Below are 57,419 nucleotides of genomic sequence, written 5' to 3' on the forward strand. Positions count from 1 at the left end.
GTCCAGCGTTTCGATCAGCAGATCGACATGTTCGGTCGAAAACGGCAGGGGTGGCCGGATCTTCAGCGTATTCTTGTGCCGCCCCAGCTTGGACAGGATGATGCCGCGGTGGCGCAGCGCGTTGATCACCTGATCGGTAAAGGCGCTGGCCGGGTCCTTGGTGTCGCGGTCCAGCACCATCTCTGCGCCAAAGACCAGACCCGAGCCGCGCACGTCACCAATGCAAAGGTGCTTGTCCTGCAAGGCTTCAAGGCGACCGCGGGCATAGGCCCCGACGGCCCTGGAATTGGCCAGCAATTGCTTGTCCTCGATCTCTTCCAGCACCGCCATGGCCGCAGCACAGGATACCGGGTTGCCGCCGAAGGTGTTGAAGTAGCGATAGCCGCCCCGGAAGGTTTTCAGGATCTCTGCCCGCGTCACCACACCGCCGACGGGGTGGCCGTTGCCCATCGGCTTGCCCAGTGTCATCACATCGGGCACCACGCCCATCTTCTGATGTGCCCACATATGGGTGCCGGTGCGCGCGAAACCTGATTGCACCTCGTCGCAGATCAGCAGCCCGCCGGCCTTGCGCACGACGTCGGCGACCGGTTTCAGCCAGCCATCGGGATGATCGGGGAACCCTTCATTCAGGAAATAGGGGCAGATCACCAGCGCGGCAAAACCGATGCCGCTTTTCTCGTGTTCCGCGATCTGCTCCGCCACAGAAATTGCAAAGATCGTGCCGTCGGGGTCGGGATTGCGATAGCTGTCAGGAGCCTCGACAAAGCGGAAATACTGGCCAAGGCCAAAGCCGACCGTGGGCAGGTTCGACTGGCTGAGCTGGCTGACCAGCGCAGTATTGCCGTGATAGGTGGCATCCGTCGCGATGATGCCGCGTTTGCCGGTCATGCCCTCGGCCATGCGCAGGGCGATGTCGTTCGCCTCTGACCCGGTGCAGGTCAGGATGGCGCTGTCGAGTGCGGCGTCCATTGTGCCGGTCAGCTTCTCGACGTAATCGAGAATGCCGTCATGCAGATAGCGTGTATGTGTGTTCAGGGTTCCTGCCTGCGCGCATATCGCCTCGACCACGCGGGTGTTGCAATGGCCCACCACCGGCACGTTGTTGTAGCAGTCCAGATACTTGCGGCCCTCGGCATCCCAGAGCCAGACGCCTTCGCCTTTCACCAGATGCAGCGGGTCATCATAGAAGGTCGAGACATTGGGCCCAAGCAAGCGGGCCCGGTCGGCAAGCAACCTTGGGGTATCACGTTTCATTCTGGTCCTCTCCTGACGGTCACGGACGGGCAGCGCGCCGGGTGCGCGCATGGCTTTCGGATGGGTTCAGCATGTCGCCGGTACTGCGTTCAGGCCGGCCGCATGCGCGCGCGGATTGCGGTGGTATTGGTCATAGCGCAATCCATGCGGTCTTGAGGTCCATGTATTTTTCCATCGCGTGCAATGACTTGTCGTGCCCGTTGCCGGATTGCTTGTGCCCGCCCAGCGGGACGGTCAGATCGGAACCGCCGTAGGTGTTCACGTGAATGACGCCAGAGCGGATGCGGCCGATCATCCGGTGCGCCCGCGACAGGTTTGATGTCCAGACCCCGGCGGCAAGGCCGAAGTCGGTGCCGTTGGCGAGGCGGATCGCCTCGTCCTCGTCCCTGAAGGTCGTGACGGCAAGCACTGGTCCGAAGACCTCATTGCGAAACAGGTGGTCCGTCGGTTTGACGCCGGAGATGATCGTCGGCTGCATGTAGAAGCCGCCGGTGTCTTGCAGGATTTGTGCGCCGCCGGTGCGGCGTTCGGCGCCCTCGGCCTCGGCACGGGCGACAAAGCCGAGGTTGGCCTGCAGTTGCACATCGGAATGCACCGCGCCGATCTGGCTGTTGAGGTCCAGCGGATCGCCCACCACGAAGGCCTCGGCATGGTGTGTCAGGGCCTGCACGAAATCTTCCGCGATGTCTTCCTGCACCAGCAGCCGCGACCCGGCCACGCAGACCTGGCCGGAGTTCCGGAAGATGCCCCCTGCCGAGATTGCCGCAGCGGCGGCCAGATCGGGCGCGTCATTGAAGACGATGTTGGGGGATTTGCCGCCCAGTTCCAGGTAGCAGCGTTTGAGGTTGGAGCGCGCCGAATATTCCAGCAACCGCCGCCCTGTGCCGCCGGAGCCGGTGAAGACAAGCACGTCGACATCCATGCTCAGCGCTAGCGCCTCTCCGGCAGTGGCACCCCGGCCGGTGACGACGTTGAACACGCCGTCGGGCAGGCCGGCCTCGCTGGCAAGTTCGGCGATCCTGAGCAAGGTCAAGGACGCGGTTTCGCCCGGTTTCAACACCAGCGAATTGCCCGCAGCAAGCGCCGGGGCAATTTTCCAGCTGCCGATCATCAGCGGGAAGTTCCAGGGGACAATCGCCCCGACCACCCCGACCGGGCCATGATGAACCAGCCCCAGGACATTGTCCGCTGTGGGCGCGATCTGGCCATAGATCTTGTCGATGGCCTCTCCATAGTAGCGGAAGGTGTTGGCCGCCGACAGCGCCTCGGCCTTGAAGGCCATGCCGATCTCTGTCCCGTTGTCCCGCACGCCCAGCACCGCAAGCTCCAGCGCGCGGGCCTCGATCAGGTCAGCCAGGCGCAACAGAACCTTCTTGCGCGCGGCAGGGGCCATCCGCGACCAGCGGCCATCCTCGAACGCCTCGCGGGCACTGCCGACGGCCCGCGCGACATCCGCTGCGCTGCCGTCGGCGATCTGGGTCAGGACGCTGCCGTCAATCGGCGAGATGACATCCAATGTCCCGCCCTCGGCAGCAGGCACGCTGCGGCCGCCAATGAAATGTCCCTGCAGGGGAACATCTGTCGCGCGGAGTTTGTCAATTGACGCTTGATCCATCGGGTTCAACCTTGCTGGCTAGAGTGTTCGTGATCAGGGCCGATCGGGTCGGGGCCGTGCTTTGCCTTGTGCTCGCGGATCAATGTGCGCAGGTGCAGGATCAGCACCAACAGGATCATGACAAAGAGGATCGCCGCAATTGGCCGGCTGACAAAATCCAGCGGTGTCTTCACGGCGGCCATCGCGGTGCGCAATTTGACCTCCATGATGCCGCCCAGCACGATGCCAAGGATGATCGGCACGATCGGCAGGTTGAGCCGCTTCAGGATCAGGCCGAAGACGCCGAACCCCATCGCGATGACGCAATCGGTGGCAGAGTTGCGCAGCGAATAGACCCCGATGAAGGACAGCGTCAGGATCATCATTCCCAGAAACCGGGTCGGAATCTGCATGATCCGCAACAGCAGATTGGTCGAGAACAGCAGGAAGACCAGGACGATCACGTTCAGAAGGATCAGCGCCATATAAAGCGCCATGACGAAATCGAGCTGATCGGCAAACAATTGCGGCCCGGGGATGACGTTGTGGACATAGAACACCGTCAGCATCATCGCGGTCAGTGCCTCACCCGGAATGCCAAGGGCAAGCAGGGGGATCATGGCCGCCGCAGGCACCGCGTTGTTGGCCGCTTCCGAGGCGACGAGCCCCTCTGGCGACCCCTTGCCGAACAATTCGGGGGTTTTCGACGATTTCTGCGCATAGGTGTAGGACAGGAATTGCGCCGTGAATTCACCGACGCCGGGGATCATGCCCATCAGCACGCCCAAGGACGACGACACCGTCGCGATGCGCTTGATGCCCAGAAGTTCCTTGAAACCGGACATCATGCTGCCGCTGACGGCGGCTTTTTCCGGCGTGTGGTCGCGTTCGATCAGCAACAGAAAGGCCTGACTGATGGCAAAGAGGCCCAGCACCACCACGATCAGATCGAAACCGGAGGCCAGCCATGACTGGTCGAAGGTATATCGCTTTGTGTATTTGACCGGCTCCAGCCCGACGGTGTTCAGAAAGATGCCCAGAAAGGCCAGCATCCCCGCGGCAAAGGTCTGCCCCCGGTGCGCCACGACTACCAGCAAAATGCCGAGAAACGCCGCCAGAAAGATCTCCCTGCTGCCGAAATGCGGGGCAATCCATGCCAGGAGCGGTGACAGGACGATCAGACAGAGGATGGAGAAGACACCGCCAAAGAACGACGCGGTATAGGCGAGGGAAACCGCCCGGTGACCTTCGCCGCGCTTGGTCATCGGGTAGCCGTCATATGTGGTCAGCGCGTTGACGGGCGTGCCGGGCGTGTTGATCAGGATGGCGGGAATGGCACCCCCGTACATCGAACTGCCATAGATGCCGAGCAACAATGTCAGACCGACGATGGGTTCAAAGGAAAAGGTGGCAGGCAGAAGGATGGCGATGGCAATCGCGGGGCCGACCCCGGGCAGGGCGCCGATGACGACTCCGCCGATCGAGCCGATCAGCAGGGCGACCATGACGTCCCAGTGGGCGAGGATTGCGAGGCCTGAAATCAAGGTGTCCATATCGGCCTCACAGATAGATCATTGCAAAGGAGCGGATGCCGTCCGGGAGATATTGGTAGATCTCACCAGCCGGGATCTTTACCTGCAGAAAGCCGCGGAAGATCAACGCGGTGACAACGCCGAACAGGACGGCGGAGAGGATGAATTTCCACCCTCTGAACCCCGCGCGTATTGTCAGGAAAAGGGTGAAGACAATCGTCAATGGCAGGTAACCAAGCTGCGGCACCAGCACCACGTAGATGAAGAAATACAGGACATATTCTGCGGCCCGCAGCCAGAACAGGACTTCGGTCCATCGCCCCGCAATGCGCGGCGAGACGAGCGAGCCGAGCAGGTGGAACGCGCCAAAGACAAACATGCCCACGACCCCGATGCCCGGCCAGAGTGCTGGCTGGCTATACCACTTTGTCCGTTTTGCGATGACTGTCTGTTCTCCGAGTTGCGAGAGCAGAAAAGCTGCAAAAGCCAGAAACAGGACCGCAAAGACAAGGTCTCCGGGGCGCCGATACCGTTGGAACAAGTCTTGGAACATCTTCAGCTTGGCCATGAGAGTGCTTTCTTGCTTGGAGCGGACGGACCGGGAGGGGCTGAACCCCCCCGGCCGCATCGGGTTAGTTGTCGAGCAATTGCTGGATCTCGGTGTTGACCTCGATGTCCTGCGCAATCTGGTCGGAGGCCTGTGCCGCATCTTTCCAGTAGATCAGCGCCCCGGTGTCCTGGGCCAGCTTCTTGGCGGCGTCGGTTTCCAGCGCGGCCTTTGCCGCGGCCTCGATCTTGTCGGCGGCCTCTTGCGGGGTGCCTTTGGGCAGGAACAGACCGTTCCACAGTGACAGGGTCAGGCCGGGAACCAGTTCCGCAATTGTCGGCGTATCGGGTGTCACGGGTGTGCGGGCTTCGCCGATGCTGGCGAGAATCTTGAGATCGTTGATGCACGGCAGCAGCGTCTGAAGTGTCGCGTTGACGATATCGACGTCCCCGGAGGCAAGAACGTTGCAATCCAGCAGGTCAAAAGCCGCTTCCGAAGTGAAATCCCAGCCACTTTTCTGAGCGCCGGCAAAGGTCACCTGAGTTGGTGCGAGAAAGCTGCCGTAATGTCCCAGAGAGACATCGTTTGTTTTTGCATATTCCGAGAGTTCTTCCCAGGTGTCGTAGGGCTGGCTGGCCAGGGTCGCGACCACAAAGGGATAGGTCAGGAAAATGCCCACCGGGTCGAATGGGTTCGGGTCGAGTTCCGGAATGCCGATGGTGGGACCGACAACAGGAACGTCGATGACGAAGGAACCGACAGTATAGCCGTCCGGTTTGGCACCGGCCACTTCAACAGCACCAGGGAAAGGGCCGCCACCGCCGCCGGGTTTGTTCACGACTGCGGCGGGGACGCCGTACATTTCCTGGAATTTGTCGGCGATCATCCGGGTCAGGACGTCTTCGAGATCTCCGGGAGGGAACGGGACAATGAATTCGACCGGCTTTTCAGGATATTCGGCAAAAGCCGCGGTTGCGCTCAGCACAAGGGCCAGCGCGGTATGTGTTATCATCTTGTTCATGGTTTTCTCCTTGGTGTTAGACTTCAGTTTTGTCCGTCCAGACTGGAATTGGCTGGACCGGGGCTTTTTAACGGGGCTTTTTAAGGTGCACGCGGCACGATGCCGTCGCTGACCCATTGATCGAAAATATTCAGGGCAATTGCCGAGAATTCCGTGTCGTTGATGTGGGCCTCGGTTTCGGTCACCGCGACAGAGGCGGCTGCAGTCTCGCGCAGCTCTGACACGAAGGCGGCCAATCCTTCGGGATCGTGGCAGTCACCGCCGGGGCGGTCCCATTCCTCGATCCCGCCACGGGGAATGATCAGATGGGTCGGTGCGGCACTTTCCCCCAGACGCTTGTTAAGCTCGCGCGCGATCTCGCGGCGCTCTTCCTGGTTGTAGAAGGTATTCTTGACCAGCTTGTTGTGCATATGAATAGGCCGGTCCGCGAAACGCTCGGGAATGTCCTGCCACCCGGCAAAGTCGATCAGGTCCATGCAGCCGGGCGCGACAAGTTGCGGAATGCCTGCGCGGCCGGCGGCCCGGTGCCTGTCGCGCCCGGCATTCACCACCGATCCCGCAAGAAGGTTGCCAAGCTCGGACCCTGCGAAGTCGAAGACGCAGACAAAGGCCTTTTGTGCGGCGAGCTGTTCAAAGGCCATGCCACCCATACCCATGGTGTGAAAGACCGCGACCTCATAGCCGCGCTCTTCCAGTGCGGGTTTCAGCTGTTTGATGTATTTCAGGCAGGAGGTGCCAAGAGAGGTGACGCCAATCAGAGGGCGTTCGACCTGGACCGGCTCCGCCGCGCGGGCCGCGCCGAGAACCGCCCCCGCCGCCTGCGCCAGCGATGCGCGGCAGATCGCGTTCATGCCGTATAGCCCGCCAGCCCAGAGGATCATCTGGATGTCCGGTGACAGGCGTTCAGCCGGAATCAGCGCCGAGAAGGAGACCGTCGAGACAACGTATTTTGGCATCCCGAGCGGGAGTGCCTGACAGACATCCAGTGCAAGGTCGGTTCCCATCGTGCCACCCAGGATGATCACGCCGTCGATCTGCCCCGCATCGACCAGCCGCCGGGCCAGAACCTGCGCGCCGGCAGACATGATGTTCATCGCAACATGTTCATTGCCGCTTTCGATCGCGGCTTCGATGGAGCTGTCCCCGGCCTCGGCAACCTGGTGTTTGGAGATGTCGGTCGGTGTCTCGGGATTGCCAAGCACGCTGACATCCATGGTCAGGATGGCGCCGCCCAGACTGCGAATCTTTTCCGCAATAAACTCAAGCTCGCTGTTCTTTGTGTCGTATGTTCCGATGACCAGTATTGTTTTGTCGGTCACGTCGTTTCTCCCTGTTGCTGGCGGACCTCAGCTGCGCATGATGGCGCCTGTCCGATCGTAGTAAGGCGCGAGCTGCACGCGCAATGGATACATTTTCCCGGCGATCTGAACCTCGAAACCGCCCTCGTCGATCCAGGCCTTCGTCACCCCGTCGTCTTGATGCAGGCTTGCCAGGCCCACCATCGCCTCAAGCCGGAACCCCCAATCCCCTGATGTCACATGGCCTACGAGGTGACCTTCGCGCCAGATCGGTTCATTGTGGATCAGGTAGGGACCGGATGTGGCATCGACGCCCTCGACGATACATGACAGGGTGCGGGACCTTTGCGCAGGCCCGTTTGCCTGCTGTTCGGCCAGGACATCCTTGCCCAGAAACGCATCGTCCTTGTTCAGGTCGACGGCAAAGCCAAGGCCCGCTTCATAAGGCGTACCCCCCTCGCCGATATCGTGACCGAAGTGGCGGAACCCTTTCTCAAGACGGCAGGAGTTCATCGCGAACATCCCCATATGGCGCAGCCCGAGCGGCCGGCCGGCCGCCATCAGAGCGTCATAGACATGGAGGGTGAACTCGGTCGGAAGCAGCAGTTCATAGCCCAGCTCGCCCAGGAAAGAGCGCCGGATCGCCCAGCCGCGGGCATAGGCGATGTCAATCTCACGGGCGGCACCAAAGGGGAAAGCCTCGTTTGACAGGTCGTCCCCCGTGAGGGAGGCAAGAATCTCGCGCGATTTCGGGCCGTGCAGGGTGATCAGACCATAGGCCGAGGTCGCGTCGAAAATCTCGAACCGCCAGGCCGGATCGGCATGATCGCGGATCCAGGCGGGATCACGGGTCTGGCTGGGATGGCCGGTGATCACCATGAAACATTCAGGCGCAATCCGGGTCACGGTGACGTCGGCCTCGATGCCGCCGCGGGTGTTCAGGAACTGGGTATAGACCGAGGTGCCAATGGGCACGTCCATCTGGGCACCGCAGACCCGGTTCAGCGCATGCACCGCATCCGGCCCCTGCACCTGGATCTTGGCATACATTGACTGGTCGATCAGCACCGCCGCATCGCGCGCGGCCAGGCATTCTTCCTGTACCAGCGGGGACCAGTCCTTCCACCACAGGTTCGGCTCTTCGTTCCAGCCTTTCTTTTCGGGGTCGAAATACATGGGTATTTCCCAGCCGATACGCTCGGCAAAGGTGGCACCTGCACTGGCCAGCCGATCATGCAGCGGAACCTTCCGGATCCCGCGCGCCGAGTGGACCTGCCGACCGGCCCAGGATACGCCGTAATGGAAGCCCACCGCTTCCGCTGCCCGGTCCCGGTTGTATCTGGTGTTCGACTGGAACGGATGGGCACGCCGCGCCAGCATCGGTCCCATGCCGCGCGAGGGCGCGCCATCAATCATCCACTCCGCCATGGTCAGCCCGACGCCACCGGAATTCAGGATGCCGTTGGAGTTCATGCCGGTTGCAAGATAAAGCCCCCTGACCTCGGCGGTCGGGCCCAGATAGGGGCGGCCGTCCGGCGTAAAGCTTTCCGGCCCGTTAAAGAAGGTCTGGATGCCCATTTCGGACAGGGCCGGCATGCGTTCGAACATCTTTTCAAGGTTGGCCTCGACATGCTCCATGTCGAAGGGCAGTTCGTCGAATTCGAAATCCTCCGGAATACCGTCCACGCCGTAGGGCTTGCCCTTCTGCTCAAAGGCGCCGATCAGCAGTTTGCCGGTGTCTTCCTTCCAGTAGCTGCGCTCTTCGGCGATGTTCAGGATCGGCTGGGTCTTTGGCAGCCCGGCGACCGGCTCGGTCACGATGTAGAAATGCTCGGCGGCGTGCAGCGGTACAGTCACGCCCATGGCCTTGGCGAAAAGGTGGCTCCACATGCCGCCCGCCAGCAGCACCTTGTTCGTTGCGATCACGCCCTTGTCTGTTTCCACCCCGATCACCTTGCCGTCGCGCAGGATCAGATCGGTAACCTTGGTGTTTTCGAATATCTGCGCACCGTGCATCCGCGCGCCCTTGCTCAGCGCCACGGTCACATCCAGCGGGTTCACCTGGCCGTTGGAGGGTACGAAGAAGGAGGATTTCACGTCATCGGTCCGGATCAGGGGCCATTTCTCGTTCAGCTCCTCGACCGACAGCAGATAGGATTCGATGCCCATACGGGCCGCGTGGTCGTGGCTGCGCAGCAATTGTTCGTGACGCACTGCCCCCAGGGCCAGATTGATGGTGCCGTTGGGCTTGTAGCCGGTCGCCTGGCCGGTCTCTTCTTCCAGCTCGCGGAACAGGCGGGCGGTGTATTTGCCCAGCTCGGTCTGGGCGGTGCTGTCACGCAGCTGTCCGACGATGCCCGCTGCGTGCCAGGTTGTGCCGCTGGCCAGTTTGCGCCGCTCGATCAGCACCGCCGGAACGCCCCGCTTTGCCAGATGATACAGCGTCGACACACCGATGATGCCGCCACCTATGATAACAACCGGGGCGTTTTCCGGGATGTTACTGATCATGCAATTCAGGCCTTCCACCCCGGTACGGACGCGGGGTTCAGAAATTTCTATGTCCACCCCGGGTAAGATCGGAATCGGCTCTCGGGGCAATTTCACGACAGCATGACGCCATGGGTTTCCTACTCAAAAGGAAAAGCACCTTTGGTGCGAATAACGCACCACCATGGTATTTTGGTGGCCTATTGCCGCGCGCAGGCGCTAGGTTCCGAGGGAGATGCCGGTTGGTCAGCAAAATCTGGGAGGCGCAATGTCAACGGTCGACAAGGCAATGGAACTCCTGCGTCAGTTTTCCCTGGAACGGCTGGAGATCGGCTTGAATGAACTTGCACGGATGACAGGCGAAGACAAAGCTGTCGTCCGCAGGCTGCTGATATCATTGACGAACAGCGGTTTCATTGAGCAGAATCCCGAAAATCGAAAATACTTTCTCGGCTCGGGTTTTCTCGCGTTGGCGCGTCTTCGCGAGGCCACTGTGCCGATGATCAAGGCCACCCAGATCGTCTCTGAGTGGCTGTGCAAGAAGACCAGTGAAACGGTTCATGTCGGCATACCCGGGACCTCCGGTATGTCGACAGTGGCCTACAACCTGCCGTATCGCGGCAATGTCATCAATTTGCGGCCTGCTGACAGGTATCCATTCCATTCCTCGGCATCCGGTCTGGCCTATATGTCGTTTTGCACCGCGGAAACGCAAAGACGTCTGCTTGTGCTTCCGCGCGAAAGGCTGACGCGTTTTACGGTGACCGATCACGATGAACTTCTAAAAGTGATCGCGGCAACAAAGGCGCGCGGCTATGCCTATTCCCGCAATGCTGTTGAAGTGGGCGTCGCAAGCGTTGCGATGCCGTTCTTTGTCGATTCAGCAGATCCGGCAGGCACAATCGCCATTGCGGTTCCGGATATGAATCTCACTGCCGATCATCGGGCGACACTTGTGAAAAACATGCAAATCGCTGTCAGAAAGCTGGAATTCGCGCTGACCGGCACGTCTTCTGTCCAGGCGCCAGAACATACAGACCAGGCAGGATAGCGGGACGCCCGGCAGAATGATCTACCTTTGTGATGACCCAACCGCTGGCAAAGCGCGTGTTTCTGCCCGCTGGTTGTAACGCCTCTGCTGAAGAGCGTCAGATACCTTCGGTATATCACCGGCTGCGCTGTCAGGGTCGCGGCTCCCGTCAAAGTTAGGGTCGTCACATCACTTCATGCCGTGTTGCTCTCGCGGTGTTTCACTATTCTCTACAGCGTTTCAAAAGATGTTGCGGTTTCATTTCTTTTCTGTCAAAACCCACGCATGAGGATGGGAAAAATGGCTGTTGCACCCCCGGAGAAGACCAGGAACGCGTCCATGAAGACGATAGACAAAGCGATGAATCTGCTTGATTTCTTTGTCCCGGACACCCCCGAATGGGGATTGAGTGACCTGTCTCGCGCCGCCGGGATGGACAAGGTCACCGCCATGCGCATTCTCAATTCTCTGGCGACGAAGGGGATCGTCGAACAGCACCCCCAGACGCGCAAGTACCGGCTGGGAACTGCCGTGCTGCGGCTGGCGCGCATTCGTGAAGCCTCTTTTCCGGTTGTCGCGCTCTTGCAGCCGATTCTTGAAGAACTCTCCGACCGGGCCGGGGAAACGGCACATGCCTCCCTCGCCCATGGCGCGTCCCTGACAACCATCGCGATTGCAGAGCCGCGCATCGCGACCCGCGCGTTTGTCGACCCGTCGCAGCCGCTTCCGCTTCATGCCACGGCCTCGGGTCTGGTGTATCTTGCACATGTGGATGCCGCGACCTTTCAGGATTTCGTCGGTCGCATTGACCTGCACCGCTATACTGCAAATACGCTGAGCACGGCGGCGCAGCTGGAATCCCAACTGAGCCTGATCCGGGAAAAGGGCCATGCGATTGCGGTCGGGAGCTATCAGGACGATGTCATTGGTATCGCCGCCCCCATCTTTGACTGGCACGGCAATGTCACGGCAACACTGGCCGCCGCCTGCGTCGCAAGCCGAATGACGGACAAGAACCTGGCCCAGATCGTCGAATGTGTCCTTGCCGCTTCGGTCAGGGCAACAAGTGCCATGGGCGGCGATCCATCCAGAATTTCCGCTGCCAGGGCCAGGGAGGTTGCATCTTGAAACCCAAGAAACCCGCCCCGGATTTTGACGATGTCATCTCTGGTACGCTTTTTGAGACACATGCGCTCAGCGAAGCAGCGCCTGGCTTGCGGCCCGGCCCTTTGAACTGGTTGACCCTTCCGCTTGCCATAATGGAGCCCCGATATGATTAAGACCAACTTCCTGAAAGAAAACAACGCACGCCACCTGTGGCATCCGATGACCCACCCCGCTGACAGTCTTGCCAACCCGCCGGATATCATCGTCGGCGGATCGGGCGTGGAGATCACCGACGTTGACGGGCACAAGACGGTCGATGCGGTTGGCGGGCTTTGGAACGTGAACCTCGGCTATTCCTGCGCCCCGGTGAAACAGGCGATTGCCGACCAGCTTGAAAAGCTCCCCTACTACTCGATCTTTCGCGGCACCTCCAACGATGCCGCGATCGAGCTGAGCTATATGCTCAAGGAGTTCTTCGCTGCCGATGGGGTGACCCGCGCCTTTTTTACCTCGGGCGGATCGGATTCCGTCGAGGTGTCCCTGCGGCTGGCGCGGCAATACCATAAGATCCGCGGCGAGGCCGGGCGGGTGAAATTTCTCAGCCTGAAGAAGGGCTATCACGGCACGCATACTTTCGGGGCGTCGGTCAATGGCAACGCCAATTTCCGCACCCAGTACGAACCCTTGATGCCGGGGTGCTTCCATATTCCGGCCCCCTACACCTATCGCAACCCCTTCAATGAGACGGACCCCGAAAGGCTTTCGCAGCTCTGCCTTGCGGCGCTTGAGGATGAGATCAAGTTTCAGGGGGCCGAAACCATCGCCGGGTTCATCATGGAGCCCATCCTGGGGGCCGGTGGCGTGATCCCGCCCCATGAAAGTTTCATGCCCGGCGTGCGCTCACTTTGCGACAAACATGGCATTCTGCTGATTGCAGATGAGGTGATCACGGCCTTCGGGCGGACCGGCAGCTGGTCCGGCTCGCGTCATTGGGGCGTGCAACCGGATATGATGTGCACGGCCAAAGCGATCACCAACGGCTATTTCCCCTTTGGGGCGGTGATGATTTCAGACCTGGTTGCCGAAGTGTTCGAGACCGACACCAGCGGCAAGGGCGCCGTCGCCTCGGGCTATACCTATTCGGGCCATCCGGTCGGTGCGGCGGCTGCGATTGCCTGCCTGAAGGAAACCGAACGCCTACAGGTCAAGGACAATGCGGCTGCACGGGGGGCGCAGATGTGGGATGGCCTGAAGCTGCTGCAACAGAAGTACGACATGATCGGCGACATCCGCGGTGGCCATGGCCTGATGTCTGCGCTCGAACTCGTTTCGGATCGCGCGACCAAGACGCCGGTGGACAAGAAAACCATCGGAACGGTGCACCGCGTCACCTATGAAAACGGCACGATGATCCGGGTTTCCGGAAACAACATCATCCTGTCGCCGCCTCTGATCCTGACCCAGCGCGATGTCGAGACGATCCTTGCATCGCTCGACGCAGGCTTTGCTGCCGTCGCCTGACGGTTGTCACCTGTCCGGCGCCTGCCCCCTCCCTCTGCCTGTCGGCAGGAGGAGGGGGAGAGACCGGCGCGGTCGATTCGGCCTGCTGTGCCGGGGTGACCCTGACGTTTCACAACGCGTTCCCGCAAAAGCCCGTGCCGGATTGGTGTGAATTTTGGTGACCATGTGCTGCAAGTCGTGCCACTGCGGCACATTCTGCCAAATGAATGATCTTATGCTGTTGCAGGAGTTCAACTGACAGGACACAGAAACATGGAACGCTTCCGCCCGAAATATGTCACTTTCGACACCCATGGCACGCTCATCAACTTCCAGATGGCAGAGGCCGCCCAAGAGCTGTACGGCCACCTTCTGGACGCGCCGCGCATGGAGGAATTCATCAAGAACTTCCAGGGCTACCGCTTTGACGAAGTGATGCAGGACTGGAAACCCTACGCCGACGTCGTCCACAACGCGCTGGAACGTGCCTGCCGCCGCAACGGTGTCGCCTTCAATTCCGAAGACGCGCTTAAGGTCTACAACAAGATCCCGACCTGGGGTCCGCATGCGGATGTCCCGGCGGGGCTGGCAAAGCTGGCCAAGGAAATTCCACTGGTCACCATCACCAACTCGATGAAGGTGCAGATCCCCCATAATATCGCCAAACTCGGCGCGCCGTTTCATGCCGTGCTGACCGCCGAAGAAGCAGGCGCTTACAAACCGCACTTCAAGGCCTTTGAGTACATGTTCGACACGCTGGGTTGCGGCCCCGAGGACGTCACGCATGTGTCCTCGTCCTTCCGCCACGACCTGATGTCGGCCTATGATCTGGGGATCAAGAGCAAGGTCTGGGTCAACCGGGGTCATGAACCTGCCAACCCCTTCTACGAATACACCGAAATCCGGGATATTTCGCAGCTGCCGGGCGTTTTCGGCATCTGATCCGGCTGCGCGATCCAAGACCGCGTCGCGCCTTCCCTGGCGCGCCGCATCCTGCTGAACGGCAGACGTAAATGCCACGGGTCCAAGGATTGTTCGAATTGGAAAACTGCACTGATCCAGACGCGGCAGGCAGGCAGGGGCAAGCCCAACAGCCTGCCACGACACAGGCCTATTTCGACGCCGCCTCTGCCATCCTTGCCCTGCCGTCGGGCACGATGGAACCCGACATCTCGGCAGAGTTGTTGCAGCGTCACTTTGGATTGAGTGGCAAGCTTGAAATCCTGTCCTCAGAGGTTGAACGCACAGTGGCGGTTGAACTTACGGATGGGCGCCGCCTGATCCTGAAGACATCAACCAGACCTGAGGCGCGGGACAGCTTTGCCTTTCAGGCCGAAGCGATTGCAGGGCTGCGGGGGGCTGCGGGCTTTGTCGTTCCGGACATATTGCCGACACTTGGCGGCAGCCTGACCTTTGCCGAAGATGGCATTTGCGGCTATCTGCAAACCCGGCTCGACGGTATTGCCCTGCACCAGATGGAAGCAACGCCCGACCTATTGTTCCGGACCGGCAGCGCGCTGGCCCGGCTGGATCTGGCCCTCGCGCCCCTGCCCCTGCCCGCAACCAACCGCCCGATCCTGTGGCATGTCGGTTGCTGGCCACGGCTGATGACTTACGCAAAACATTTGCCCCCCGGACCGGTTGCCGCGCAGGTCGCCGATGCGATGAAAGACTATGTGGAAACCATCGCACCGCAGACCGGTGATCTGGTCTGGCAGGTCACCCACAACGATCCCAGCCCTTTCAACATGATGGTCACGGATCAGGGTCTGGGCTTTATCGACTTCGGCGACGGCTGCCACAGCCCGCACCTTCAGGATCTGGCCATTGCCGCAAGTCATGTCGTTACCGACCCCGACTTGCTGTTGGGTGGGGCTGAATATCTGATTGTCGGCTATGCCTCGGTCCTTCCACTGACGGCGCTGGAGGAAAGCCTGATCATCGGGCTGATGCGCGCACGGCAAAGCGCATTGATCCTGATCAATTACTGGCGGGCCCATCTGTTTCCGGATGACGCCGCATACATCAAGAAAAACGTCCAGCGTGCCGAGAATGGCCTTGCCATACTTGCGTCACGGACCGCCCCGTCCTGCCGGCCGGCCATGCAAACAGCCCTCGCAACGCTTCAATCACAATACCCCTCACGTCCCTCTGCAAAGTAGGAAACCGTCATGACCAGAGATCTTATGCCGAACCGCTACAGACCCGGGCAATCCGCCCTTCCCCCGCGCGAGGCGGCTCTGATTGCGCGACGCGATGCTGTTCTGGGGGCTTCCTACCGGCTTCAGTATCGCCAACCGGTGCATTTTGTCCGTGGCGAGGGCATGTGGCTCTATGATCCGGACGACCGGCCCTATCTGGATTTTTACAACAATGTGCCGTCACTTGGTCACTGCAATCCGGAAGTGAACGCAGCGATGGCGGAACAAGCGGCCCGGATCAGCGCCAACACCCGCTATCTGGAGCCGCAGCTGGTCGATTATGCCGAGCGGCTGGTCGCCACCTTCCCCACCGGGATTGATCGGGTGGTATTCACCTGTACGGGCAGCGAATCCAATGATCTGGCCTTGCGCATCGCACGGCTTTGCAGTGGCAACGAGGGGGTGATCGTCTCTGATTATGCCTATCATGGCACCAGCGCAGCAGTGGCTGCGGTCTCGCCGAACCTGGGCGATGCGGTCGTGTTGAGCCCGAATGTGCGCATGGTGTCGCTGCCCGGCCCCGCCGGTGTGCCGGAGGCACAGGCCGCTGCATTTTTCGAGGCGCAGGTGCGCGCCGCCGTCGAAGACCTGAACCGCCGCGGTATTGGCGTGGCTGCCCTGTTGATCGACAGCATCTTTTCCAGCGATGGCGTCTGTGTGGACCCGCCGGGGTTCATTGCAGGGGGCGTGGCAGCGGTACGAGAGGCCGGAGGCCTGTTGATCGCGGATGAGGTCCAGCCGGGCTTTGGCCGGACCGGCAGCCATATGTGGGGGTTCGAACGACACAAGGTTGTGCCGGATCTGGTGACCCTTGGCAAACCGATGGGCAACGGCTTTCCCATCGGTGCCGTTGTGGGGCAGCGGGAACCCTTGGACCGCTTCGGCAACGCCGCGCGCTATTCGAACACCTTTGCCGGCAACACGGTGGGCATCGCGACGGCCAATGTCGTGCTGACGATTTTGCAACGGGACCGGATCCAGCAGAACGCCCTTGCCATGGGCCAGCGCCTGCGCGCCGGTCTGGAAAAGATCGCGCAGCAGCAACCGGGCATTCGCGCCATCCGCAACGCCGGCCTGTTCTTTGGCGTGGATATGGGCGGTGAAGATATGGCGCCACACGCGCAGCGGGCTTTTGCCCTGGATGTGGTGAACACCCTGCGTGACGACGGTGTGCTGGTCAGCACGACCGGCGAGAACGAAGATGCGCTGAAGGTGCGCCCGCCCCTTATCTGCGAGGCCGAACATGTCGACCTGTTCCTTGCTGCGGTTGAACGGGCGCTGGCAAAGGTCGCAGATGCCAGGAACCAGAGCCTGAAATAACCCCGATTGAGACAATGGTCAGGCTGCGCCCCTGCCCTGTCTATGCGGGGCGGGCCCGCCAGGGCGAGGCCACTTCGATCTGCCGGGCAACTTTCAGGACAAGGGCATCATCTGCCATCTTGCCAATCAGCTGCGACGCGATCGGCAAACCCTCGGGCGTCTGATGAACGGGCAATACAATGGCAGGCATCCCGCTGGCATTGAAAGGTGCAGTGAACGGGCTCAACTCGAACAGACGGTCCAGAAAACTGTCAAGATCGGTCGCCGTCATGGGAAGCGACTTGTGGGGCAATGGCGGCGTTGCCGTCGCCGGGGTGACCATCAGATCAAACCGGTCGAAATAGACGGCAAGGCGGCGAACTTCGCGGTTGATCACGGCGGTGCGCTGCAGGTGATCGCAGAGCGACACCTGTCGCGAATAACGCAGGGCCGCGCGGGTCATGGGCTCAAGACCCGCCAATTCCTCTTCTCCCAGTTCACCGGCACCGGGGAACAGCCCGGCAAGCGAGGCCAGCAGCACGCGGATCATCGCATCGGTCAGCGCTTGAACATCGAAATCGGGCAGCGCCTCCTCCACCTCATGGCCAAGTCCGGACAACAGCCGACCGGTCTTTTCCGCGGCGGCGGCGCAGACGGGATCTACGGGTTTTCCGTCCAGTCGGGTGGTGACCAGACCGATGCGCAGGCGGCGGGGCGCCTGTTCGATCAAAGCCTCGAAAGGAGTTGAGGGTTTGGCGGTAAAATAGGGTGCGCCGGTGTCGGGCCCTGCGGTCACGTCGAGGATTGCGGCGGTGTCGCGCAGGCTGACAGCCACCGCATGTTCATGGCTGATGCCGTGGTTCGGATCGCCCCGATGTGGCCCGAAAGGGTTCAATGCGCGGCTCGGCTTGAAGCCCACCAATCCGTTAAACGCCGCCGGGATGCGGATCGAACCGGCACTGTCCGTCGCATGGGCGGCGGGCATCATCCCACTTGCAACCGCGGCACCTGCCCCCCCGCTGGACCCGCCCGCCCCCCGTTCGAGATCCCAGGGATTGCGCGTTGTGCCCCAGGCGGCACTGTCGGTTTCCAGCGTCAGGCCAAATTCCGGCGAGGCACTGCGGCCGAGCAAACCAAACCCGGCAGCGCGCAGGCGGGACACCAGCGTTGAATCAAAGTCAAAGACGGTGCCCTTGAAACGCTCCGACCCGTTGGACAATGGCAATCCACGCACCGGGGCATGCAGGTCCTTGATCAGATAGGGCATGCCAAGGAACCGGGGCGTATCGCCCGCTTCGACACGCGCATCCAGCGCGTCAAGCGCCTCTTCAAACGCTGTCACGACAACGGCATTCACCCGGGGATTCTGCGCCTCGATCTCCCTGATCGCGGTTTCCAGAACCGCGCGCGGTGCGATCTGACCCTCTGCGACAAGCCCCGCGAGCCCGACCAGATCGTGGCTCATCCATTCGTCACGTGTCAGCATGATTTCATCCCTGTCCTGGCAACCGGCCATTGCCGCCAGTCACAATGTTCAAAAGCGTCGCATCCTCCGCACTGACCGAGATCAGCGCATGGCCCATGCTGGCGTCGTAATAGGCGCTGTCCCCGGCAGCGAGCCGGATCGGGGCATAGAGGTTCGAATGCAGTTCGACTTCGCCGGTCAGCACAAAGATCATCTCTTCCCCGGGATGAGACACAAGGTGGTCGAATTCTTCCACCGCCCGCGCCTTGACCACGACAAAGGTCGCATCCATCTGCTTTTGCTTCAGCCCCATGGCAAGGGGTTCGTAAACATAGGTCGCCGCGTCGTGGCCCACACGTTCCGCCGCCCGTGTCACGTTCAGGCGGCCCATGGACGGGACCGGCGGCTCTTGTGTTGCGTTTTCTCCCGCCAGCAAGGTCGTGAGGTCAACATCCAGCCCGCGCGCGAGCTTGAGCAGCCCGTCAAAGGTCGGCGACAAGTTGGAATTCTCGATCTTGGAAATGGTCGAACCCGCCATGCCCGCACGGTCGGCAACCTGTTGCAGGGTCATCCCCTTGCCCTGCCGCAACCTGCGGACCTTTCTGCCGAAAGCGCTCAGCGCCTCTTGTGTCTCGACCGGAGCTGCCTTCTCTGGCATCAATATTTCCTTTCGGAAGGTTTTTCCTTGACATATTTCGTATACGAAAGCGAGGATGGGCGCAAGGAGTATCACTTTGGCGGCCCTGCTCATCATTGCCTTTATCGGGTTCGCGATCATGGGTGGCGTGGCGATCAGCTATGTCGCCGGATCGGCGGCCGTCCTTGCCTTCATCGCGACGGGCTATGGCAACTATCTGGCAATCATGCCGCAACGGATCTTCAGCCAGATTGACGTGTTCACCTTCCTGTCGATGCCGCTTTTCATCCTTGCCGGAGAGCTGATGACACGGGGCGGCGTGACCCGGGTGCTGATTGATCTCGCAATGCTGATCGTCGGGCGTTTCAAGGGCGGGCTGGGCTATGTGAACATCGCGGCCAGCGTCTTTCTCGCGGGCATTTCAGGCTCCGCCGTGGCCGATGCCGCGGCAACGACCAAGACTCTGGTTCCGGCGATGGTGGACCGCGGCTATCGGGTTGATTTTGCGGCGGCCCTCACGGCGGCCAGCAGTGTCATCGGGCCGATCATACCCCCCTCTATCGTCATGATCTTCTACGGCGCGCTGATGAATGTCTCGGTCGCGGCGATGTTCGCGGGCGGCATCGTGCCGGGTCTGCTGATGGCGGCTTTCCTGTTCGCCTACAACGGGTTCGTCGCCCGGCGCGACGATCACCCGGGCGGTGCGCAAACAGAGCTGCCGCCGTTCCTGGACACGGTCATTCGCGCGGTCCCCGCCCTGCTGATCCCCATCGTGATTGTCGGCGGCATCGTCTTTGGCGTGGTCACCCCGACAGAGGCCGCCGCATTGGCCGTGGCAATCACCGTCATGCTGGTCTTCGTCTACCGGCTGCTTGACCGGGACCGCCCCCGCGCGGCATTGCGCCACACCCTCGCGGAAGGATCAAAAGCGGTCGAGACGGCGGCGATGCTCACGGGGTCGATCTTCATGATCCTCTTCGCCGCGGCGGTCTTTGGCTATCTCATCGGCATCATGCGCCTGCCCGAGACAATCGCAGCCACGGTCACCAGCCTTGATCTGGGACCGACCGGGTATTTCCTGATCGCCAGCCTGGTGATGTTCGCCGCAGGCATGGTGATGGATGTGACCATGGCGCTTGTTCTGATGGTGCCTGTCCTGATCCCGGCTGCCATCCTCGCCGGGGCCGATCCGGTGCATGTGGGCGTGGTCAGCTGCCTCAACCTGACGCTTGGCCTGATCTCACCGCCGTTCGGCGGAATACTCATGGTTGTCTCAGCCGCCAGCGGCGTTTCCTACCTGCGGCTGTCGCTGGCCATTCTCCCCTTTCTCGCAGTCCAGGTCGCGCTGCTGATCCTTCTCATTCTCGTCCCCGAACTGACCCTCGCACTGCCGCGACTGCTCGGGCTTATCAACTGAATCCGCACCCTTAAACCAAGGAGAACCACAATGAAGAACATGTTCCGCAAGACATTCTCGGGTCTGGCGCTTGGCGCCGTTCTCACCTTACCGGCGCTGGCACAGGAGGTCCGGATCGCGGTGCAATGCCCCGCCGTACCTGCGTGCTCCGACTGGGTTTATGCCGAAGACTTTGCCGCATCTCTGCGTGAAGGCGGGATGGAAGCAACCGTCTTTGTCGGCGCGAGCCTGGGCAAGGACCCCGAGATCGTCGATCAGCTGTCGCAGGGTCTGCTCCAGTTCGGCGTGACCAATTTCGTGATGATCGCGCAGGTCGATCCGCGCATCCTGGGGTTCCTGGCCCCTTACGTCTTTGACGATTCAGCCCAGTTCTTCCGGGCGACGCAGGACACCGACAGCCCGCTTCTGGACGGGATTCGCGAAAACATGAAAGGACAGGGCGTGATGATCGCGGGCTTGCCGGGCCTTGGCGGTCAGATGGGTCTGTTCAACACGAAAAAGGATGTGGCCTCCGTCGCGGATGTCGAAGGGCTGCGCCTTCGGGCCATTGACGCCACGCAGGTCAAGCTGTTCGAAGCCTGGGGCGCGCAGGGTGTTGTGGTGGACATGCCGGAATTCGCAGGTGCCGTGCAGCAGGGCATCGTGGACGGTTATTTCAACCCGCCCGCCGTCCCGCTGATCTTCAAACATACCGAATTCCTGACCCATTTCACCAATCTCAAGGCCGGCACGCCTTTCCGCGCCGCGCTGATGTCGGCGGATTGGTACGAGGGGCTGGATGAGGCGAGCAAGGCCACCGTCGATGCTGCGATCGAGAAGGCGAACGCCAACAACAAGGAATGGACCTTTGCCGCCGAAAAGAAAGAGATCGAGATGTTGGAAGCTGCAGGCGTGACCGTGACGACGCCTTCGGACGAGGCACTGGAAGAGTTCAAGAACCGGAGCCAGGCCGTCTGGGATGAACTGATGCCGGAAGGCTCGGTCGCCGAGATGCAGACCCTGGCAGACGCATCGCGCGAATGAGGCAAATCGTGAAACTGAGCTCGGGGCTGGATCGCATCTGCCTCGCGCTGGCCAAGGCGGCCCTGGTCGGGATCGCCCTGGTGATCCTGCTGCAGGTGACAGCGCGGTATGGCATGCGCAGCCCCTATGCCTGGACCGAGGAACTGGCCCGCTATCTGATGGTTTGGGGAGGTCTGTTGGGTGCAACCTGCGCATTCCGGCGCGGTCTGGACCCCGTTATCGTATCCGTGACCAGCGCCTCCTCCGCGCGGCACCAGCTTCTGGCCCGGGTGGCCCTGGTGGCGGCCCTGGTGATCTTCCTTGTGCCGGTGCTGCATTATTCCTTCTTCGGCCCCAACCTGAACATCGAGCGCGGCTTTGTCTGGCGTGGCATGGGGCGCAGTTCACCGGGTCTGGGCCTCAACATGGCGCTGTTGGGTTCAGTCATCCCGATCACCTGCGTCGTTCTCCTGATCCATTGCGCCGCCCGGGTCGTGAGCCCGTTCCCGGCACCAAGAGGCGACGCGACATGAGGGTTATTACGGCAAAGGACGTTCTGGGCCGGATCACGGTGGCCGAACTTGTCCCGGTGATGGAAGCCGCGATGAAGGACATCTCGGCGGGCGAAGCGCTGCACCCGCCCCGCTTCGTCGTGCCGATCAACGAGGCCGGACGCATGGGCATGATGTATGGCGCATTGCACAATCCCCCACTGCACGGCGCGAAGGTGCTCAGCCTTTACCCGGATGCGCCGCGCCACGGTTTGTCCAGTCATCAGGGCTTTGTGCTGCTGTTCGAAAGCGAACATGGCCGTCCGGTTGCCGCCATCGAGGCGGACGCGCTGACAGCGCTGCGGACTGCCGCCGTGTCGATGCTCGCCACGCTCAGGCTGGGCCGTGCCGATCCGCGCATTTTCACGATCTGCGGCGCAGGCGAACAGGCAGAGTACCACCTGCGCGGGGCCCTGGAATGTTTCGAACCGTCGGAAATCCGCATCTGGGCCCGCCGTCCGGAGGCCGCCCGGGATTTTGCCGCCCGTTTCCCTGACGCGCCCGTTCCCGTCCGGGTCTGCACCTCGCTTGTCGAGGCGATCACCGGCGCCGATGTGATCACCACAGCGACAGCCGCCCGCTCGGCCTTTCTTGCGGGCGCCGACCTTGAGCCAGGCCAACACCTGAACCTTGTCGGGGCGAGCCTCGCCGACATGCGCGAAGTCGATGACACTGCCGTCGCCCGGATGCTGATGTTCACGGATTCGCTTGACAGCTCTTCACGGGAATCCGGTGAAATCATGGAGGCACGGGCCGCCGGTGCCATCGACGCGGCCTATCAAGTGACTGAGCTTGGCGATGTGCTGGCCGGTGCTGCGACCGGCAGAACATCCGCCACCCAGATCACCGGCTACAAGTCCCATGGATTGATCGTTCAGGACCTCGCGGCGGCCTGGCATATCGCGCAAACACTGGCGTGAGATGTCGGACGTGAATCGCCTCCGGCACCTTGCCGTCAGGCAGCATTGATCCTGCGGCCATGGGTCAACCCGCTGATCTTTTCAACGATCCCGACGCTGTCGATGCCATAGTGCCTGTAAAGGTCGGCAATCGCACCTGTCTGGCCAAAATGCTCGACCCCCAGAGGGATCGTCTTGTGACCCCCGACAGCACCGAGCCAGGACAACGTGGCCGGATGCCCGTCGATGACAGTCACCAGACTGCAATGGGGAGAGAGTTCACCCAGCAACCGCTCCACATGGCTTTGCGCATTTGCCTGCCCGCGTGCCCGCGCGCGCTGCGCAGCGGTCCAGCCGGCGTTCAGCCGATCCGCCGAGGTGACTGCAAGAACGCCGACATCGCGCCGATGTTCGGCCAATTCGCCCGCCGCCTTGATCGCCTCTGATGCGATGACCCCCTGATAGGCGATCACCACCTCGCAGTTTGGCCCCGGAGGCCGCAACCAATAGGCCCCGTCGACCGCGCCCTGCTGCCAAAGGTCATCGGCGCGTTTGCCCGGCTGCTCGATAGGGTTCGTCGAGAGCCGCAGATAGACCGAGCCGCCGGTCTCATCGCGCAGCCATGTGCGTTCGTCGGGGTCGCCTGATCCGTCCTTTTGCAAATAACCAAAGGCCCAAGCCATGATCTCGGCCAGCTCATCGGCAAAGGCGGGTTCAAAGGCGGCCAGACCATCCTGGCTCATCCCGATCAGCGGGGTGCCGATGGACTGATGCGCACCGCCTTCCGGTGCCAGCGTCACGCCGGAGGGGGTGCCAACCACCATGAACCGCGCGTCCTGGTAACAGGCATAGTTCAGCGCATCGAGGCCGCGGGCCACAAAGGGATCATAAAGCGTGCCAATCGGGATCAGGCGCTTGCCAAACAGCGAATGGGACAGGCCCGCAGCCCCCAGCAGCAGGAACAGATTGTTCTCTGCGATACCCAGTTCGATGTGCTGCCCTTCCGGGGTGAATTCCCATTTCGCGGTGGAGGGGATGCGATGTTCGATAAAGGCATCGGTCTGTGCGGTGCGGGCAAAAAGCTTGCGGCGGTTCACCCAGGGGCCCAGATTGGTAGTGCCGGTCACATCCGGCGACATGGTCACGATACGCTCGGCCAGCTTGCTGTCACCCTTGGACAGATCATCCAGAATCTTGCCAAAGGCCATCTGCGTCGAAATTTCCCGCTCGGAAGAAAACTGTATCTCCGGGACAGGCAGCACCGCGTCGTCATAGCGCCTGCGCCCCCGGGCAAAGAACGGCACAGTGTCGAGGAAGGATTGCAGGGCTGCCACATCTTCCACTGCGGCAAACTTCTCCCACTCCTGCCCTTGCGGCACGCCCATATGTGCCTGCCAACCTGCCATCTGGGCCTTGGTCATCAGACCGCCATGGTTGTCCTTGTGTCCGGCAATCGGTGTCCCCCAGCCCTTGATCGTGTAGGCCAGAAAACAGGTGGGCCGGTCGTCGGTGACGCTTGCAAAAACCTCTGCCATGGTGGTCACGCAATTGCCGCCAAGGTTCTCCATCAGCGCGGCAAGCGCCTCGTCGTCACGCTTGTCGAGCAGGCGGGACACGGGCCCCTGATCGCCCAGGTCCTCCATCAGCCGTTTGCGCCAGACCGCACCGCCCTGATAGGTCAGCGCCGAATATTGCTGGTTCGGGCAGGCGTCAATCCAGGCGCGCAGCGCATCGCCACCCTCCTCGGCAAATGCTGCGCGCTGCAGGGCACCGTATTTCACGCGGATCACGTTCCAGCCGAATGCCTCGAAAATCTTTTCTATCCGTTCGAACAGGCCCTCGCGAACCACGCCGTCCAGCGACTGGCGGTTATAGTCGATGATCCACCAGCAATTGCGCAGGTCGTTCTTCCAGCCTTCCTGCAAGGCCTCGTAGATGTTGCCTTCGTCAAGTTCGGCATCGCCCACAAGCGCCACATGCCGACCCTGGGTCAGCTCACCACCCCAGGACTTGGCGGTGATGTAATCCTGAACCAACGCGCCAAAGGCCGTGATCGCCACTCCCAGCCCGACAGAACCGGTGGAATAATCCACATCATCCACGTCCTTGGTGCGGCTGGGATAGCTTTGCACACCCTGAAAGCCGCGAAAGTTCTGCATCTTTTCCAGCGTCTGGTTGCCCATCAGATATTGCATCGCATGAAAGACCGGCGAGGCATGCGGTTTGACCGCCACCCGGTCCTCGGGCCTGAGCGCGGAAAAGTAGAGCGCAGTCATGATCGACACCATCGAAGCCGAGCTTGCCTGATGCCCGCCCACCTTGATCCCGTCCTGTTTCGGGCGGATGTGATTGGCGTGATGGATCATCCAATGCGACAGCCACAGGAGACGATCCTCCAGTATTTTCAACGCGGTGGCTTGTTGTAACATTGTGCTTGCTCCGGGGCGACAGTTCGGGTTGCGTATCCACGCGATATTAGCACCACGGATATGCCGTTTCTCACCTATTATTCATTCGATTATATGCTAGGTTGATCATTATCACCAATATTTGGCTATTCTCCGATGTTATCCACCAAACTGGACAGTTTCGACATCGAAATCCTGCACGAGCTGCAGCGCAACGGGCGTGCCACGATAAACGATCTTGCGGAAAAGATCGGTCTCAGCCCCTCGCCCGTCGCGCGGCGCTTGCGAAACCTTGAAAAGGCGGGGGTGATCTCCGGCTATGCCGCCCTGATCGACGAGGCGGCGCTGGGTTTCGAATTTTCGGTTTTTGTCTCGGTCAAGCTGGACCGTCAGGTCGATGATGCCCTGGCCCGGTTCGAAACCGCTGTGCGCGGTTTTCCCGAAGTCGTTGACTGTTGGCTGATGACAGGCAATCGCGACTACCTCCTGCGCGTCTCGACACGCGGCCCGGCTGATTTCGAGCGGTTTCTGACCGGCAAATTCACCAAGGTTCCCGGCGTCGCCTCCATCGAAAGCTCGATTCCCCTGCGGCGTGTCAAAGCCGGGCTGTCACGCACGCTGGACCGGTAGCAGCCTCAGCGGCGGGTTAGAGCGCCCGACCTTAAACCTGAAACACGAATACCCTGCCGCGCCTGCGGCGCTGCGGGGACATTCGTGACACAGGGTGATTCAGATTTAAGGTCGGGCGCTTTAATCGGCCGAAAGGGCAAAGGCCCAGCTTAGCGCGCGGTTCACCGCCACGGACAATACGGACATATGGGTCTCGCCTGCATAAATCTCGAACCGGGTCGTGACCCCCCGCGCCGAGAGCGCTGCGGCCATCTCTTCCGCAGCGGCGACGGTGCGGGTCCTGGCCTTTTCCGCCATGCGCGTTTCGGCTTCGGGTCCATTGGCCTGAAACGGTGCCAGCGCATCACCTTCCCATTCGCCAGCCGAAAGATGCACCCGCAGTGGCCGACCATCGGCATCAAAGCGTTTCAGATGATCGAGGAGAAAGCTGTCTTCCCAGGTGATTGCCGGGCTGGCCGCGATCCAGCTGGCAAAGGCATCGGGGCGGGTAAACATCAGCCAGAGCGCGAACAACCCGCCAAAGGAATGGCCAAAGAGCGATTGCCGCTGGGGATCGAGCGGGGTCCGGCGCTCGACAAAGCTGCGCACGTCCTCCAGCAAGAACCGTGCCATCTCGGCGCCGCCGCCGGTCCTGACCTTGGGGCCATCGGGGGTGAAGGGCGGATAGACCTGCCCCGGTGGCGGCCCGAGGTCCCAGCTGCGGCGAAAGGAATCGTAAGCGTCGTCGGTCGGATAACCCACTGCAATCAAAACGCCCCAGCCAAGGTTGGTGCCAGTGGGCCAGAAGGCCTGCGCGCGCATCGCATCTACGGCTGTGCCAATCACGGCATTGCCATCCAGCAGCCATAGCGCCGGCCAGCCCGAGGCGGGTGCTTTGCCGGGTGGCACCCAAAGGAACAGGCGACGGATATCGCCTGTCACGCGGTCCCTCAGATCAAACCATCGTGTCCCGCCTGATATGGCCAGACCTTCTGCCACTACATTCTGCATCATGCTAAAGCTCCTGAGGTTGAAGGGGGGTCCGGCGGCGCAACGGTATGTCCGGCCAGACCCTTGCTATTCGCGTGGATAAACAACGGGTTTTCGAAAGACGGGGTCGCGGGCCACTTCCGCCTGCAAATCATAGAGCGCTGCAACCGTATCCGGTGTGATCACCTGCTCTGCCGGTCCCGCGCAGACCAGCTGGCCGTCGCGCAGCCCCAGCAGATGATCGCAGAACCGCCCTGCAAGGGTCAGCTCGTGCAGCACCATGACAATGCTGCGCTGGCGTTCGTCCGCAAGCTGGCGCAGCAGGCGCAACAGCGACAACTGATGCTGCAAGTCCAGAAAAGCAGTGGGTTCGTCCAGCAGGATCACCGGCGTGTCCTGCGCCAAGGCCAGGGCCAGCCAGACCCGCTGCCGCTGCCCGCCCGACAGGGCGCTCAGGCGGGTGGCGCGCAGATCGGACAGGCCCGTCGCGGCCAGCGCGCTTTCGATGGCATCATGATCCGCGTCAGACAAAGGACGGAACGCCTTGCGCCAGGGTGTGCGCCCTTTGGCGACCAGCCCGGCCACGCTCATATCCGGCACCAGCGGCGGGTTCTGCGGCAGATAGGCGATGCTTTGCGCGCGTTCGCGCGCACCCTGGTCTGTCAGCGGATGGCCCTGAAATTCAATCTGCCCCGCATCAGGGTGCTGTATGCCCGCAAGACACCGCAGCAGGGTGGATTTGCCACAGCCATTCGGGCCAACAATCCCGGTCAGCCCGCCCTTGGGCAAAGCGACGGAAAAACTGTCATAGACAGGGCGGTTCCCAAGACGCAGCGACAGGTCTTCGACGTTGAAAAGAGGATCATTCATGCCCGGGCCTCCTGCCGGTCGCGCCACAGAAAGAAGATCAGATAGGGGGCACCGATCACGCCCATGACCAGACCCGTGGGAAAGACGGCAAAGGGGGTAATCAGGCGCGCCATCAGATCCGCCGCCACCAGCAAACAGGCGCCGGTCAGCGCGGCGGGCCATACGGCCGGTGCTTCGGCGCCGCTGATCGCGCGCGCCAATGGGGCTGCGACAAAGGCCACGTAACCGATGGGACCAACGGCCAACGTGCTGGCCGCTGTCAGCGCGGTGACAAGGCCCAGCACCAGAACCCGCATCCGCGACAGATCAACCCCGAGTGACGCCATCACGTCATCGCCCAGCCACAGCAATCCCAGCCGGTGCGCGCGCAGGGCAACCAGCGCCCCGCCTGCCAGCAACACCAGCCAGACCCAGCCCGCCGTCGCCAGATCGGCACGCGCCAGCGACCCTGAAAGCCAGATCATCGCGCGGGCGGCCTTGGCATCCGGTGCCAGCACCAAAAGAACCGTCGTGGCCGCCGCCGCCGTGGCACCGATCCCGATGCCGAAGAGCACAAAGGCCAGCGCCCCGCGCCCCTGTGCCAACAGTGCCACGCAAACCACCGCAAGCGCCGCGCCACTGGCCGCCCCCGCCAGCAAAGGTAGATCCAGCAACAGCGCGATGGCAAAACCAAGCCCCGCCCCCTGCGTCAGCCCGATGATATCCGGCGTCGCCAGCGGATTGCGCGTCAGCCCCTGCATCAGCGCACCCGCCATTCCCAGCGCCATGCCGGCCCCGACCGCAATCAGCAGGCGCGGCAGGCGCAACCCGTAGATCAGGAAATCCTGCCGGTCCAACAGCCCCTGCACCAACGCCGAGGGGCCAAGCCAATTGCGCCCGCCCGCCAGCGCCAGCCAGACCAGCACCAGCAGCAAGGTGGGCAGCAAAACGGCCCGCCTCATGTCCGCACCCCTGCGCCGCGCGGCAGCAGCCGGGTCAGCACCATAACCAGCCCGACACCTCCGAACATGGCCAGGATCAGACCGGCATCAATCTCGCCCGGGCGCACGATCACCCGCCCCGCCACATCGCTGGCCATCAAAACCGCCGCGCCCAGTGGAACGCAATAGCCATAGGCCCGCCGCAACTCGGGCCCCGCCAACCCGCGCGCGACAAAGGGCACCAGCAGCCCCAGAAAGGCAATCGGCCCGACGATGGCCACGGAAGCCCCCGACAAAACCGTGACCAGTGCCAGCGTCAGCGAGATGGTCACCCGTGGGTTACGCCCCAGGCTGTGGCTTTGATCCGCGCCCAGCGTCAGCAGCGCCAGCCTGTTGCACAGGAAGATGCCTGCAACCAGAGCGCCACAGATGGTCAACAGGGGCACAGCTTCGCCCCGTGACACAGGCGGTATCGCCCCTGAAATCCAGTGCAGATAGCGCGCCTGCGATTGCGCATCGGTCAGGATCAGCATCATCGCCAGCGACAGGCACAATGCTTCGATGGCAAGCCCGGCCAAAGGCAGGCGCAACGCGATGCCTTCGCCGCCCAACCCGGCGTCACCACCCGCCAACAACCACAGCGCCAGCCCGGCCAGCCCGGCCCCCGCTATGGCGGAGACCATGATCAGCCCTGCACCGACCTGGGGCAGAAACTGCGCCGTTGCGACAGCCATCAACGCCGCCCCCGCATTGATGCCGGTGATGCCGGGATCTGCCAGCGGATTGCCCGTCAGGCTTTGCAGCATCAGCCCCGACACCGCCAGCGCTGCGCCGACGGTCATTGCACAGAGGGCGCGACACCCGCGTCCCGACAGCAATCCACTGTCCCCGTGCAGCAAGGCCTCAGCCGACAACCGTGCCGTGCCGAACCGCAAGGCGCAGATAAGCGCCAGCGCAAAAACGCTCCACAACAGCAGGTTCATATACAGGGGGCGCAGCGGGGCCATGGTTTTCCATCAACATCAGAGGGTGTTGGCGGGCACAGGGCTGGCTGTGCTGCAGATAGCCCCGGAAACCCTGCTCCTGCAACCCCTGCCATCGGCTTGACAGCGCAACGGCGCCCATGGAATGTCCGCGCACCCAGCAGACGCCAGGTGCCAAGCATCCCGACCCAAGGAGAGTTTGATGCGCGCCGTACTGCTGTTTTGCCTGTTCATGATGTCCGTGCCTGCCCTGGCAGAGCCGGTCCAGATCATCCACCGTTTCGGCACCACCCGCATTGACGCGCCGCCGCAGCGGATCGTCTCGGTTGGCTATCACGAGCAGGATTTTCTCTATGCTCTGGGCCTTGCGCCCGTGGGGGTGCACGAATGGTTCGGCGCGCGCCCCTTTGCCACATGGGTCTGGGCGGATGCCGCGCGCAAGGCTGTCGGTGCAGCGCCGCAGGTGCAGCGCGGGTTCGAGATTGATCTGGAATGGGTCTGGCAATTGCAGCCCGATCTGATCGTGGCCAGCTTTGCACCCATGGACGCAGCCACCTATGCGCAACTGTCGCGCATCGCGCCCGTGGTTGGCCCGCCGGAAGGGTTCCCCGACTGGGGCGCGCCCTGGCAGGAAGAACTGCGCCTGATTGCCCGCGCCACGGGCCGAGAGGACCGCGCCGAAACGGTGATTGCCGATGTTGACGCCGTATTGGCCGACACCCGCGCCCAATTCCCGGCCTTTGACGGGGCCAGCGTGGCGGTGGCCCATGTCGCGGGCACCAAGCTGGTGGGATATGGCCCTGCAGACGGCGCCAACCGCTTCATGGCCGATCTGGGGTTTGAGATACCTGCGGAATTCGAAACCCTGGCAAGTGCGGCAGGCAATTTTTCGGTCAGCCTTGAACGGATCGACCTGTTTGATCGCAATCTGGCCCTGTGGCTGGGCGATACAGCGGGGCGCGAACTGATCGAGGCGCTGCCTGCCTATCAGGCCAGCGCGCTTGCCCAAGCGGGCCGCTCGGTCTGGGCGGACGAGGACGAAACCGGCGCGATGAGCTTTCAGACACCGCTGTCGATCCCCTGGGCCGCACAGCGCCTTGCCCCGAAACTTCAACGCGCGCTGCAAGGGGGAAAAGCGGATTGACACCCGCAATCAGAGCCGTAGGTTGCGCCCACCCAGGTCACTCCCAGGTGAGTGCTGATCTCTTCATCAGCATATCCCGCATGACACATGCGCCGCTTGACAGGACCCGAGATGACAGATTTCCCCGCCCCCCGTTTCCCCCGCATATCGCTGAATGGCATTCTGGCAGGCTGCACGGCGCTGACCTGCATTGCATTGGCGGCGCAGACCGCGCAGGCGCAGGATGGCGATGCGGTGAAATTGCCCTCTATCCTGTTACGTTACGAACTGGATTACTCGGGCCGGGTAGACGGATATCTGGCGCCTGCCACCGAAACCGGCGTGAAATCCGGCGTGCCGCTCAGCGAAGTTCCCCAGTCGATATCCGTTGTCACCTCGACCGAGCTTGAGACCCGCGCACCCGACGAGGTCGAAGACGCAATTGCCTATGTCCCGGGGATCAACCCCTCAACCTGGGGCACCGACGACCGGTTCGATCAGTTTTCGATCCGTGGCTTCGACATGGGCACAAATGCACTCTACCGCGACGGGCTGCCGCAGAAGGCGCTGAGCTTTTCGGGCTTTACGACCGATCCCTTCATGATCGACCGGGTCGACGTGCTGCGCGGCCCGGCTGGTGTTCTGTACGGGTCGAACGATGCCGGCGGCATGGTCAATCTGGTGACCAAACGGCCGGTCTTTGACCGCCTGGCGGAAGGGCGGCTGAGCTATGGCAGCAATAACACTGCCGAGGCCGGTTTCGACTGGTCCGATACAATCAGCGCCGATGGCACCATGGCCGCGCGCGTCACCGGCCTGCTGCGCAACGGCGAAACCGAGATCGACGGTTCGGACAATGACCGCGCGTTCCTGGCGGGCGGGTTCACCTGGGCGCCGTCGGATAACACCACCCTCACCCTGCTGGGCCACGTACAGCAGGACGCCAGGACACCGCTGATCTTCTCGCCAATCGCGGGAGAAGACTTTGACCCCGCCTTTGGCTCGCTGCCCGCTGATTTTGCCTATCGGCAATCGGACTACAACCACTTCGAGACCACCCAGGAATCACTTGGCTGGGAGTTGAGCCATCAGTTTGGAGAAGGCTTCCTCTTTAACCAACGCGTCCGTTTCGCCCATCAGACCACCGATTACGCACATCTTGATTACAGCTATGCGGATGCCGCGGGCCTGCACTATTACGCGTTCCGGAATGACGAAGACGCCAGGACCTTTGGCATCGACAACAACGTGAAATGGGACAGCCAGCTGTTCGGGGCGGACAACAGCCTGATTGCCGGCGTCGACTATCAATACAGCCGCGCCAATGTCACACAATTCTACGATGGCACCATCTATACCCTGCCCTACGGCAATCCGGTCTTTGACTTTCCCGTGGCCGATCCGGCATTGTCGTCGCGCGACCGCAGTGTTTACGAAGAAACCGGCGTCTACCTTCAGGACCACATGAAGTTTGCCAATGGCACCGCGCTTACCGCCGGGCTGCGCTACAGCCGGTTCGAAAACGAAGCCACCGACCTGTTGTCCGGCACCACCAGCAGCCAAAGCGACAGCGCGGCAACAGGCATGATCGGCATCACCCACGAATTCGCCAACGGGTTGACGCCCTATCTGGGCTATTCCGAAGGCTTTATCCAGAACGTCGGCACAACGATTACCGGCCAGACCCTGGATCCATCGAAAAGCCGGCAGTGGGAAGCAGGTCTGCGCTATCAACCGACGAACGATCTTATGTTCAGCGCCTCTGTCTATGATCTGCGCAAGACAAATGTGAAAGATTACGACCTTTCAGACCCGACCTTCTCAAGCTTTACACAGGTGGGCGAAGTCCGCTCCAAAGGGCTTGAGCTTGAAGCACGGGGCCGGCTGGCTGCCCATACCCAGGGCATTCTGAGCTATAGCTACCTCGACTCGGAAATCACCAGGTCTTCGGACCCGTCCAAGCTCGGTAATGCCAATGCGATGGCCCCGATGCATCAGCTGTCGCTCTGGCTGGATTACGATGCTTCGGCGCTTGTTCAGGGTCTGAGCCTTGGCGCGGGTATCCGCTATGTTTCGGAGTCCTACTCGACACAGAACAACCTGCGGATCACACCCAGCCATACCGTGGCGGACATGGCGGTGACCTATGCCACACGAAACTTTGACATCAACCTGAACATCAGCAACCTGTTTGACCGTGACTACTTTGGCGTCTGCTATGACGGCTATGGCTGTGCCAAAGGTGAGGGCCGGGCGATCAAGGTTTCAATCAGCCGACAGTTCTGAGTTCGATGGCGCAGGGCCGGGCCGTTGACCCCGGCCCGCCTCCGGATGCTTTCATGACCGCGACCTGCCCTGAGCATACCAGGTCAATCTGTTGGCCAGGATGCCGACCGAGACATGCAGGATCACGGTCAGACATGCGAGCACGATAAGACTGGCAAACATCAGGTCAATCTTCGCCCGGCCATTGGCAAGCAGCATCAAATAGCCAAGCCCCCGGGAGGCCCCGACCCATTCGCCGATCACCGCCCCGATCGGCGCATAGACCGCGGCAAGCCGCAGACCGGTGCCAAGGCTGGGAAGCGCTTGGGGAACCTGAATGTGCCGCATGAAATGCCAGGTGCCGGCGCGCATCGAAACCGACAGATCGCGGTATCCGGCATCTATGCGCGTCAGCCCGTCATGGAAGGCGGAGGTGACAGGAAAGTAGATGATCAGCACCGCCATGACGATTTTCGATCCCATGCCATAACCGAACCAGAGCGTCAGCAAGGGGGCCAGTGCAAAAACCGGCACGGCCTGGGTGAAGACAAGAATGGGCAGCATCAGCCGTTCGGCGGTCTTTGAGATCGCCAGCTGGATGGCTGTTGCAACACCAAGTACCGTGCCGATCAGCAACCCAAGCATGACCTCGATTGCCGTGATCCAGGCATTTTCGGCGATTATCACACGGCTCCTGTATGCGGCCTGTGCGACCCGCCAGGGCGACGGCAGGATGAAACGGGGGGCGCCGGTGGCAATGACCAGCACCTGCCACAGGCCCAGCCCGATCACCAGGGCCAGCAAGGTATCGCGCAGCTTCATGCGGCCATACCCCGCAAATGGGCGAGCAACCGGGCCTGACAGGCGAGCGTTTCGGCGGCGTTGATCTCTCTCAATGCGGCAGTTGCAGGGGGAGGCCAGTTTTGCGTCCCTTGCGCCGACATGACGGTAATCTGATCCGCCAGACGGGCGGCCTCGGCGGGATCATGGGTAATCAGCAAAACGGTGCGGCCCCTGAGAGCCCGATTTAAAACTAATTGAGTGAGTTCAGCAGGTTGTGCTTCTGTTCGGTTGCAAAGCTGAACGGAGATCACGATGGCCTGGACCGAACTCACCCGACGCCAACATGCCCGAGTGGGCGCCAAGTATGCAAGCGATCTGACAGACCCCGAATGGGCACTGATCGCGCCATTCATGCCAGCACCCAAGTCCACGGGCAGACCCCGCACGACAAGCTTGCGCGACGTGTTCGACGCGATCCTCTACATGGCGACGACCGGGTGCCAGTGGCGGATGCTGCCGAACGACTTTCCGGCGGTATCGACTGTGCGGAGCTATTTCTATACTTGGCGCAACGACGGTTTTCTCGATGAGATGAACCGCAAGCTGGTTGAAGCCACGCGGCTGGCGGAGGGTCGTAAAGCCCGGCCAACGGCGGGGGTTATCGATAGTCAGAGTATAAAAACCACGGAAAGCGGCGGTGTTAGCGGATATGATGCCGGAAAGAGGGTTAAGGGTCGCAAGCGCCATATCGTCACTGACACAACCGGATTGCTCGTCGGGCTCGAGGTCCACAGCGCTGGAATTCAGGACCGTGACGGCGCGCCGGATGTGCTGAAAGCCGTCGCCGCGCGCTATCCCATGCTGCGTCATATATTTGCCGATGGAGGTTATGCCGGTCCCAAACTGCGAGACGCTCTGAAGGCCATTGGGCGATGGACCGTGCAGATCGTCAAGCGTTCCGACACGGCGCAGGGCTTCGAGGTCCTGCCGCGCCGTTGGGTCGTGGAACGTACTCTCGCCTGGCTGGGCCGATGCCGCCGGCTGTCAAAGGATTGGGAAAAATCCATCGCCAGCGCAGAGGCGTGGATCACCGTCGCCCATATTCGACGTGTCACACGCCATCTCGCAAGGGATTAATAATGCTCAGATAGTTTTGAATCAGACTCTGAGAACCTCGGCCGCCAGTTCCTGCATGTCGGCGCGTGTGCCGGCATCAAGCGCCGAAAACGGCTCGTCCAGAAAGACGATGGGCCGATCCTCGAACAAGCTGCGCGCGAGGGCCGCGCGTTGCCGCATCCCGCCGGACAGGGAGGCGGGTTTCTGGCCTGCATGGTCTGACAGCCCGACCCGGTGCAGAAGATCGCGGGCACGCCCGATGTTCGGGGCCGTGCCCCGCAACCGCGCGCCGATACAGACATTGTCCAGCACCGACAGCCAGGGCAGCAACAGATCCGACTGCGCCATATAGCTGATACGCCCTGCCAATGGCATGCCATCCGTGGCCGCAATTGAGCCGTTGAATGTGCCGCCCGTCTCAAGATCGAGGATCAGCCGCAGGATCGTCGATTTGCCAACACCCGACCGACCCAAAAGACAGGTCCATTGTGCACCGGGGATCTGCAGGTCGGTGTCAAACAGAACCCGGTCACCGATCCGGTGCTGGCCCTTCAACATGATCCCCGGTGCCTTGGTCATGCGCCGTCCAGACCCATTTGCCAGAACCCGACTTCCAGTTTTGTCGCCTTGGTAAACCGGTCCTGCAGTGCCGCGGTCCGCGGCGATTGGGGCAGATCACCGACCCGGCGCGCCACGGCAGCGTCGATCATCGCGCCAACCCTGGCGCATACCGCCTGATACTCGGGGTCCGCATAGGTTGCGATCCATGCGGCATAGGGTGTGTCCGGGGCTTTGCTGCCCGCCAAGCGCAAGCCGATTTCACCGTAGCCCATGACACAAGGGGCCAATGCCGCCATGAGGTCCAGAAAGTCGCCCTGAACGCCGGCATCCATCACAAAGCGGGTGTAGGCCAGATTTTCGACAGCTTCCGGCGCGGCAAACAAGGTGGCCTCGTCAATCCCTTCTGCCGCGCAAGTCTCAACATGCAGCGACATCTCGTGATTGACCAATGCGTCAACCGTGCGGGCGCAGATTTTCATTTCCTCAAGCGTTTCCGCTTTGACCACAGCCAGCGACCACGCGCGGGCATAATGGACCAGATACACGTAATCCTGGATCAGGTAATGGAGGAACGCGGTACGCGGCAGGGTGCCATCGCCCAGGCCCTCGACGAATGCGTGATGCGTGTACGCCTGCCACGCAGCAGCGCTCCCCGCGCGCCAATGCGCGAATGTCTTGCCATAATCCGGTGCCATCAGTTCGCCGTCACGTCGATGGCGATGCTGGACACGGGGTTTTGCGACGGGATCAGCCCGGCCTCATGCAAGAAGGCCTCGAACCTGGCATAACGACCCTCATCCATGGCTGTTGGGCGCAGGGCAAAACGTGGCAATGTATCAACCCAGGCCCTGGCGTTCAGTTCGTCCTGCAGCTCGGCCGAGGTGCCGGAAAAGATTTCCCAGCTCTTCTCGGGATTGTTCACCATGTACTGCGTCGCCTTTTCGGTCGCGGCCAGAAAGCGGGCAATCCTGTCTTTGTCCATCGTCTCGGAGTTGGCGACGTAGATAAGCTCATCGTAGGAAGGAAGGCCTTCTTCCTCGACGAAAAAGCAATTGCCCCCGACGCCTTCGATTTCCATCTGATTGAGTTCAAAGTTGCGATAGGCACCGATGACCGCATCGACCTGACCAGACATCAGGGAGGGGGACATCGACCAGTTTACATTGACCATTTCCACATCTTCCAGGGACAGCCCATGGTGGCGCAGGATTGTCCCCAGCACCGCCTCTTCGACCCCGCCGACGGAATAACCAACCTTTTTGCCTGCCAGGTCAGCAGGGGTCCGGATCGGCCCGTCCGCGAGGGTCAGAAGGCAGTTCAGCGGTGTGGCGACCAGGGTGCCGACCCGTTGCAACGGCAGGCCTTCATGTATCTGCAGGTGAAGCTGCGGTTGATAGGACACCGCCAGATCGGCCTGTCCGGCAGCCACCAGCTTTGGCGGATCGGACGGATCGGCTGGGGCGATGATTGCAACTTCTAGATCCTGTTCCGCGAAATATCCCAGTTCCTGTGCCAGAATGATCGGTCCGTGATCTGGATTGATGAACCAATCGAGCAGCACACTCATCTCATCGGCGGCCATCAGGGGAGAGGCCGCAAAGGAAAGAGCGGCAGTCAAATGGGTCAGTTTCATATCGGTTATCTTCCTGTTGGCGGGCTGTCGCCCATTGCGATTAAGGTGATGTCGCCGCCCCAATAGGAGCGAAGAAGACGGGCGGCCTGCCAGGCGCGCAAACCGGTTCGGCAGGCAAAGATCGCGCGCTGACCGGCGGTTGGCGTTGGCCGTTGATCGGCGAATTGCGCCACGGTGAGGCGCCGCGCATCTGTGGTGACCGGGATCACGGCTTCATCCTTGCTGCGCAGTTCGACAACAAAGTCGCCGCCGGTCACCTCGGAGGCGGCGACGAAGGTGAAATCCGCTACAGGGTCCGGTGCGGTGTCAAACCGGAACCCGCTGGATCGGAAATTCTGCATGTCAAAGCGGATCAGCTGGCCCAATGGGGATGGTTTCTGGCCGATCAGATATGCCAGGGCCATCTGTGCCTGAGCGGCCCCGATCATGCCGACAACGGGGCCCATGACCCCGGCTGTGGCACAACTTTCCGCGCGGTCAGGCAGGTCAGGAAACACGGCGCGCAAGGAGGGTGCCGTTTGGCAAAAGCCGCCCACATAGCCGCCCAGTCGCAAGACAGATGCGCTGATCAGGGGGACGCCCAGTGCCTTGCAGGTATCTGACAGGATATAGCTGGTGGCAAAACTGTCGGCGCAATCCAGAACAAGCGTGGCCTGGGACACCAGTGAAGCCGCATTCGTGGGGTCCAGCGGAGCCACGACAGTGTCGATTGCGCAGGCCCCGTTCAACGCCCGCAGGGTTCCGGCGGCGACAGAGGCCTTGGCCCGACCGACATCCGCCTCGCGGAACAGGGTCTGCCGGTGGAGGTTGGACAGCGAAACCAGGTCACCATCCACCAGGGTCAGCCGCCCCACGCCCGCGCCAGCCAGATATTGCAGTACCGGCGCCCCCAGGCCGCCGACACCCACCACAAGGACATGCCCAGCCTGGATTGCCCCCTGCCCCGCAAGACCCACTTCGGGCAGGCAGATCTGACGCGCATATCGGCTCATCTTGTCGCCCTCAACCAGGCGCGGACACGCTCCTCGGGGTTTTCGTTCAAGGTGATGTCGGTGACAGCGGCGACCACATCGGCGCCTGCCTCGAATGCCCCCGGCGCGCGGTCGACCGACATGCCGCCGATTGCGATCAAGGGCGTCTTCCCGATCAGCCCGCGCCAGGTGGTCAGCTTTGCAAGACCCTGTTCATGCCATTTCATTTTCTTCAGGATCGTCGGATAGATCGGACCCAGGGCGATATAATCAGGGGCCAGCGCCATCGCGCGCGCCAGCTCTGCCCTGTCATGGGTGCTGATCCCCAGCCGCAGCTTTGCGGCGCGGATGGCAGCCATATCAGCGCCATCCAGGTCTTCCTGCCCCAGGTGGATGTAATCGCAACCGGCATCAATTGCGGCCTGCCAGTAATCGTTGACGATCAAGGTGCAGCCATGCTCCACACAGATCCGTTTCGCACGCTGGATATGGTCGCCTATCACATCCGGCGCTGCGTCCTTGATCCGCAATTGCACCAGTTTGATGCCAAGCGGAACAAGCCGTTCAATCCAATCCGCACTGTCGAAAATCGGATAAAAGCGATCCAATGTCATTCGAGGAACGCCTTTCCGATTACCGGGGTCGACGGGGCCGCCATGTCACGCGGGCCCATCGGGTCGGCGGCATGGGCCAGCTGTCCGGCCCGGATCGCACTTGCAAAAGCCTCTGCCATGGCGGCGGGGTCACCTGCCTTGGCCACGGCTGTGTTCAGCAGAACAGCGTCAAAGCCCATCTCCATCGCGGCGGCGGCATGGGACGGCAGGCCAAGGCCCGCATCAATGACCAATGGCACATCCGGGAAATGGGCGCGCATGGCGCGCAGGCCAAAGACATTGTTCAGCCCGAGCCCCGACCCGATCGGCGCACCCCACGGCATCAGCACCTCGCAACCCGCGTGCAACAGCCTGTCGGCCACGACCAGATCCTCCGTGGTATAGGGAAACACCTGAAACCCGTCCTCGGACAGAATGCGCGCGGCCTCGACAAGGCCAAAGACATCGGGCTGCAAGGTGTCTTCTTCGCCAATGACTTCCAGCTTGATCCACCTGGTATCAAACACTTCACGCGCCATATGTGCAGTTGTCACCGCCTCTTTGACACTGTGGCACCCGGCGGTATTGGGCAGGATGTGCACACCAAGTTGGCGAATGAGCTGCCAGAAGTCCTGACCGGCGCGGTCCTGACCGGTTTCACGGCGCAACGACACGGTCGCCACGCCGGCGCCGCTGCGTTTGAAGGCATCCGCCAGGATTGCAGGGGACGGATATTGTGCGGTCCCCAGCATCAGGCCATTGGGCAATGTCGTGCCGTAAAATTCCGACATGGCCTAGCCCCCCTGCATCGGGGCAAGGACCTCAACCGCATCGCCCGGCGAAAGCGCATGATCCGGGCGGGCCGGTGCGGGCACAAATTCGCCGTTTACGGCAGTGGCAACTTTGGCATCGCCAAAGCCTTCGGCCAAAAGCAGATCGGCCAGGGTCGCAACCTGCGCGTCGATCGGGGCTCCGTTAAGCAGCAGTTTCATCCATCACCTCAGGCGTTTTGTTGTCAATGATCAGATCGGCCACCATCCGCGCCAGCGCCGGGGCCAAAAGAAAGCCGTGCCGGAACAGGCCGTTGGCCCGGATCAGGTTTCCGTTGCGCCGGATGCGGGGCAGGTTGTCGGGAAAGGCAGGACGGCTATCAACGCCGATTTCCAGCACCTCGGCCTCCCCGAAGGCGGGGTTCAGCGCATAGGCGGCGCTGAGCAATTCCAGCAAGGCACGTGCGGTAACATACTTGCCTGCCTGCCCTTCGATCATCGTCGCACCCAGCATGAAAACACCGTCGCCACGGGGCACCAGATACAGCGGAACCCGGGGATGCAGCAGCCGGATCGGGCGCGATATGCTGACATCGGGGCAGGACAGAACCAGCATTTCGCCTTTGACACCGCGCAGGTCACCCAGTCTGTCCCTGGCCTGAAATCCCCGGCAATCAATGGTCAGGCCGCGTTGTGCATATCTGTCGGGGTCGGCATCTTCCTGAACAAATACCGCACCATCCGCCAGGAGACTGGCGCGCAACCGGGCAAGTGCGCGGCGGGGGGCAAGATGGGCTTCGCTCTCAAAGAACAATCCCTTGGTAAATCTTCCGCCCAGATCGGGTTCCAGGTCTGAAATCTCTGCTCCGCTCACCTGGCGAAATCCGGTGGTGCGCCGGGCGAAGCGGGCAAGATCGGCTGTGTCGCGCATCGACGATACAACAAGCGAGCCGCACCGGTGGACCGCGCCGGTCTTGGCCTCCCACCAGTCTGCGGCTTCGCGTCCCAGCCTGACAACGGGTTCCTCGGCGCTTTCGCCTTCGCAGAACGGGGCAAGCATGCCGCCCGCCCACCAGGAACAGGCATGGGGGCCGATGTCGTTGTGCCGGTCCACCAAGACGACACCGACCCCGCAATCCAGCAGTGTCCGCGCGACGCAAAGACCGGCAACGCCGCCCCCTATGATCGTGACTTCGGTCATTTCCATTGACCATGGAAGTGATGAACGGGGCCATGACCCTTTCCGATGTGCAGGGTATCGGCGGCCCTGATCGCCGCATGAAGATATCCGTGCGCCGCTTTCACGGCATCCTCAAGGTCGCGCCCCTGTGCAAGATAGGCTGCAATCGCGGCGGAATAGGTGCATCCCGTACCATGGGTGTTGCGCGTGTCGATCCGGGGCGCGGCAAACGTCGCGACCAGGCCGCTTTCATTGACCAGCACATCGGTGCAGGTGCCGCCAACGCCATGCCCGCCTTTCATCAATACGTTCCTTGGCCCCAACCCGACCAGCCGTTGCCCTTGTTGCACCATCTCTTCGAGCGTGGTGGCGGCGGTTGTGCCCAGCAACCGCGCGGCCTCCGGCAAATTCGGGGTGAGCAGGCCAGCCTGTGGCAGGATCTGCGTGATCAGGGCCGCCACGGCGGCATCCTGCAACAGCGCATCACCCGATTTCGCGATCATCACCGGATCAACGACACTCAACCCGTCGAACACAGCCAGGCGTTCCGCGGTGGCCGCAACGATCGGTACGGAGAACAACATCCCCAGTTTGATCACATCGACATCCAGATCCGACAGGACCGCGTCGATCTGCGCGGCAACAACATCGGCGGGGATCTCATGCACCGCTGTCACGCCTGTTGTGTTCTGGGCGGTCACCGCGGTGATGACACTCGCGCCATAGGCCCCGGTTGCCGAGATCGCCTTGATGTCCGCCTGAATGCCGGCGCCGCCGCCACTGTCAGAGCCGGCAATGGTCAGGACAATCGGTGTGTGGTTCGTCACGGGCACGTCTCCAGGGTACGGGCGTGCCAACGCAAGAATGAGTTTTGTGCGATCTGTTTCGCACAATCTACCCGTTCCCTACGCCGGTATGACCCGGATCAGGTTCGACGGGTCGGTGCATGCACCTCTCAGCCCGGATGGGCCCCCCGACGGATGATTTCGTTATCGCTTCGTCGTCGCTGACGCGCGAAGCAATGCAATTCTGTGACATGGGTAGGACAGGATGTCGCGAACTTCAACAGCCGATTTTCCGGCCCCTCAGATCGCCGCGCACGGCACTTCAGCGCCCGCGCGCACCGGCCCGAAGCAACGTATCGCGCAGCACATCGAAAAACGCGCGCAGGTGGGGCTGGCGCAGGGTCTGGGGGCGGGTGACCAGAAACACATCCATCGGCGGCAGGTCTGCCGCGCCGAAAGGCTGCACCAGACGCGCCGCCAGCAGATCAGGCAGAACCGCCACACCGTATCCGCTGGCGCAGGCCTGAAGCTGGGCCGAAAAGGAGGAGACCCGGAAACGCGAGGATACGAAGCCTGCTGCCCGTGCCGCGCGCAGATGGGGGGTCTGATCAAAGGGCGGCGAAAGGTCGATCATCGCGGCATCGCCCGGCCCGGCATTGGAAGGCAGGCGGCTGGCATATTCGGCCGCGCAATAGACGCCATAGGAAAGTGACGCGACCTTGTTGTAAATCAGCGATGGTTCGCCCAGGTGAATGGTGCGGACCGCGATATCGACACTGCCGCGCGCGACCTTTGTCAGGGTCGCATCCACCAAAAGATCGACACTGCATCGCGGATGCAGATCGATATAGCGGTCAATTGCCTGCGTCAGCACGGGCACGAAGCCGTCGCCTGCTGTGACCGTCACACCGCCGGACAATTCGCCGTTGCTGCTGACGGTCTGTTGTTGCAGATCGCGTTCAAGCCGCTCTGCAGTGGCGGTCAAAGCGGCCCCCCTTGCGGTCAGACGCAGGCCCTCGACGCTGCGCTCGACCACGGGTTCGCCGATCTCTTCCTCCAGCCGGGTGATGCGCCGCGACAGAGTCGAGGCCGCCATGCCCAGAACCTGGCCTGCCTGCAGGAAACTGCCCCGCCGCGAGATGGCCAGAAGTACGCGAAGATCATCCCAATCGGTCATGGTTCATTTTGCATGCACGCAAAACGATTGTCCATTGCTGTGTGTTCTTGGAATGCGCTGCCCGTCGTAGATTGGACCAGCAAAGGAGACACAGATGCTAATCCCATTCAATTTTACCGACCGCGCCACCAAGGCATTCAACACACGTGACCTTGACGCGCTGCTTGCCTTGATGTCGGAAGATTTCCACTTCGTCGATCCGATGACCGAAACCCGTGGCCGCGAGGAGACCCGCATACGCGAACAGGCCTTGTTCGATGCCTTTCCCGATGTGAAGGTCCAGATGTCACCCGTTGTCTGGAACAACCGGCATCTGGCAATGACCGCCGAGTTCACCGGCACCTTCACAGGGCCTTTCGCCATGGGGGGTCACATGATCCAGCCAAGCGGTAAGCCCTTCCGGTTCCGCTTTGCCGGGTTCTTCACCTTCAACGATGAACATGCGACCCACGAAGAGGTGTTTTACGACCGTATTGCCCTGATGCAGGCCCTTGGCCAGGACCTGGGCTGAGATGGTTGGACGCGACACAAAAGTTGCCTTCGTCACCGGGGCGACCGGGCTCTTGGGCAACAATCTGGTCCGCGCGCTGCTGGCAGAGGGGGTTCAGGTGCGGGGCCTGGCCCGCTCGGCCGGGAAGGCGCGGCAGCAATTCGGGGCGTTGGAGGGGCTCGACATCGTCGAAGGCGACATGCAGGACATACCGGGGTTCGCCGGGGCCCTGGCAGGCTGCGACACGCTGTTCCACACCGCGGCTTATTTCCGCGACAGCTACTACGGCGGCAGGCACTGGGAGATGCTGAAGGCGATCAACGTCGATGCGACCGGGCAGCTTCTGACGGCGGCGCATGAGGCCGGTATCCGCCAGATCGTGCACACCAGTTCCATTGCTGTGGTGGACGGCAAAAAGGGACAGGTGGTGGACGAAACCATGAAACGGCCCGCCAAGGGTGCGGATGATTATTACCGGTCCAAGATCCTGTCGGACCAGATTGTCATGGAACATCTTGAGAATCATGCCGACACTTTCGGCGTTTTCGTCATGCCCGGCTGGATGCACGGACCGGGTGACCGGGGGCCAACTGCGGCAGGGCAATTCACCCTGGACTTCATGCAGGGCAAGCTGCCCGGCATCCCGCCTGCCACCTTTGCCTTTGTCGATGCGCGCGACGTGGCCCAGGCCGAGATCCGCGCGCTGCGGCAAGGCCGCAGGGGCGAGCATTATCTGGCCGCCGGGCGACATGTGGCGATGGCAGAGCTGATGCAGCTTTACGAAAAGACCACCGGCGTCGCCGCGCCAAAGCGGCGGATTCCGGCAGCCGCCCTCTGGCTGATCGCGGGGCTTCAAGAGGGTGTGGCCCGCCTGACCGGTCGCCCCGCGCTGCTGAGCCTCGCTGCGGTGCGCAACATGCGCAAGGAATTTGACCACAGCCGTTTTGATCCGGCCAAGTCGCGCTCGGAACTGGGGCTGTCGTTCCGCCCGATGGCGCAGACCATTGCCGACGAAGTCGCCTGGTACCGGGACAATGGCATGTTGCCTGCCGGTTCCGGGCGCGCGCACCGGGCATGAACGGGCGCACCCGGAACACGGCTGTTTCGCTCAGGGCTGGGCCATCGCCTGCGCCACCGCACTGGCAATTGTCAAAGCGTCCTGCGGCTCTGCCACCAGTTTAACAAGATCGGTGTTTTCGACCGCAAGGTATCCGGCGGTAGCGGCGGAAGCGATGGACATCAGCATCGGGGCCTGGAAGGGCAGCAACGGCATCTGCCCAAGCAGTTCCCGCTCTGCCTCGAAGGCATTCGGGACATATGGAACGCCGAGGGTCCCGGCGATCTCCGCCGCCGAAATCGCCGCCGTCCCGGCAAGCTCGTAGCTGCGGCCGACATGGGCATCCGGCGCCTTGAGCACGCTCACCGCAGCGGCGGCCAGATCGTTGCGCGCAACGGCAGAGATGCCCCCGTTCCCGAATGGCGTGGTGATCTTCCCGCCGCGCGGGGCCAAAAGCGCGCCGACCAGTTCGGCGTAAAGTCCGTTGCGCAGAATGGTCCATTTCATCCCGCTGGCCTGCAGCGCGCGCTCGGTCCAGCGGTGCGCAAGTGCAAAGCCGAGATGCACGCCACTGGCGTGCAGGCTGCTGTAGATGACATGGCCGACACCCTGCGCACGCGCCGCTTCCACCACGGCGCCGTGACGGCGTATGACGACATCGTCCTCGGCATAGCCGGCCGAGGTCAGGAAAAGCGTGTCGACGCCGGAAAAATCCAATGTTTCGGGGTGGTCGAAATCCATTTGCCTGTCGGCGTCCGGCGCGCGGCTAGCGGTCCGCAGGTCCAAACCTGCCGCACTGGCCTGGCGTGCGATTTGCGAGGCGAGTTGCCCCGAGCTGCCGGTAATCAGTATCATGATGCTTCCTTTCCGTGTTGGTTCCCGGCTAACCTAGGGAGGCCATCAGGGGCACGTAAGGAGGCACTTGGATGTCGGTTACGAACACGGTTGTGCGCAGGGCATCGTTGGAATCCTGCGGGTCAGACGACCACGAAGATTGCGGGCTGGAGCTGATCCTGGTCCGGTTGGGCGAGCAATGGACGGTCAGGGTCCTGGCGGAACTGGCAGGCGGACCGCTGCGCTACCGGGTGCTTGAACGGGCGCTGGACGGCATTTCCCAGCGGATGCTGACCCTGACCCTGCGGCGCCTGGAACGTGACGGTCATCTGCTGCGGCATGTCGAGCCGACCGTGCCGCCCAAGGTCACCTATGAACTGACGGAACTGGGCCATGCCTTTGCGGCGCAGGTCGCGACGCTGGTGGAGTGGAGCCGGCAACACAAGGAGGCGATCAATGCTGCCCAGGATACATTTGACGCGTCGGGACGGGACTGACCGACGGCCCGTCTGGCGCCCTGCCCCCTCCATTTCCACAGGCTGAACCAACGCGCCACAGCGGTTCCGGGCGGAGTTGGCTGAAAGTTGGTTTATTGCTGGCGCGTTGGATATGCACATGTGAAATGCATAACGCCCAATCCATAGGCAGAGTGCTGAAAAGCGGCCCGGATCGGTTGAATTCAAATTGCGTCGCATTCCTCTGCGTGATGACGTCCGGCCCATGCAGCGGATTCTCAAGATCATCATCGTTGAAACAGACCCCTCGCGCGCCGCGTTGATCGAGGAAAGCCTCGCGCATGCGGGGCAGTACGAATTGCTAACGATCACCGATATGTCCCGGCTGACGGCGGCGATTGCGGATCATAATCCGGATATCATCCTGATCGACCTGGACAATCCCTCCCGCGACTCGCTTGAGGAACTGAGGCTCGCCTCGGCCCCGTTGGAGCGCCCGGTGGCCTTGTTCGTTGATCAAAGCGACGCAAACCTGACCAAGCTTGCGATAGAGGCTGGTGTTTCCGCCTATGTCGTCGACGGGTTGCGCGCGGATCGGCTGAAACCGATCATTGATGCCGCTGTGGCCCGCTTCACCATGTTCCGCCAGATGCGCAACGAATTGGCGACCACCAAACGCGCCCTGGAAGAACGCAAGGTGATCGACCGGGCCAAGGGCTTGCTGATGAAGGCCCGGGGCATTGATGAACAAGCCGCCTATGACCTGTTGCGGCGCGCGGCGATGGATCAGGGCCGCAAGGTCTATGACGTTGCCGAGGCGCTGGTGACCACTGCCGGGCTTTTGTCATGACCGCGAAGCTGCCCGTCGCATTCTTGCCGCTGATCGACGCCGCGCCGCTGATCGTTGCGGTCGAGCTGGGCTTTGACAGGGACGAAGGGATCGCCCTGGACCTGCGGCGCGCGCATTCGTGGTCCAGCCTGCGCGATATGGTGTCCTTTGGTCAGGTCACGGCAGCGCAGATGCTGGCACCGATGCCGGTGGCGACGGCGCTGGGGCTGGTTGGCACCGGTGCGGCGCTTGCCAGCGTTGCGGTGCTGTCCACCAATGGCGAGGTCATCGGTGTCAGCAACGCCATGGCGCAGCGCATCCGCGACACCGGATACAGCTTTGCCACAGGATTTGGCGATGCCCGCGCCGCCGGACAGGCGCTGATCGCTGCGGCGGACGGGCCGCTCCGGATCGGCGTGCCCTTTCCTTTTTCGATGCATGCAGAGCTTTTGTACCATTGGCTGACCGCACTGGGCCTGCCCGCCCCCGCCGCCGTCGACATCCGCACAGTGCCGCCACCGCTGATGGCCAGCGCCCTTGCGGCGGGCGAGCTGGACGCCTTTTGCGTGGGTGAACCCTGGGGGTCGATGGCGGTTGAAACCAATGCGGGGGCCCTGTTGCTGCCCGGCAGCGCGATCTGGCCCGGCGCGCCGGAGAAGGTGCTGGGCGTGCGGGCGGACCTGGCCGACGCCAGCCCCGAGCCGCTGCGCGCGATGATCCGCGCCCTGTGGCGCGCAGGCGAGTGGCTGAGCGATCCGCAAAGCCGCACCACCGCCTGCGCGTTCCTGTCCCGGCGCGACTATGTCGATGTTCCCGCGGAGATGATCGACCGCGCCCTGTCCGGCCATCTGACCCTCACCTCACGCGGTGACAGCCGGATCGTGCCCGATTTTGTCGGTTTTGCCCAGAACACCCCGCAGCAAGACCATGCCGCCTGGATCGCCGGACGTCTGGCCGCGCGGCTGGGGCTGGACCGGGCCACCGCGCGCCAGGCCGCAATTGCCACCTGGCGCACCGATCTGCACGACACGGCGCTGCGGGCGATTCCCGGTTACAGCCCGCGTCCGGATGCGATGACCCATTCATTTGATGGTCAAGAATTCAGCCCCTCCCTGCAGGAGTGACCGAAAATGCAGCAGATTTCCGCTGCAACGCAGAAAACTGCCTTTCTGCGGCCGCAAATTCCCCTTCGGTATTGATTTAACCCTCTGCTTTTCCCAACCTGAAGCTCAGGAAGACAATGGCGTCTTCCGAAATCCAATTCCCAAAGTCCGGGTAATCCGAGCACAGCCGCTCGACCCCTCGTGCATGCGCATGGGGCTGGTCAGCGGTTATTTTCGTTTGTCCGGGGCGCCTGCCTTCCGGATCACACAAGGGACAAAGTACATGAACAGACTTGCGACCTGCCTACTCGCCTCCACCCTGCTGACCGGCCCGGCCTTTGCCGAGATGCTGGCGCTTGAAAAGGATGAACTGACACTCGGCTTTATCAAGCTGACCGATATGGCCCCGCTCGCGGTGGCCTATGAGAACGGCTATTTCCTGGATGAGGGGCTCTTCGTCACGCTTGAAGCACAGGCAAACTGGAAAGTGCTTCTGGACGGGGTAATCGGCGGTCAGCTGGACGGGGCGCATATGCTGGCCGGTCAACCACTGGCAGCGACCATCGGCTATGGCACGCAGGCCCATATCATCACCCCCTTCTCGATGGATCTGAACGGCAATGGCATCACCGTTTCCAATGCGGTCTGGGAAGAGATGAAACCGAATATCCCGACCAATGCCGACGGGTTGCCGCAGCATCCGATCTCGGCACAGGCGTTGGCCCCGGTGGTGGAACGCTACAAGGCCGATGGCAAACCCTTCAACATGGGCATGGTCTTTCCGGTCTCGACCCACAATTACGAGCTGCGCTACTGGCTGGCTGCCGGCGGGCTGAACCCGGGTCTTTACAGCCCCGATGACACCTCGGGGCAGATTGGCGCGGACGTATTCCTTTCCGTGACCCCGCCGCCGCAGATGCCCGCCACGCTGGAGGCCGGCACGATCGACGGCTATTGCGTGGGCGAGCCGTGGAACCAGCAAGCGGTGGTCAAGGGCATCGGCGTGCCGGTGATCACCGACTATGAGCTGTGGAAAAACAACCCGGAAAAGGTATTCGGCATCACCGCCGAGTTTGCCGAGCAAAATCCAAACACCACGCTGGCCCTGACCAAGGCGCTGATCCGCGCCGCCATCTGGCTGGACGAGAACGAGAATGCAAACCGCGAGGCCGCGGTCGAGATCCTGAGCCGCCCGGAATACGTGGGCGCCGATGCCGAGGTGATCGCCGCCTCGATGACCGGAACCTTCGAATATGAGCCGGGTGATGTGCGCGAGGTGCCCGATTTCAACGTCTTCTTCCGCTACAACGCCACCTACCCGTTCTATTCGGACGCGGTTTGGTATCTGACGCAGATGCGCCGCTGGGGCCAGATCGCCGAAACCAAGGACGACACATGGTTCGATGAAACCGCGCGTTCGGTTTACCGCCCCGACATCTATCTGGACGCCGCACGCCTGCTGGTGGACGAAGGCAATGCCGCCGAGGCCGATTTTCCCTGGGACAGTGACGGCTACAAGGCGCCGACACCCGCCGCAGATGTCATCGACGGCATTCCTTTCGATGGCAAAGCGCCCAACGCCTATATCGACAGCCTGCCCATCGGACTGAAGTCCGGTGAGGTTGCCGGCGGCTGACCCTTCCGCACCGCCCTGCCTGCGGGGCGGTGCATCTTTCCCTTTTACGTACCGGAGACCGCAATGACAGTCGTCGATCCCGATCACCTGGACACCAAGCACAAAGAGGCGCGCCGCGCCGTCTGGTTCACCCGCATCAACAAGGCAGACGCCTGGTTTTCCGTTCTTGGTCTTGCCTGGCTGACCCCTCTGCTCAAGGCCGCGGCGGGCGACAATCCGCGCGGACAGATGCGCGATGTCTGGCGGCTGCTGGGTGTGCCGCTGTTGTCCATCATCGTCTTCCTGATGCTCTGGGCCACCCTCGCCCCGCGTGTCGTCACATCATTGGGCGCGATCCCCGGCCCCGTTGCGGTCTGGGAACAGGCCATGGAGCTGAACGCGGATGCCATCGACAAACGCGCCAAGGCAGCAATGTTCCACGAGCGGCTGGACCAGCGCAACGCGCGGTTGATCGAAGCCGGGCGCGCGGATGAGGTCAAGCAGATCGCCTATACCGGCGCGCCCAGCTATTACGACCAGATCTGGACCTCGATCAAGACCGTGTTCTTCGGCTTTCTGGTGGCCTCGGTGGTTGCGATCCCGCTGGGCATTGCTGCGGGCCTGTCGCCCACGGCCAATGCGGCCCTGAACCCGTTGATCCAGATTTTCAAACCGGTGTCGCCATTGGCATGGCTGCCGATTGTCACCATGGTGGTTTCGGCAGTCTATGCCACCAACGACGGGATGTTCTCCAAATCCTTCCTGGTCTCCGCGATCACCGTGACGTTGTGTTCCCTCTGGCCCACGCTGATCAACACCGCCCTTGGCGTCGCTTCCATCGACCGCGACCTGATCAGCGTCAGCCGGGTGCTGAAGATGGGCCCCTACGCCAAGATCACCAAGCTGGTTCTGCCCTCGGCGCTGCCGCTGATCTTTACCGGACTGCGGCTCAGCCTTGGGGTGGGCTGGATGGTGCTGATCGCGGCGGAAATGCTGGCGCAGAACCCCGGCCTTGGCAAATTCGTCTGGGATGAATTCCAGAACGGATCATCGCAATCGCTGGCCCGCATCATCGTCGCGGTGCTGACCATCGGCATCATCGGCTTCCTTCTGGACCGGGTGATGTACGCGATGCAGTCGTTCTTTACCTTCTCGGCGCAGCGGTGAGCGGCATGGGTATTCTTGAATTCAGGAACGTGAACAAGGGCTTTGGCGAAGGCACGCACCGCGCCGAGGTTCTGAAAAACATCACCCTGAGCGTGAAGGAGGGCGAGTTCCTGGCCATCCTGGGGTTCTCCGGGACCGGAAAATCCACCCTGATGAACCTGATCGCTGGGCTTGAGATGCCCGACAGCGGCACCTTGACCTTTCGGGAGGCGCCGGTCACGGGGCCGGGACCAGACCGGGGTCTGGTCTTTCAAAGCTACAGCCTGATGCCCTGGCTGACCGTGCGCGGCAACATCATGCTGGCCATCGAAGCGGTGCACGGCAAGCTGTCGAAGCCCGAAAAGATTGCCAAGGCGGATCATTACATCGCCATGGTTGGTCTTGCCCATGCCGCGCACCGCCGCCCGGCGGAACTGTCGGGGGGCATGCGTCAGCGGGTGGCCGTGGCGCGGGCGCTGGCGATGGAGCCTGACCTGCTGCTGCTGGACGAGCCGCTGTCGGCTCTCGATGCATTGACCCGCGCCAATCTGGCCGATGAGATCCTGGAGATCTGGGAGGCCGACAAGAAGACCTGTGTCCTGATCACCAACGACGTGGACGAGGCGATCCTGCTGGCCGACCGCATCATCGTGCTGAACCCCGACGGCACGCTGGCAGCGCCGATCCCGGTGACCATCCCGCGCCCGCGGAACCGTGACGCGATGAACCATGATGCGGGCTTCAAGAAGCTGCGCGCAGAGGTCACGCAATACCTGATGGACGTGGGCATTGCCGCCAAGGTTGCCGAAACACGCCACCTGCCGGACGTGAAACCGGTTCACCAGATGATCCCGGCTGCCGTCCGGGGCGCCCGCGAAGGCATGATCGAGCAGCGGTTCCTCGACTTCTCTCAGCTGCACAAGGTGTATCCGACCCCCAAGGGGCCTCTGACGGTGGTCGAGGATTTCGACCTCAAGGTAAATCAGGGCGAATTCATCAGCCTGATCGGCCATTCCGGCTGCGGCAAATCCACCGTGCTGACCATGGCGGCCGGCCTGAATGACATTTCCCAAGGCGCGATCAAGCTGGACGGCCGCCACGTCGAGGGCGCCGACCCGGAACGTGCCGTCGTGTTCCAGTCGCCCAATCTGTTCCCCTGGCTGACCGCCAAGGAAAACGTCGCGATTGGTGTGGACAAGGTCTATCCCCGGGCGAGCCAGTCCGAGCGGCAGGAGGTGGTCGAATACTACCTTGAACGCGTGGGGCTGGCCGATGCGATGGACCGTGGCGCGCATTCCATGTCGAACGGGATGAAGCAGCGCGTCGGCATCGCGCGCGCCTTTGCCCTCAGCCCCAAGCTGCTGTTGCTGGATGAGCCATTCGGGATGCTGGATTCCCTCACCCGCTGGGAGTTGCAGGAGGTCCTGATGGAAGTGTGGTCGCGCACCAAGGTGACGGCGATCTGCGTCACCCATGACGTGGACGAGGCGATCCTGCTGGCGGACCGCGTCGTGATGATGACCAACGGACCGCAGGCCACCATTGGCAAGATCACCGATGTAAGGCTGCCGCGCCCGCGCACCCGCAAGGCGCTGCTGGCCCACCCCGATTACTATGCGTACCGGCAGGAAGTCCTCGACTTTCTGACCGAATACGAACACGGCGCGAAGCCCGCGCCCAAGCCAAAACCCCTTGCGGCGGAGTAAGTCATGACCAGAAATCTGATTGTTATCGGTGCCGGAATGGCCTCGGGCCGGATGCTGGAGCATCTGTTCGAAACCCAGCCCGGCGCGTGGAAAGTCACCCTGTTCAATGCCGAGCCGCGCGGCAACTACAACCGGCTGATGCTCTCGCCCGTGCTGGCGGGGGACAAGACCTATGCTGAGATCGTCACCCATGATGCCGATTGGTACGAAAGCCATGGTGTCACCTGCCGTTTTGGCGAAAAGGTGCTGCGGATCGACCGGGAGGCGCAGGTCGTTGTCGGTGAGAACGGCGCGGTGCCCTATGACCGCGTCGTCATCGCCACCGGATCGAACCCCTTCATGATCCCCCTGCCCGGCCATGACCTGGAGGGTCTCATCCCCTACCGCGATCTGGACGACACCGAAACGATGATGGCCCTGGGTGCCAGACCCGGCGCGCGGGCCATCGTCATCGGCGGCGGCCTGCTGGGGCTGGAAGCGGCCGCAGGCATGAAGGCGCAGGGCGTCGATGTGACGGTTATTCACGTCATGGGTCACCTGATGGAACGCCAGTTGGACGAGGCCGCAGGCTATCTGCTGAAAAAGTCGCTGGAGGAGAAAGGCATCAATGTCCTGACCTCGGCCAACTCGCAGGAAATCCTTGGCACCGACGGGCGCGTCAGCGGGTTGCGGCTGGACGATGGCACCGAAATTCCCTGTGACCTGCTGGTCATGGCGGTGGGCATCCGTCCGAACGTGGCGCTTGCGCAGGAAGCCGGACTTGCGGTCGGGCGCGGCATCCATGTGGACGATGCCATGGTCACCTCCGACGCCAATATCCTGGCCCTGGGCGAATGTGTGGAACATCAGGGCGCGGTCTTTGGCCTTGTTGCCCCGCTTTACGATCAGGCCAAGGTCGCCACCGAAACCCTGGGCGGCAGGCCAGCGGCCTTCACCCCGAAGGAGGTGGCAACCAAGCTGAAAGTCACCGGCTGCGACCTGTTCAGCGCGGGCGATTTTGCCGAAGGCGAGGGCCGCGAAGACATCGTTTTCCGCGATCCCGCGCGCGGCGTCTACAAACGGCTGGTGCTGCAGGGCACCCGGCTGATCGGCGCGGTCATGTATGGCGACACTGGTGACGGCGCCTGGTTTCACGGGCTGATCAAGGACCACAGCGACGTGTCCGACATGCGCGACACCTTGATATTCGGACCGGCGTTTCAGGGGGGTGCCCCCTCGGACCCTTTGGCAGCCGTTGCAGCCTTACCGGGTGACGCAGAAATCTGCGGCTGCAACGGCATTTGCAAATCCACCATAGTCGACGCGATCAACGGCGGGGCCACCACCCTGTCCGACGTGCGCGCGCAGACCAAGGCCAGCGCCTCCTGCGGGACATGCACCGGGCTGGTCGAACAGGTCATGGCACTGACACTTGGGGACGGGTTCGAGGCGCAGACCGTCAAGCCGATGTGCCCCTGCACACCGCTGACCCATATGGACGTGCGTCGCCTGATCAAGTCGCGCGCGCTGAAGTCCATGGCCGCCGTCATGCAGGAATGCGGCTGGACCACCTCCTGCGGCTGCGCCTCCTGCCGTCCGGCGCTGAACTATTACCTGCTGTGCGACTGGCCCGGCGAATATCAGGACGACGATCAAAGCCGTTTCGTGAACGAGCGGATGCATTCGAACATCCAAAAGGACGGCACCTATTCCGTCGTGCCGCGCATGTGGGGGGGCATCACCACCCCGGACGAGCTGCGCGCGATTGCGGATGCGGCGGATAAATACGCGGTGCAGACCGTCAAGGTGACAGGCGGCCAGCGCATCGACCTGCTGGGTGTCAAGAAACAGGACCTGCCCGACATCTGGGCCGATCTGAATGCCGCAGGCATGGTCAGCGGTCAGGCCTACGCCAAAGGCTTGCGCACGGTGAAAACCTGCGTCGGCAGCGATCATTGCCGCTTTGGCACCCAGGACAGCACCGGCCTTGGCATCCGCATGGAAAAGGCGCTTTGGGGGTCGTGGACACCGGCCAAGGTCAAGATGGCGGTGTCGGGCTGCCCGCGCAACTGCGCCGAAAGCACCTGCAAGGACGTGGGCGTGATCTGTGTCGACAGCGGCTATGTGCTGCACATCGGCGGCGCTGCGGGGCTGCACATTCAGGGCACCGAGGTGATGTGCACCGTCAGGACAGAGGACGAGGTTCTGGAATACACCGCCGCGGTGGTCCAGCTCTACCGCGAAGAGGCCGCCTATCTGGAACGGATGTACAAGTGGATGGACAACGTGGGTCTTGACCACATCGTCGAACGGGTTGTGACCGATGCCGACAGCCGCCGCGCATTGGCCGACCGTTTTTACTACGCGCAAAAGTTCATGCAGCAGGACCCCTGGGCGGAACGTACCAAACCGGCCTATCGCGCGCTCTATGCGCCGCTGGCCGATCTTACCCTGGAGGCTGCGGAATGACCGACTGGACAGATATCGGCGCGCTGGAAGACATCCCCGAACGGGGCGCGCGCATCATCAAGACCCACATCGGCTGCATTGCCATCTTTCGCACCGCCGAGAACGAAGTCTTTGCCATCGACGACGCCTGCCCGCACAAGGGCGGACCGCTGAGCGAAGGTATCGTGCATGGCAGATCCGTCACCTGCCCGCTGCACAACATGGTGCTGCGGCTGGACACCGGGCTGGCGCAGGGCGCCGACAGCGGTGCGGTCAATACCTATGCCACGCGGATCGACGGTGGGCGCATCCTGCTGGATACCACGCAGCTGCGCCGCGAGCGGGTGGCCTGATGGACGGATCGGCGCATCACGAAGAGCTGCGCACCACCTGCGCCTATTGCGGCGTCGGATGTGGCGTTCTGGTGCGGCCCGATGGCAAGGGCGGCCTGTCGGTGCGCGGCGATCCGGAACATCCGGCCAACTTCGGACGGCTGTGTTCCAAAGGCACGGCGCTGGGGGATACCCTGTCGCTGGACGACCGGCTGCTGTCACCGCGCGCCTTTGGCGCAGATACCGATTGGGACAGCGCCCTTACACTGGTCGCGGACCGGTTTTCGCGCAGCATCGCGGAGCATGGCCCGGATTCGGTCGCCTTCTATGTCTCGGGGCAACTGTTGACCGAGGATTACTATGTCGCCAACAAGCTGATGAAAGGCTTCATCGGCTCGGCCAATATCGACACCAATTCCCGTCTCTGCATGGCCTCGACCGTGGCGGGGCAAAAACGCGCCTTTGGCACAGATACCGTGCCCGGCACATATGAGGACCTTGAACTGGCCGATCTGGTGGTGCTTGTGGGCAGCAACCTGGCCTGGTGCCATCCGGTCCTTTACCAGCGCCTTGCGGCGGCCAAGGCCGCGCGCCCCGCGATGAAGGTCGTGGTGGTCGACCCACGCCGCACCGCCACCTGCGATCTGGCGGACCTGCATCTGGCCCTTGCGCCGGGCAGTGACGTCGCCCTGTTCAACCGTCTGCTGGCCGCGATCCATGAGGGCGGCGCGCTGGACCCGACCTATCTGAACCATGTCGACGGCTTTGAAGAGACCTTGCAGGCGGCACAGGCACAGCGCGCGGAAGTGACCGGCCTGCCCGCAGAGCAACTGGCCGCCTTCTGCGCGATGTGGCTGCGCACCGAAAAGGTCGTGACCGTGTTCAGCCAGGGCGTGAACCAATCCTCCTCCGGCACTGACAAGGTCAATGCGATCATCAACTGCCACCTGGCCACGGGCCGCATTGGCAAACCGGGGATGGGGCCGTTCTCCGTCACTGGCCAGCCCAATGCCATGGGTGGTCGCGAGGTCGGTGGCCTGTCCAATGCGCTGGCCTGTCACCTTGACCTCGAAGACGCGGGTCACCGCGCGCTGGTTGGCGAGTTCTGGAAAGCCCCTGCCATGGCCGAGGGCGCAGGGCTGAAGGCAGTTGACCTCTTCAGGCAGGTACGGGCCGGCCGGATCAAGGCGCTGTGGATCATGTGCACCAACCCCGCCGTCTCCATGCCGGATGCCGATGCGGTGCGCGAGGCGATTGCGGGCTGCGATTTCGTCGTGGTCAGCGATGTGACAGCCCGGACCGATACGGCGCGGCTGGCCCATGTGCTGTTGCCGGCAACCGGCTGGGGGGAGAAAGACGGCACCGTCACCAATTCCGACCGCACGATCAGCCGCCAGCGCGCTGTGCTGCCCGCCCCCGGCGCGGCCCGGCCCGATTGGGCCATCATCTGCGACGTTGGCCGTCGCATGGGCTGGCCCGAGGCGTTTGACTATGCCACCCCGGCCCAGATCTTTGACGAACATGCCAGACTGTCGGGTCTGGCCGCCGCCACGGCGGGGCGCGATTTTGACATATCCGGGCTGACCGGGCTGGGGGCCGACGGCTATGCCGATCTGGCACCCACCCGCTGGCCCGTGACCAAGCAGGGCAGCACCGAACGGTTCTTTGCCGATGGCCGGTTCTTTACCCCGCAGGGCCGCGCACGGATGATTCCCGTAACCGCCCGTGCGCCCGTGGCCCGTACCGGCCCGCGCTACCCTTTCGTGCTGAACACCGGCCGCATCCGCGACCAGTGGCACACGATGACCCGCACTGCCAAAGCTCCGCGCCTGAACCAGCACCTGGGCGAGCCATTTCTGGAAATTCATCCGCTGGACGCACGGGCGCTTGGCATCGCGCCTGCTTCACTGGTCGCAGCCACCAGCCCGACAGGCCGCTGCATCTTGCGGGCGCTCATTACAGACCGGGTGCAGCGTGGGCAGGTCTTTGCCCCGATGCACTGGACCGGCGAAACCGCCCCCACCGGGCGCATCGACGCGCTGGTCCCCGGCGCCGTGGACCCGTTGTCGGGCCAGCCCGAAAGCAAGGCCGCCGTGGTGGCGCTTGCCCCCCATGATGCCGCCTGGTTCGGCTTTGCGGTCAGCACCGGCACCCTGACCCCCGACTGCAGCTATTGGGCGCGCAGCCGCGTGACCGGCGGCTGGCGGGCGGAACTGGCGGGCGGCATCGCAACGCAGGACTGGGAGGCCGAGGCGCGCCGCCTGTTCGCCCTGCCCCATGCCCGCTGTCAATCCGTCGCGGACCCCGCGACCGGCACCGCGCGCCTGGCCTTTCTGGACCCCGACAACCGCCTGCTGGCTGCATTGTTCGTTTCGCCCAAGCCAGTGTCACTGTCGCGCGACTTTCTGGCCGCGCAGCTGGGGCAGGTTGCCGGAACTCCGCTGTCGGGGCGCCCCGGTGCCGATATGCCGGACCCCGGCCCCGTTGTCTGTGCCTGTCTGGGTGTCGGGTTGAACACCATCGGTGCCGCCATCGCCAGCGGACAGGCAACAACCGTCGCGCAGGTGGGCGAATGTACCGGCGCGGGGATGACCTGCGGTTCCTGCCGCCCGGAAATCGCCGCTCTGCTGGCTGGTGCCAGACAGGTGGAGGCCGCAGAATGACCGAACCCACTGCACTGGCACCCTATGTTGCCATCCTTGGTCGCGGACAGGGCCGCGCGCGGTCGCTGACGATGCCCGAGGCGCGGGCGGCAATGTCGGTGATCCTGTCGGGGGATGCCGCCCCCGAAGCCATCGGCGCGATGCTGATGCTGATGCGGATGAAGGGCGAGGTCGCCGA

Annotated in this window: 51 protein-coding genes, 1 pseudogene and 1 riboswitch (2 of these 53 only partly in view); of the genes and pseudogenes, 26 read left to right on the forward strand and 26 right to left on the reverse strand. The window is 62.4% G+C overall.

Annotated elements, in window-relative coordinates; all coding sequences use genetic code 11:
- The 7 genes from ACWNZ3_RS19485 to ACWNZ3_RS19515 all read right to left on the reverse strand — a co-directional run.
- On the reverse strand, positions 1-1,257 hold the 5' portion of the coding sequence (locus tag ACWNZ3_RS19485; RefSeq protein WP_496901942.1) for an aspartate aminotransferase family protein. It extends 33 nt beyond the left edge of the window; the window shows 1,257 of its 1,290 coding nt (coding positions 1-1,257); its start codon is at positions 1,255-1,257; the stop codon falls past the left edge of the window.
- A 130-nt stretch (positions 1,258-1,387) separates the two neighbouring features.
- A complete protein-coding gene (locus ACWNZ3_RS19490) occupies positions 1,388-2,872 on the reverse strand; it encodes an aldehyde dehydrogenase (protein ID WP_496901944.1) in 1,485 nt (494 codons plus the stop codon).
- 5 nt (positions 2,873-2,877) lie between these two features.
- Positions 2,878-4,404, reverse strand: coding sequence for a tripartite tricarboxylate transporter permease (locus ACWNZ3_RS19495; RefSeq protein ID WP_274574550.1), 1,527 nt, complete (start codon positions 4,402-4,404; stop codon positions 2,878-2,880).
- A gap of 7 nt (positions 4,405-4,411) precedes the next feature.
- Positions 4,412-4,951 carry a tripartite tricarboxylate transporter TctB family protein gene (locus tag ACWNZ3_RS19500; RefSeq protein ID WP_496901945.1) on the reverse strand — a complete coding sequence of 180 codons (540 nt, stop codon included), beginning with the start codon at positions 4,949-4,951 and terminating at the stop codon, positions 4,412-4,414.
- A gap of 64 nt (positions 4,952-5,015) precedes the next feature.
- Complete coding sequence (locus ACWNZ3_RS19505; protein WP_496901946.1) at positions 5,016-5,951, reverse strand: Bug family tripartite tricarboxylate transporter substrate binding protein; 936 nt, start codon at positions 5,949-5,951, stop codon at positions 5,016-5,018.
- A gap of 80 nt (positions 5,952-6,031) precedes the next feature.
- Positions 6,032-7,270: a Tm-1-like ATP-binding domain-containing protein gene (locus tag ACWNZ3_RS19510; RefSeq protein ID WP_496901947.1), complete on the reverse strand. Its 1,239-nt coding sequence runs from the start codon at positions 7,268-7,270 to the stop codon at positions 6,032-6,034.
- Positions 7,271-7,297: 27 nt separating this feature from the next.
- Positions 7,298-9,760, reverse strand: a complete 2,463-nt coding sequence (locus tag ACWNZ3_RS19515; RefSeq protein WP_496901948.1) for an FAD-dependent oxidoreductase — start codon at positions 9,758-9,760, stop codon at positions 7,298-7,300.
- A gap of 247 nt (positions 9,761-10,007) precedes the next feature.
- Here ACWNZ3_RS19515 and ACWNZ3_RS19520 point away from each other — a divergent pair, with 247 nt between their 5' ends.
- The 6 genes from ACWNZ3_RS19520 (at position 10,008) to ACWNZ3_RS19545 (ending at position 16,897) form a co-directional block, all read left to right on the forward strand.
- Positions 10,008-10,790, forward strand: coding sequence for an IclR family transcriptional regulator (locus ACWNZ3_RS19520; RefSeq protein WP_496901949.1), 783 nt, complete (start codon positions 10,008-10,010; stop codon positions 10,788-10,790).
- A 318-nt stretch (positions 10,791-11,108) separates the two neighbouring features.
- Positions 11,109-11,897 (forward strand): IclR family transcriptional regulator, encoded by a 789-nt coding sequence (locus ACWNZ3_RS19525; protein WP_496901950.1) that lies wholly within the window; start codon positions 11,109-11,111, stop codon positions 11,895-11,897.
- Positions 11,898-12,041: 144 nt separating this feature from the next.
- Entirely contained in the window at positions 12,042-13,397 is a 1,356-nt protein-coding gene (locus ACWNZ3_RS19530; protein WP_496901951.1) for an aspartate aminotransferase family protein, read from the forward strand.
- Between the two features lie 252 nt (positions 13,398-13,649).
- The gene (locus ACWNZ3_RS19535; RefSeq protein WP_496901952.1) at positions 13,650-14,318 is read left to right on the forward strand and encodes a haloacid dehalogenase type II; all 669 of its coding nucleotides are present in this window, start codon (positions 13,650-13,652) and stop codon (positions 14,316-14,318) included.
- A 71-nt stretch (positions 14,319-14,389) separates the two neighbouring features.
- Complete coding sequence (locus ACWNZ3_RS19540; protein WP_496901953.1) at positions 14,390-15,538, forward strand: phosphotransferase enzyme family protein; 1,149 nt, start codon at positions 14,390-14,392, stop codon at positions 15,536-15,538.
- A 9-nt stretch (positions 15,539-15,547) separates the two neighbouring features.
- Positions 15,548-16,897, forward strand: coding sequence for an aspartate aminotransferase family protein (locus tag ACWNZ3_RS19545; protein ID WP_496901954.1), 1,350 nt, complete (start codon positions 15,548-15,550; stop codon positions 16,895-16,897).
- 40 nt (positions 16,898-16,937) lie between these two features.
- Here the strand turns inward: ACWNZ3_RS19545 and ACWNZ3_RS19550 are convergent, their stop codons facing one another.
- Both ACWNZ3_RS19550 and ACWNZ3_RS19555 read right to left on the reverse strand, forming a co-directional pair.
- Entirely contained in the window at positions 16,938-18,362 is a 1,425-nt protein-coding gene (locus ACWNZ3_RS19550; protein WP_496901955.1) for an amidase, read from the reverse strand.
- Positions 18,363-18,366: 4 nt separating this feature from the next.
- Positions 18,367-18,999 carry a helix-turn-helix domain-containing protein gene (locus ACWNZ3_RS19555; protein WP_496901957.1) on the reverse strand — a complete coding sequence of 211 codons (633 nt, stop codon included), beginning with the start codon at positions 18,997-18,999 and terminating at the stop codon, positions 18,367-18,369.
- A gap of 76 nt (positions 19,000-19,075) precedes the next feature.
- On the opposite strand from ACWNZ3_RS19555, the gene ACWNZ3_RS19560 reads away from it, so the two are divergent.
- The 4 genes from ACWNZ3_RS19560 to ACWNZ3_RS19575 are packed head-to-tail and all read left to right on the forward strand — an operon-like array spanning position 19,076 to position 22,868.
- On the forward strand, positions 19,076-20,395 hold the full coding sequence (locus ACWNZ3_RS19560; RefSeq protein WP_496901958.1) for a TRAP transporter large permease: 1,320 nt from the start codon (positions 19,076-19,078) through the stop codon (positions 20,393-20,395).
- Positions 20,396-20,425: 30 nt separating this feature from the next.
- Complete coding sequence (locus ACWNZ3_RS19565) at positions 20,426-21,418, forward strand: TRAP transporter substrate-binding protein (protein ID WP_496901960.1); 993 nt, start codon at positions 20,426-20,428, stop codon at positions 21,416-21,418.
- 8 nt (positions 21,419-21,426) lie between these two features.
- The gene (locus ACWNZ3_RS19570) at positions 21,427-21,930 is read left to right on the forward strand and encodes a TRAP transporter small permease (RefSeq protein ID WP_496901961.1); all 504 of its coding nucleotides are present in this window, start codon (positions 21,427-21,429) and stop codon (positions 21,928-21,930) included.
- Positions 21,927-22,868 carry an ornithine cyclodeaminase family protein gene (locus tag ACWNZ3_RS19575; RefSeq protein ID WP_496901962.1) on the forward strand — a complete coding sequence of 314 codons (942 nt, stop codon included), beginning with the start codon at positions 21,927-21,929 and terminating at the stop codon, positions 22,866-22,868. The genes ACWNZ3_RS19570 and ACWNZ3_RS19575 overlap by 4 nt, the downstream gene beginning before the upstream one ends.
- A gap of 35 nt (positions 22,869-22,903) precedes the next feature.
- Here ACWNZ3_RS19575 and ACWNZ3_RS19580 read toward each other — a convergent pair whose 3' ends face one another.
- A complete protein-coding gene (locus ACWNZ3_RS19580) occupies positions 22,904-25,276 on the reverse strand; it encodes a thiamine pyrophosphate-binding protein (protein ID WP_496901963.1) in 2,373 nt (790 codons plus the stop codon).
- A gap of 135 nt (positions 25,277-25,411) precedes the next feature.
- On the opposite strand from ACWNZ3_RS19580, the gene ACWNZ3_RS19585 reads away from it, so the two are divergent.
- On the forward strand, positions 25,412-25,885 hold the full coding sequence (locus tag ACWNZ3_RS19585) for an Lrp/AsnC family transcriptional regulator (RefSeq protein WP_496901964.1): 474 nt from the start codon (positions 25,412-25,414) through the stop codon (positions 25,883-25,885).
- Positions 25,886-26,005: 120 nt separating this feature from the next.
- Here the strand turns inward: ACWNZ3_RS19585 and ACWNZ3_RS19590 are convergent, their stop codons facing one another.
- The 4 genes from ACWNZ3_RS19590 to ACWNZ3_RS19605 form a co-directional block, all read right to left on the reverse strand.
- Positions 26,006-26,878, reverse strand: a complete 873-nt coding sequence (locus ACWNZ3_RS19590; RefSeq protein WP_496901965.1) for an alpha/beta hydrolase — start codon at positions 26,876-26,878, stop codon at positions 26,006-26,008.
- Positions 26,879-26,941: 63 nt separating this feature from the next.
- Positions 26,942-27,724, reverse strand: a complete 783-nt coding sequence (locus ACWNZ3_RS19595; protein ID WP_496901966.1) for an ABC transporter ATP-binding protein — start codon at positions 27,722-27,724, stop codon at positions 26,942-26,944.
- The gene (locus ACWNZ3_RS19600; RefSeq protein WP_496901967.1) at positions 27,721-28,665 is read right to left on the reverse strand and encodes a FecCD family ABC transporter permease; all 945 of its coding nucleotides are present in this window, start codon (positions 28,663-28,665) and stop codon (positions 27,721-27,723) included. Before ACWNZ3_RS19600 ends, ACWNZ3_RS19595 begins: the two co-directional genes overlap by 4 nt.
- A complete protein-coding gene (locus ACWNZ3_RS19605) occupies positions 28,662-29,651 on the reverse strand; it encodes a FecCD family ABC transporter permease (protein WP_496901968.1) in 990 nt (329 codons plus the stop codon). Before ACWNZ3_RS19605 ends, ACWNZ3_RS19600 begins: the two co-directional genes overlap by 4 nt.
- A gap of 178 nt (positions 29,652-29,829) precedes the next feature.
- On the opposite strand from ACWNZ3_RS19605, the gene ACWNZ3_RS19610 reads away from it, so the two are divergent.
- Positions 29,830-30,771 carry an ABC transporter substrate-binding protein gene (locus tag ACWNZ3_RS19610; RefSeq protein ID WP_496901969.1) on the forward strand — a complete coding sequence of 314 codons (942 nt, stop codon included), beginning with the start codon at positions 29,830-29,832 and terminating at the stop codon, positions 30,769-30,771.
- A gap of 111 nt (positions 30,772-30,882) precedes the next feature.
- Positions 30,883-33,036 carry a TonB-dependent siderophore receptor gene (locus ACWNZ3_RS19615; protein ID WP_496901970.1) on the forward strand — a complete coding sequence of 718 codons (2,154 nt, stop codon included), beginning with the start codon at positions 30,883-30,885 and terminating at the stop codon, positions 33,034-33,036.
- Positions 33,037-33,087: 51 nt separating this feature from the next.
- On the opposite strand, the gene ACWNZ3_RS19620 is transcribed toward ACWNZ3_RS19615, so the two are convergent.
- The gene (locus tag ACWNZ3_RS19620; protein WP_496901972.1) at positions 33,088-33,837 is read right to left on the reverse strand and encodes an ABC transporter permease; all 750 of its coding nucleotides are present in this window, start codon (positions 33,835-33,837) and stop codon (positions 33,088-33,090) included.
- Between the two features lie 273 nt (positions 33,838-34,110).
- Here ACWNZ3_RS19620 and ACWNZ3_RS19625 point away from each other — a divergent pair, with 273 nt between their 5' ends.
- Entirely contained in the window at positions 34,111-34,935 is an 825-nt protein-coding gene (locus ACWNZ3_RS19625) for an IS5 family transposase (RefSeq protein WP_067290280.1), read from the forward strand.
- A 30-nt stretch (positions 34,936-34,965) separates the two neighbouring features.
- Here ACWNZ3_RS19625 and ACWNZ3_RS19630 read toward each other — a convergent pair.
- The 10 genes and pseudogenes from ACWNZ3_RS19630 to ACWNZ3_RS19675 form a co-directional block, all read right to left on the reverse strand.
- A pseudogene (locus ACWNZ3_RS19630) lies at positions 34,966-35,493 on the reverse strand (ATP-binding cassette domain-containing protein); the annotation flags it as partial.
- Positions 35,490-36,170, reverse strand: coding sequence for a thiaminase II (gene tenA / locus ACWNZ3_RS19635; protein WP_496901974.1), 681 nt, complete (start codon positions 36,168-36,170; stop codon positions 35,490-35,492). The gene tenA and the pseudogene ACWNZ3_RS19630, both read right to left, overlap by 4 nt.
- Positions 36,170-37,108, reverse strand: coding sequence for an ABC transporter substrate-binding protein (locus ACWNZ3_RS19640; RefSeq protein WP_269360546.1), 939 nt, complete (start codon positions 37,106-37,108; stop codon positions 36,170-36,172). The genes tenA and ACWNZ3_RS19640 overlap by 1 nt, the downstream gene beginning before the upstream one ends.
- 5 nt (positions 37,109-37,113) lie before the next feature.
- Complete coding sequence (locus ACWNZ3_RS19645; protein ID WP_496901976.1) at positions 37,114-38,100, reverse strand: HesA/MoeB/ThiF family protein; 987 nt, start codon at positions 38,098-38,100, stop codon at positions 37,114-37,116.
- Positions 38,097-38,693 carry a thiamine phosphate synthase gene (locus ACWNZ3_RS19650; protein WP_496901978.1) on the reverse strand — a complete coding sequence of 199 codons (597 nt, stop codon included), beginning with the start codon at positions 38,691-38,693 and terminating at the stop codon, positions 38,097-38,099. The genes ACWNZ3_RS19645 and ACWNZ3_RS19650 overlap by 4 nt, the downstream gene beginning before the upstream one ends.
- Positions 38,690-39,463, reverse strand: coding sequence for a thiazole synthase (locus ACWNZ3_RS19655; RefSeq protein ID WP_269360543.1), 774 nt, complete (start codon positions 39,461-39,463; stop codon positions 38,690-38,692). Before ACWNZ3_RS19655 ends, ACWNZ3_RS19650 begins: the two co-directional genes overlap by 4 nt.
- A 3-nt stretch (positions 39,464-39,466) precedes the next feature.
- Positions 39,467-39,664: a sulfur carrier protein ThiS gene (gene thiS / locus ACWNZ3_RS19660; RefSeq protein WP_067298097.1), complete on the reverse strand. Its 198-nt coding sequence runs from the start codon at positions 39,662-39,664 to the stop codon at positions 39,467-39,469.
- Entirely contained in the window at positions 39,648-40,643 is a 996-nt protein-coding gene (locus ACWNZ3_RS19665) for an FAD-dependent oxidoreductase (RefSeq protein ID WP_496901979.1), read from the reverse strand. Before ACWNZ3_RS19665 ends, thiS begins: the two co-directional genes overlap by 17 nt.
- Entirely contained in the window at positions 40,640-41,449 is an 810-nt protein-coding gene (gene thiD, locus ACWNZ3_RS19670; RefSeq protein ID WP_496901980.1) for a bifunctional hydroxymethylpyrimidine kinase/phosphomethylpyrimidine kinase, read from the reverse strand. Before thiD ends, ACWNZ3_RS19665 begins: the two co-directional genes overlap by 4 nt.
- Positions 41,450-41,507: 58 nt before the next feature.
- Positions 41,508-41,608: riboswitch (TPP riboswitch) on the reverse strand.
- A 121-nt stretch (positions 41,609-41,729) separates the two neighbouring features.
- Complete coding sequence (locus ACWNZ3_RS19675; RefSeq protein ID WP_496901981.1) at positions 41,730-42,584, reverse strand: LysR family transcriptional regulator; 855 nt, start codon at positions 42,582-42,584, stop codon at positions 41,730-41,732.
- A gap of 94 nt (positions 42,585-42,678) precedes the next feature.
- Here ACWNZ3_RS19675 and ACWNZ3_RS19680 point away from each other — a divergent pair, with 94 nt between their 5' ends.
- Both ACWNZ3_RS19680 and ACWNZ3_RS19685 read left to right on the forward strand, forming a co-directional pair.
- The gene (locus ACWNZ3_RS19680; RefSeq protein ID WP_496901982.1) at positions 42,679-43,095 is read left to right on the forward strand and encodes an ester cyclase; all 417 of its coding nucleotides are present in this window, start codon (positions 42,679-42,681) and stop codon (positions 43,093-43,095) included.
- Position 43,096: 1 nt separating this feature from the next.
- Positions 43,097-44,152 (forward strand): SDR family oxidoreductase, encoded by a 1,056-nt coding sequence (locus tag ACWNZ3_RS19685; protein WP_496901983.1) that lies wholly within the window; start codon positions 43,097-43,099, stop codon positions 44,150-44,152.
- A gap of 30 nt (positions 44,153-44,182) precedes the next feature.
- Here the strand turns inward: ACWNZ3_RS19685 and ACWNZ3_RS19690 are convergent, their stop codons facing one another.
- On the reverse strand, positions 44,183-44,986 hold the full coding sequence (locus ACWNZ3_RS19690; protein WP_496901984.1) for an NAD(P)H-binding protein: 804 nt from the start codon (positions 44,984-44,986) through the stop codon (positions 44,183-44,185).
- Positions 44,987-45,057: 71 nt separating this feature from the next.
- On the opposite strand from ACWNZ3_RS19690, the gene ACWNZ3_RS19695 reads away from it, so the two are divergent.
- The 10 genes from ACWNZ3_RS19695 to ACWNZ3_RS19740 all read left to right on the forward strand — a co-directional run.
- On the forward strand, positions 45,058-45,462 hold the full coding sequence (locus tag ACWNZ3_RS19695) for a winged helix-turn-helix transcriptional regulator (RefSeq protein ID WP_269360531.1): 405 nt from the start codon (positions 45,058-45,060) through the stop codon (positions 45,460-45,462).
- Between the two features lie 223 nt (positions 45,463-45,685).
- Positions 45,686-46,270 (forward strand): ANTAR domain-containing response regulator, encoded by a 585-nt coding sequence (locus ACWNZ3_RS19700; RefSeq protein WP_114276893.1) that lies wholly within the window; start codon positions 45,686-45,688, stop codon positions 46,268-46,270.
- Entirely contained in the window at positions 46,267-47,373 is a 1,107-nt protein-coding gene (locus ACWNZ3_RS19705; protein ID WP_269360528.1) for an ABC transporter substrate-binding protein, read from the forward strand. The genes ACWNZ3_RS19700 and ACWNZ3_RS19705 overlap by 4 nt, the downstream gene beginning before the upstream one ends.
- Before the next feature lie 262 nt (positions 47,374-47,635).
- A complete protein-coding gene (locus ACWNZ3_RS19710; RefSeq protein ID WP_269360526.1) occupies positions 47,636-48,988 on the forward strand; it encodes a CmpA/NrtA family ABC transporter substrate-binding protein in 1,353 nt (450 codons plus the stop codon).
- Between the two features lie 63 nt (positions 48,989-49,051).
- On the forward strand, positions 49,052-50,134 hold the full coding sequence (locus ACWNZ3_RS19715) for an ABC transporter permease (RefSeq protein WP_269360524.1): 1,083 nt from the start codon (positions 49,052-49,054) through the stop codon (positions 50,132-50,134).
- 5 nt (positions 50,135-50,139) lie between these two features.
- A complete protein-coding gene (locus ACWNZ3_RS19720; RefSeq protein WP_496901985.1) occupies positions 50,140-51,819 on the forward strand; it encodes an ABC transporter ATP-binding protein in 1,680 nt (559 codons plus the stop codon).
- A gap of 3 nt (positions 51,820-51,822) precedes the next feature.
- Complete coding sequence (nirB, locus tag ACWNZ3_RS19725; protein WP_496901986.1) at positions 51,823-54,267, forward strand: nitrite reductase large subunit NirB; 2,445 nt, start codon at positions 51,823-51,825, stop codon at positions 54,265-54,267.
- Positions 54,264-54,599, forward strand: coding sequence for a nitrite reductase small subunit NirD (gene nirD, locus ACWNZ3_RS19730; RefSeq protein ID WP_269360520.1), 336 nt, complete (start codon positions 54,264-54,266; stop codon positions 54,597-54,599). The genes nirB and nirD overlap by 4 nt, the downstream gene beginning before the upstream one ends.
- Positions 54,599-57,241, forward strand: a complete 2,643-nt coding sequence (locus ACWNZ3_RS19735) for a molybdopterin-dependent oxidoreductase (RefSeq protein ID WP_496901987.1) — start codon at positions 54,599-54,601, stop codon at positions 57,239-57,241. The genes nirD and ACWNZ3_RS19735 overlap by 1 nt, the downstream gene beginning before the upstream one ends.
- Positions 57,238-57,419, forward strand: partial view of a glycosyl transferase family protein gene (locus tag ACWNZ3_RS19740; RefSeq protein WP_496901988.1) — the 5' portion only. 790 nt of this gene lie beyond the right edge of the window; the window shows 182 of its 972 coding nt (coding positions 1-182); it begins with the start codon at positions 57,238-57,240; its stop codon lies off the right edge, out of view. Before ACWNZ3_RS19735 ends, ACWNZ3_RS19740 begins: the two co-directional genes overlap by 4 nt.

The sequence above is a fragment of the Sulfitobacter sp. IGS-18 genome, from assembly GCF_059628195.1.

Bases quoted from the DNA above. Each gene is read 5' to 3' on its own strand.
- nirB (WP_496901986.1), top strand. From the start codon at position 51,823: ATGACCAGAAATCTGATTGTTATCGGTGCCGGAATGGCCTCGGGCCGG.
- ACWNZ3_RS19595 (WP_496901966.1), bottom strand. From the start codon at position 27,724: ATGAATGATCCTCTTTTCAACGTCGAAGACCTGTCGCTGCGTCTTGGG.
- ACWNZ3_RS19610 (WP_496901969.1), top strand. From the start codon at position 29,830: ATGCGCGCCGTACTGCTGTTTTGCCTGTTCATGATGTCCGTGCCTGCC.
- ACWNZ3_RS19490 (WP_496901944.1), bottom strand. From the start codon at position 2,872: ATGGATCAAGCGTCAATTGACAAACTCCGCGCGACAGATGTTCCCCTG.
- ACWNZ3_RS19640 (WP_269360546.1), bottom strand. From the start codon at position 37,108: ATGAAACTGACCCATTTGACTGCCGCTCTTTCCTTTGCGGCCTCTCCC.
- ACWNZ3_RS19605 (WP_496901968.1), bottom strand. From the start codon at position 29,651: ATGGCCCCGCTGCGCCCCCTGTATATGAACCTGCTGTTGTGGAGCGTT.
- ACWNZ3_RS19625 (WP_067290280.1), top strand. From the start codon at position 34,111: ATGGCCTGGACCGAACTCACCCGACGCCAACATGCCCGAGTGGGCGCC.
- ACWNZ3_RS19550 (WP_496901955.1), bottom strand. From the start codon at position 18,362: ATGCTGACACGTGACGAATGGATGAGCCACGATCTGGTCGGGCTCGCG.
- ACWNZ3_RS19645 (WP_496901976.1), bottom strand. From the start codon at position 38,100: ATGAGCCGATATGCGCGTCAGATCTGCCTGCCCGAAGTGGGTCTTGCG.
- ACWNZ3_RS19530 (WP_496901951.1), top strand. From the start codon at position 12,042: ATGATTAAGACCAACTTCCTGAAAGAAAACAACGCACGCCACCTGTGG.
- ACWNZ3_RS19680 (WP_496901982.1), top strand. From the start codon at position 42,679: ATGCTAATCCCATTCAATTTTACCGACCGCGCCACCAAGGCATTCAAC.
- ACWNZ3_RS19655 (WP_269360543.1), bottom strand. From the start codon at position 39,463: ATGTCGGAATTTTACGGCACGACATTGCCCAATGGCCTGATGCTGGGG.
- ACWNZ3_RS19720 (WP_496901985.1), top strand. From the start codon at position 50,140: ATGGGTATTCTTGAATTCAGGAACGTGAACAAGGGCTTTGGCGAAGGC.
- ACWNZ3_RS19615 (WP_496901970.1), top strand. From the start codon at position 30,883: ATGACAGATTTCCCCGCCCCCCGTTTCCCCCGCATATCGCTGAATGGC.
- ACWNZ3_RS19525 (WP_496901950.1), top strand. From the start codon at position 11,109: ATGAAGACGATAGACAAAGCGATGAATCTGCTTGATTTCTTTGTCCCG.
- ACWNZ3_RS19520 (WP_496901949.1), top strand. From the start codon at position 10,008: ATGTCAACGGTCGACAAGGCAATGGAACTCCTGCGTCAGTTTTCCCTG.
- ACWNZ3_RS19665 (WP_496901979.1), bottom strand. From the start codon at position 40,643: ATGACCGAAGTCACGATCATAGGGGGCGGCGTTGCCGGTCTTTGCGTC.
- ACWNZ3_RS19565 (WP_496901960.1), top strand. From the start codon at position 20,426: ATGAAGAACATGTTCCGCAAGACATTCTCGGGTCTGGCGCTTGGCGCC.
- ACWNZ3_RS19545 (WP_496901954.1), top strand. From the start codon at position 15,548: ATGACCAGAGATCTTATGCCGAACCGCTACAGACCCGGGCAATCCGCC.
- ACWNZ3_RS19675 (WP_496901981.1), bottom strand. From the start codon at position 42,584: ATGACCGATTGGGATGATCTTCGCGTACTTCTGGCCATCTCGCGGCGG.
- tenA (WP_496901974.1), bottom strand. From the start codon at position 36,170: ATGGCACCGGATTATGGCAAGACATTCGCGCATTGGCGCGCGGGGAGC.
- thiS (WP_067298097.1), bottom strand. From the start codon at position 39,664: ATGAAACTGCTGCTTAACGGAGCCCCGATCGACGCGCAGGTTGCGACC.
- ACWNZ3_RS19585 (WP_496901964.1), top strand. From the start codon at position 25,412: ATGTTATCCACCAAACTGGACAGTTTCGACATCGAAATCCTGCACGAG.
- ACWNZ3_RS19505 (WP_496901946.1), bottom strand. From the start codon at position 5,951: ATGAACAAGATGATAACACATACCGCGCTGGCCCTTGTGCTGAGCGCA.
- ACWNZ3_RS19590 (WP_496901965.1), bottom strand. From the start codon at position 26,878: ATGATGCAGAATGTAGTGGCAGAAGGTCTGGCCATATCAGGCGGGACA.
- ACWNZ3_RS19500 (WP_496901945.1), bottom strand. From the start codon at position 4,951: ATGGCCAAGCTGAAGATGTTCCAAGACTTGTTCCAACGGTATCGGCGC.
- ACWNZ3_RS19695 (WP_269360531.1), top strand. From the start codon at position 45,058: ATGTCGGTTACGAACACGGTTGTGCGCAGGGCATCGTTGGAATCCTGC.
- ACWNZ3_RS19700 (WP_114276893.1), top strand. From the start codon at position 45,686: ATGCAGCGGATTCTCAAGATCATCATCGTTGAAACAGACCCCTCGCGC.
- ACWNZ3_RS19535 (WP_496901952.1), top strand. From the start codon at position 13,650: ATGGAACGCTTCCGCCCGAAATATGTCACTTTCGACACCCATGGCACG.
- ACWNZ3_RS19690 (WP_496901984.1), bottom strand. From the start codon at position 44,986: ATGATACTGATTACCGGCAGCTCGGGGCAACTCGCCTCGCAAATCGCA.
- ACWNZ3_RS19495 (WP_274574550.1), bottom strand. From the start codon at position 4,404: ATGGACACCTTGATTTCAGGCCTCGCAATCCTCGCCCACTGGGACGTC.
- ACWNZ3_RS19710 (WP_269360526.1), top strand. From the start codon at position 47,636: ATGAACAGACTTGCGACCTGCCTACTCGCCTCCACCCTGCTGACCGGC.
- ACWNZ3_RS19575 (WP_496901962.1), top strand. From the start codon at position 21,927: ATGAGGGTTATTACGGCAAAGGACGTTCTGGGCCGGATCACGGTGGCC.
- nirD (WP_269360520.1), top strand. From the start codon at position 54,264: ATGACCGACTGGACAGATATCGGCGCGCTGGAAGACATCCCCGAACGG.
- ACWNZ3_RS19540 (WP_496901953.1), top strand. From the start codon at position 14,390: ATGCCACGGGTCCAAGGATTGTTCGAATTGGAAAACTGCACTGATCCA.
- ACWNZ3_RS19715 (WP_269360524.1), top strand. From the start codon at position 49,052: ATGACAGTCGTCGATCCCGATCACCTGGACACCAAGCACAAAGAGGCG.
- ACWNZ3_RS19650 (WP_496901978.1), bottom strand. From the start codon at position 38,693: ATGACATTGGATCGCTTTTATCCGATTTTCGACAGTGCGGATTGGATT.
- ACWNZ3_RS19685 (WP_496901983.1), top strand. From the start codon at position 43,097: ATGGTTGGACGCGACACAAAAGTTGCCTTCGTCACCGGGGCGACCGGG.
- ACWNZ3_RS19620 (WP_496901972.1), bottom strand. From the start codon at position 33,837: ATGAAGCTGCGCGATACCTTGCTGGCCCTGGTGATCGGGCTGGGCCTG.
- ACWNZ3_RS19555 (WP_496901957.1), bottom strand. From the start codon at position 18,999: ATGCCAGAGAAGGCAGCTCCGGTCGAGACACAAGAGGCGCTGAGCGCT.
- ACWNZ3_RS19705 (WP_269360528.1), top strand. From the start codon at position 46,267: ATGACCGCGAAGCTGCCCGTCGCATTCTTGCCGCTGATCGACGCCGCG.
- ACWNZ3_RS19515 (WP_496901948.1), bottom strand. From the start codon at position 9,760: ATGATCAGTAACATCCCGGAAAACGCCCCGGTTGTTATCATAGGTGGC.
- ACWNZ3_RS19580 (WP_496901963.1), bottom strand. From the start codon at position 25,276: ATGTTACAACAAGCCACCGCGTTGAAAATACTGGAGGATCGTCTCCTG.
- ACWNZ3_RS19600 (WP_496901967.1), bottom strand. From the start codon at position 28,665: ATGAGGCGGGCCGTTTTGCTGCCCACCTTGCTGCTGGTGCTGGTCTGG.
- ACWNZ3_RS19735 (WP_496901987.1), top strand. From the start codon at position 54,599: ATGGACGGATCGGCGCATCACGAAGAGCTGCGCACCACCTGCGCCTAT.